51 protein-coding genes and 3 pseudogenes (1 of these 54 running past the window's edge) are annotated in these 55904 nt (G+C 71.7%); 33 read left to right on the forward strand and 21 right to left on the reverse strand.

The window, feature by feature from the left end:
• Positions 1–171: 171 nt before the first annotated feature.
• Positions 172–1242 carry a hypothetical protein gene (locus tag ACH4XV_RS41115; protein WP_395798487.1) on the reverse strand — a complete coding sequence of 357 codons (1071 nt, stop codon included), beginning with the start codon at positions 1240–1242 and terminating at the stop codon, positions 172–174.
• Positions 1243–1641: 399 nt separating this feature from the next.
• On the opposite strand from ACH4XV_RS41115, the gene ACH4XV_RS41120 reads away from it, so the two are divergent.
• Positions 1642–2331 carry a 2-phosphosulfolactate phosphatase gene (locus ACH4XV_RS41120; RefSeq protein WP_395798489.1) on the forward strand — a complete coding sequence of 230 codons (690 nt, stop codon included), beginning with the start codon at positions 1642–1644 and terminating at the stop codon, positions 2329–2331.
• Between the two features lie 66 nt (positions 2332–2397).
• Here the strand turns inward: ACH4XV_RS41120 and argG are convergent, their stop codons facing one another.
• Positions 2398–3846: an argininosuccinate synthase gene (gene argG, locus ACH4XV_RS41125; RefSeq protein ID WP_395798491.1), complete on the reverse strand. Its 1449-nt coding sequence runs from the start codon at positions 3844–3846 to the stop codon at positions 2398–2400.
• Between the two features lie 130 nt (positions 3847–3976).
• Between argG and ACH4XV_RS41130 the strand changes: the two genes are divergently transcribed.
• The 8 genes and pseudogenes from ACH4XV_RS41130 to ACH4XV_RS41165 all read left to right on the forward strand — a co-directional run bounded on the left by ACH4XV_RS41130 (position 3977) and on the right by ACH4XV_RS41165 (position 11266).
• Entirely contained in the window at positions 3977–4411 is a 435-nt protein-coding gene (locus tag ACH4XV_RS41130; RefSeq protein WP_395798493.1) for a VOC family protein, read from the forward strand.
• 466 nt (positions 4412–4877) lie between these two features.
• Positions 4878–5258, forward strand: a pseudogene (locus tag ACH4XV_RS41135) (fatty acid--CoA ligase); the annotation flags it as partial.
• Positions 5259–5417: 159 nt separating this feature from the next.
• Positions 5418–6156: pseudogene (locus ACH4XV_RS41140) on the forward strand (beta-ketoacyl synthase N-terminal-like domain-containing protein); the annotation flags it as partial.
• Positions 6157–6385: 229 nt separating this feature from the next.
• Positions 6386–6700, forward strand: a pseudogene (locus ACH4XV_RS41145) (acyltransferase domain-containing protein); the annotation flags it as partial.
• Between the two features lie 82 nt (positions 6701–6782).
• Entirely contained in the window at positions 6783–7880 is a 1098-nt protein-coding gene (locus tag ACH4XV_RS41150; RefSeq protein ID WP_395798495.1) for a thioesterase domain-containing protein, read from the forward strand.
• A gap of 280 nt (positions 7881–8160) precedes the next feature.
• Positions 8161–9228: a tartrate dehydrogenase gene (locus tag ACH4XV_RS41155; RefSeq protein ID WP_395798497.1), complete on the forward strand. Its 1068-nt coding sequence runs from the start codon at positions 8161–8163 to the stop codon at positions 9226–9228.
• Complete coding sequence (locus tag ACH4XV_RS41160; RefSeq protein ID WP_395798499.1) at positions 9225–10139, forward strand: alpha/beta fold hydrolase; 915 nt, start codon at positions 9225–9227, stop codon at positions 10137–10139. The genes ACH4XV_RS41155 and ACH4XV_RS41160 overlap by 4 nt, the downstream gene beginning before the upstream one ends.
• Complete coding sequence (locus ACH4XV_RS41165) at positions 10136–11266, forward strand: M20 family metallopeptidase (protein WP_395798501.1); 1131 nt, start codon at positions 10136–10138, stop codon at positions 11264–11266. Before ACH4XV_RS41160 ends, ACH4XV_RS41165 begins: the two co-directional genes overlap by 4 nt.
• 34 nt (positions 11267–11300) lie before the next feature.
• Here the strand turns inward: ACH4XV_RS41165 and ACH4XV_RS41170 are convergent, their stop codons facing one another.
• On the reverse strand, positions 11301–12071 hold the full coding sequence (locus ACH4XV_RS41170) for a TetR/AcrR family transcriptional regulator (RefSeq protein WP_395798503.1): 771 nt from the start codon (positions 12069–12071) through the stop codon (positions 11301–11303).
• A gap of 189 nt (positions 12072–12260) precedes the next feature.
• Between ACH4XV_RS41170 and ACH4XV_RS41175 the strand changes: the two genes are divergently transcribed.
• The 7 genes from ACH4XV_RS41175 (at position 12261) to ACH4XV_RS41205 (ending at position 21115) form a co-directional block, all read left to right on the forward strand.
• Positions 12261–13982, forward strand: coding sequence for a peptide ABC transporter substrate-binding protein (locus tag ACH4XV_RS41175; protein WP_395798505.1), 1722 nt, complete (start codon positions 12261–12263; stop codon positions 13980–13982).
• Between the two features lie 31 nt (positions 13983–14013).
• Entirely contained in the window at positions 14014–14982 is a 969-nt protein-coding gene (locus tag ACH4XV_RS41180; protein WP_395798507.1) for an ABC transporter permease, read from the forward strand.
• The gene (locus ACH4XV_RS41185) at positions 14979–15926 is read left to right on the forward strand and encodes an ABC transporter permease (RefSeq protein ID WP_395798509.1); all 948 of its coding nucleotides are present in this window, start codon (positions 14979–14981) and stop codon (positions 15924–15926) included. The genes ACH4XV_RS41180 and ACH4XV_RS41185 overlap by 4 nt, the downstream gene beginning before the upstream one ends.
• Complete coding sequence (locus tag ACH4XV_RS41190) at positions 15926–16972, forward strand: ABC transporter ATP-binding protein (RefSeq protein ID WP_395798511.1); 1047 nt, start codon at positions 15926–15928, stop codon at positions 16970–16972. Before ACH4XV_RS41185 ends, ACH4XV_RS41190 begins: the two co-directional genes overlap by 1 nt.
• The gene (locus ACH4XV_RS41195; protein ID WP_395798513.1) at positions 16969–17997 is read left to right on the forward strand and encodes an ABC transporter ATP-binding protein; all 1029 of its coding nucleotides are present in this window, start codon (positions 16969–16971) and stop codon (positions 17995–17997) included. The genes ACH4XV_RS41190 and ACH4XV_RS41195 overlap by 4 nt, the downstream gene beginning before the upstream one ends.
• On the forward strand, positions 17994–19871 hold the full coding sequence (locus ACH4XV_RS41200; RefSeq protein ID WP_395798515.1) for a S9 family peptidase: 1878 nt from the start codon (positions 17994–17996) through the stop codon (positions 19869–19871). Before ACH4XV_RS41195 ends, ACH4XV_RS41200 begins: the two co-directional genes overlap by 4 nt.
• Before the next feature lie 92 nt (positions 19872–19963).
• Entirely contained in the window at positions 19964–21115 is a 1152-nt protein-coding gene (locus ACH4XV_RS41205; protein ID WP_395798669.1) for a glycerate kinase, read from the forward strand.
• A gap of 14 nt (positions 21116–21129) precedes the next feature.
• Here ACH4XV_RS41205 and ACH4XV_RS41210 read toward each other — a convergent pair whose 3' ends face one another.
• A complete protein-coding gene (locus tag ACH4XV_RS41210) occupies positions 21130–22026 on the reverse strand; it encodes a LysR family transcriptional regulator (protein ID WP_395798517.1) in 897 nt (298 codons plus the stop codon).
• A 96-nt stretch (positions 22027–22122) separates the two neighbouring features.
• On the opposite strand from ACH4XV_RS41210, the gene ACH4XV_RS41215 reads away from it, so the two are divergent.
• The 5 genes from ACH4XV_RS41215 to ACH4XV_RS41235 all read left to right on the forward strand — a co-directional run bounded on the left by ACH4XV_RS41215 (position 22123) and on the right by ACH4XV_RS41235 (position 29808).
• On the forward strand, positions 22123–23232 hold the full coding sequence (locus ACH4XV_RS41215) for an LLM class flavin-dependent oxidoreductase (protein ID WP_395798519.1): 1110 nt from the start codon (positions 22123–22125) through the stop codon (positions 23230–23232).
• A gap of 88 nt (positions 23233–23320) precedes the next feature.
• Positions 23321–24172, forward strand: a complete 852-nt coding sequence (locus tag ACH4XV_RS41220; RefSeq protein ID WP_395798521.1) for a class I SAM-dependent methyltransferase — start codon at positions 23321–23323, stop codon at positions 24170–24172.
• A 37-nt stretch (positions 24173–24209) separates the two neighbouring features.
• Positions 24210–25007, forward strand: coding sequence for a thymidylate synthase (locus ACH4XV_RS41225; protein WP_395798523.1), 798 nt, complete (start codon positions 24210–24212; stop codon positions 25005–25007).
• Positions 25008–25129: 122 nt separating this feature from the next.
• On the forward strand, positions 25130–26713 hold the full coding sequence (locus tag ACH4XV_RS41230; RefSeq protein WP_395798525.1) for a PQQ-binding-like beta-propeller repeat protein: 1584 nt from the start codon (positions 25130–25132) through the stop codon (positions 26711–26713).
• Between the two features lie 8 nt (positions 26714–26721).
• Positions 26722–29808 carry an amidohydrolase family protein gene (locus ACH4XV_RS41235; RefSeq protein WP_395798527.1) on the forward strand — a complete coding sequence of 1029 codons (3087 nt, stop codon included), beginning with the start codon at positions 26722–26724 and terminating at the stop codon, positions 29806–29808.
• A gap of 18 nt (positions 29809–29826) precedes the next feature.
• Here ACH4XV_RS41235 and ACH4XV_RS41240 read toward each other — a convergent pair whose 3' ends face one another.
• Positions 29827–30051, reverse strand: a complete 225-nt coding sequence (locus tag ACH4XV_RS41240) for a hypothetical protein (RefSeq protein ID WP_395798529.1) — start codon at positions 30049–30051, stop codon at positions 29827–29829.
• An 87-nt stretch (positions 30052–30138) separates the two neighbouring features.
• Positions 30139–31590, reverse strand: a complete 1452-nt coding sequence (locus ACH4XV_RS41245; RefSeq protein ID WP_395798531.1) for an MFS transporter — start codon at positions 31588–31590, stop codon at positions 30139–30141.
• A gap of 216 nt (positions 31591–31806) precedes the next feature.
• On the opposite strand from ACH4XV_RS41245, the gene ACH4XV_RS41250 reads away from it, so the two are divergent.
• Entirely contained in the window at positions 31807–32442 is a 636-nt protein-coding gene (locus ACH4XV_RS41250) for a TetR/AcrR family transcriptional regulator (protein WP_395798533.1), read from the forward strand.
• 101 nt (positions 32443–32543) lie between these two features.
• Here the strand turns inward: ACH4XV_RS41250 and ACH4XV_RS41255 are convergent, their stop codons facing one another.
• Together ACH4XV_RS41255 and ACH4XV_RS41260 are read right to left on the reverse strand one after the other, a co-directional pair.
• Complete coding sequence (locus ACH4XV_RS41255) at positions 32544–34049, reverse strand: S1 family peptidase (RefSeq protein ID WP_395798535.1); 1506 nt, start codon at positions 34047–34049, stop codon at positions 32544–32546.
• Between the two features lie 116 nt (positions 34050–34165).
• Entirely contained in the window at positions 34166–35125 is a 960-nt protein-coding gene (locus tag ACH4XV_RS41260; protein ID WP_395798537.1) for a LysR family transcriptional regulator, read from the reverse strand.
• 304 nt (positions 35126–35429) lie between these two features.
• On the opposite strand from ACH4XV_RS41260, the gene ACH4XV_RS41265 reads away from it, so the two are divergent.
• The gene (locus ACH4XV_RS41265; RefSeq protein ID WP_395798539.1) at positions 35430–35633 is read left to right on the forward strand and encodes a hypothetical protein; all 204 of its coding nucleotides are present in this window, start codon (positions 35430–35432) and stop codon (positions 35631–35633) included.
• A gap of 97 nt (positions 35634–35730) precedes the next feature.
• Here ACH4XV_RS41265 and ACH4XV_RS41270 read toward each other — a convergent pair whose 3' ends face one another.
• The 3 genes from ACH4XV_RS41270 to ACH4XV_RS41280 form a co-directional block, all read right to left on the reverse strand.
• Positions 35731–36003, reverse strand: a complete 273-nt coding sequence (locus ACH4XV_RS41270; RefSeq protein ID WP_395798541.1) for a hypothetical protein — start codon at positions 36001–36003, stop codon at positions 35731–35733.
• Between the two features lie 350 nt (positions 36004–36353).
• The gene (locus tag ACH4XV_RS41275) at positions 36354–36533 is read right to left on the reverse strand and encodes a hypothetical protein (RefSeq protein ID WP_395798543.1); all 180 of its coding nucleotides are present in this window, start codon (positions 36531–36533) and stop codon (positions 36354–36356) included.
• A gap of 129 nt (positions 36534–36662) precedes the next feature.
• Entirely contained in the window at positions 36663–37115 is a 453-nt protein-coding gene (locus tag ACH4XV_RS41280) for a winged helix-turn-helix transcriptional regulator (RefSeq protein ID WP_395798545.1), read from the reverse strand.
• 92 nt (positions 37116–37207) lie between these two features.
• Here ACH4XV_RS41280 and ACH4XV_RS41285 point away from each other — a divergent pair, with 92 nt between their 5' ends.
• Both ACH4XV_RS41285 and ACH4XV_RS41290 read left to right on the forward strand, forming a co-directional pair.
• The gene (locus ACH4XV_RS41285; protein WP_395798547.1) at positions 37208–37801 is read left to right on the forward strand and encodes a dihydrofolate reductase family protein; all 594 of its coding nucleotides are present in this window, start codon (positions 37208–37210) and stop codon (positions 37799–37801) included.
• Positions 37798–38292 carry a PPOX class F420-dependent oxidoreductase gene (locus ACH4XV_RS41290; RefSeq protein WP_395798549.1) on the forward strand — a complete coding sequence of 165 codons (495 nt, stop codon included), beginning with the start codon at positions 37798–37800 and terminating at the stop codon, positions 38290–38292. Before ACH4XV_RS41285 ends, ACH4XV_RS41290 begins: the two co-directional genes overlap by 4 nt.
• Before the next feature lie 49 nt (positions 38293–38341).
• On the opposite strand, the gene ACH4XV_RS41295 is transcribed toward ACH4XV_RS41290, so the two are convergent.
• The 3 genes from ACH4XV_RS41295 to ACH4XV_RS41305 form a co-directional block, all read right to left on the reverse strand.
• Positions 38342–38665, reverse strand: a complete 324-nt coding sequence (locus ACH4XV_RS41295; protein WP_395798551.1) for a putative quinol monooxygenase — start codon at positions 38663–38665, stop codon at positions 38342–38344.
• 105 nt (positions 38666–38770) lie between these two features.
• Entirely contained in the window at positions 38771–39193 is a 423-nt protein-coding gene (locus ACH4XV_RS41300) for a GNAT family N-acetyltransferase (RefSeq protein ID WP_395798553.1), read from the reverse strand.
• An 88-nt stretch (positions 39194–39281) separates the two neighbouring features.
• Positions 39282–40475, reverse strand: coding sequence for an MFS transporter (locus tag ACH4XV_RS41305; RefSeq protein WP_395798555.1), 1194 nt, complete (start codon positions 40473–40475; stop codon positions 39282–39284).
• A 187-nt stretch (positions 40476–40662) separates the two neighbouring features.
• On the opposite strand from ACH4XV_RS41305, the gene ACH4XV_RS41310 reads away from it, so the two are divergent.
• Complete coding sequence (locus tag ACH4XV_RS41310) at positions 40663–40983, forward strand: ArsR/SmtB family transcription factor (RefSeq protein ID WP_395798557.1); 321 nt, start codon at positions 40663–40665, stop codon at positions 40981–40983.
• A gap of 103 nt (positions 40984–41086) precedes the next feature.
• On the opposite strand, the gene ACH4XV_RS41315 is transcribed toward ACH4XV_RS41310, so the two are convergent.
• The 4 genes from ACH4XV_RS41315 to ACH4XV_RS41330 form a co-directional block, all read right to left on the reverse strand.
• Complete coding sequence (locus tag ACH4XV_RS41315) at positions 41087–42703, reverse strand: NPCBM/NEW2 domain-containing protein (protein WP_395798671.1); 1617 nt, start codon at positions 42701–42703, stop codon at positions 41087–41089.
• A gap of 251 nt (positions 42704–42954) precedes the next feature.
• A complete protein-coding gene (locus tag ACH4XV_RS41320; protein WP_395798559.1) occupies positions 42955–43998 on the reverse strand; it encodes an ABC transporter permease in 1044 nt (347 codons plus the stop codon).
• Positions 43995–45542, reverse strand: a complete 1548-nt coding sequence (locus ACH4XV_RS41325; protein WP_395798561.1) for a sugar ABC transporter ATP-binding protein — start codon at positions 45540–45542, stop codon at positions 43995–43997. Before ACH4XV_RS41325 ends, ACH4XV_RS41320 begins: the two co-directional genes overlap by 4 nt.
• A gap of 116 nt (positions 45543–45658) precedes the next feature.
• Complete coding sequence (locus ACH4XV_RS41330) at positions 45659–46720, reverse strand: substrate-binding domain-containing protein (RefSeq protein WP_395798563.1); 1062 nt, start codon at positions 46718–46720, stop codon at positions 45659–45661.
• 326 nt (positions 46721–47046) lie between these two features.
• On the opposite strand from ACH4XV_RS41330, the gene ACH4XV_RS41335 reads away from it, so the two are divergent.
• The 3 genes from ACH4XV_RS41335 (at position 47047) to ACH4XV_RS41345 (ending at position 50088) form a co-directional block, all read left to right on the forward strand.
• Positions 47047–47838 carry a DeoR/GlpR family DNA-binding transcription regulator gene (locus ACH4XV_RS41335; protein ID WP_395798565.1) on the forward strand — a complete coding sequence of 264 codons (792 nt, stop codon included), beginning with the start codon at positions 47047–47049 and terminating at the stop codon, positions 47836–47838.
• 304 nt (positions 47839–48142) lie between these two features.
• The gene (locus ACH4XV_RS41340) at positions 48143–48853 is read left to right on the forward strand and encodes a FadR/GntR family transcriptional regulator (protein ID WP_395798567.1); all 711 of its coding nucleotides are present in this window, start codon (positions 48143–48145) and stop codon (positions 48851–48853) included.
• 71 nt (positions 48854–48924) lie between these two features.
• Entirely contained in the window at positions 48925–50088 is a 1164-nt protein-coding gene (locus ACH4XV_RS41345; protein ID WP_395798569.1) for a CynX/NimT family MFS transporter, read from the forward strand.
• Positions 50089–50141: 53 nt separating this feature from the next.
• Here the strand turns inward: ACH4XV_RS41345 and ACH4XV_RS41350 are convergent, their stop codons facing one another.
• The 3 genes from ACH4XV_RS41350 to ACH4XV_RS41360 form a co-directional block, all read right to left on the reverse strand.
• Positions 50142–50510, reverse strand: a complete 369-nt coding sequence (locus tag ACH4XV_RS41350; protein ID WP_395798571.1) for a MarR family winged helix-turn-helix transcriptional regulator — start codon at positions 50508–50510, stop codon at positions 50142–50144.
• 199 nt (positions 50511–50709) lie between these two features.
• Positions 50710–51456, reverse strand: a complete 747-nt coding sequence (locus ACH4XV_RS41355) for a hypothetical protein (protein ID WP_395798573.1) — start codon at positions 51454–51456, stop codon at positions 50710–50712.
• The gene (locus ACH4XV_RS41360) at positions 51453–52115 is read right to left on the reverse strand and encodes a hypothetical protein (protein ID WP_395798575.1); all 663 of its coding nucleotides are present in this window, start codon (positions 52113–52115) and stop codon (positions 51453–51455) included. The genes ACH4XV_RS41355 and ACH4XV_RS41360 overlap by 4 nt, the downstream gene beginning before the upstream one ends.
• A 243-nt stretch (positions 52116–52358) precedes the next feature.
• Here ACH4XV_RS41360 and ACH4XV_RS41365 point away from each other — a divergent pair, with 243 nt between their 5' ends.
• From ACH4XV_RS41365 to ACH4XV_RS41380, 4 genes are all read left to right on the forward strand, one after another.
• On the forward strand, positions 52359–53627 hold the full coding sequence (locus ACH4XV_RS41365) for a glycosyltransferase (RefSeq protein WP_395798577.1): 1269 nt from the start codon (positions 52359–52361) through the stop codon (positions 53625–53627).
• 102 nt (positions 53628–53729) lie between these two features.
• Positions 53730–54563 (forward strand): arylamine N-acetyltransferase, encoded by an 834-nt coding sequence (locus tag ACH4XV_RS41370; RefSeq protein ID WP_395798579.1) that lies wholly within the window; start codon positions 53730–53732, stop codon positions 54561–54563.
• A 104-nt stretch (positions 54564–54667) separates the two neighbouring features.
• On the forward strand, positions 54668–54994 hold the full coding sequence (locus ACH4XV_RS41375) for a hypothetical protein (RefSeq protein WP_126637880.1): 327 nt from the start codon (positions 54668–54670) through the stop codon (positions 54992–54994).
• 45 nt (positions 54995–55039) lie between these two features.
• A protein-coding gene (locus ACH4XV_RS41380; RefSeq protein WP_395798581.1) for a DUF6745 domain-containing protein crosses the window boundary here: on the forward strand, positions 55040–55904 show its 5' portion. 353 nt of this gene lie beyond the right edge of the window; 865 of the gene's 1218 nt are visible here — the first part of the coding sequence; it begins with the start codon at positions 55040–55042; its stop codon lies off the right edge, out of view.

Here is a 55904-nt window from a genome sequence, read left to right on the forward strand (position 1 = left end):
CACCCCCCAGGTCATGCGTTCGACAGGGGGCAAAAGCCATGCCGGACCCGGAGGCCAGGAGCCCCATTTCAGGACCACGAAAAAGGTAACGGGGCGGGTGACCTGGGAGTGCGGGTGACCCGGGCGGCCCGGGCGGTCGAGGCGACCGGGCGGCCCGGATGGTCTGCGGGGTCAGCCGAGCATGCGGGTGGTGCTCGGAGGGCGGTTCTCCAGCATCGTGGCCTCCCACGGCTCGAAGGCGACCGGCTGCTTGGGCTGCCGGGAGTTCGGCAGGTCGATCTGTCGGGCGAGGAACGCCGCCGCGCACAGGGTGGTGATCGAGCCCGCGCCCAGGGCGATCAGGCCCGATGTGTCGAGCCACGCGGCGGCCTGCCGTCCGGCGGTCAGTTGCGGTACGACGGCGGTGGCGATGGTGGCGCATCCCGCCGCCAGGGCCGCCAGACGCGCGTTCCGGCCGGCGCGTACGGAGGTCAGTCCGGCCAGGAACAGGCAGGTCAGCGCCACTGCGGCCAACCACGCGGCGGTGTACGGAGGCGTGCGGAAGGTCGCTGGAATCGCGCTGCCCAACGCCACCCCGGAGACCGCCAGACCCGCCGCCGTGACCCACCGCAGGCCCGCCCCTCCGGCCGCGGCCGAGCTCCGCGGCGCGGATTCGGGCGCGAACGTGGCGGTGCCTCCCGGTGCGTGCGGGTCGGACTCCGTGGCGGGCCCCCCGTCCTGCGCGGCGTAGGTGGGGTTCCGCAATAGATCCGTCAGCAGTACCAGATCGCTCACCGGCCGCGTCATCGCCGCTTCCCGCAACGCGTCGTCGGCGGCTGTTCCCGAACCGTCGTCCAGGATCGTGATCATCCGGGCGAGATCCGGGACCGACCGATGCGTGGCCGCGATGCGGAGCAGCTTGTCCGCCGGTTCGTTGTAGACCCTTTGCGGGTGGCCGGCCGGTTCCTCGATCGGGGCGCTCGGTGCGGGGTGCGCGACGATCGGCGCGGCGGGCTCCGCGACCGCGACCGGGGCCGGAGTCGGAGCCGGCGCGGAGGCGGGCCACGTGGGTGTCGGATCCTCCGGGTCGGCCTGCGGGCGATTCTCCGGACGAGCCTCCGGGCGGAACGGAGGTTCGGTGGGTCGCGGCGGTGTGGCCGGGGTGTCGGGCGGGGTGGCCCACGTCCCGAAACGCCGGGTGGGCGCGGCAGGTTCGTGATGCGTCGGTGTCGGCGTCGGTGATTCGGGATCGAATGGAAACATCACGAACTCTCCCTGAACATGGAACCGGCGGAGCACGCCCGCACCGGACACGTCCCGGTGCCGGGCAACGGCGTGTACCCGCACCGGCGCCCGTTCAGACGCACGGCCCGCCGCCTCGAACCCCCGTGCGATCGGCGCGCCCTCGACGGGACCGACCTCAGCGCACCCGCAGGTGGAAGCGCCGGGAAGTCCCTCTCTTTTCCCGATACGGGGCGGATAGCTTGCCGAGGCTCGTCAAGTGCCCGTCCCGTTCCGGAGGTTGTGCCACGGGTACGCCTGGCCGACCGTCCTGGCCGATTCCCCGGCCAACCACCAGTTCATTTCCTCGCCGGCCCGAACTGACCCCACACCACCGCCCCGGGCATGGTGGCGTCGGGGGGAGTGCACGATCATGTTCGGATGGATGTTCGGTTTCTCGGTATTGGTAACCTGGGTGAAGTCCCGTCCGTGGCGGTCGTGGTCGACGTGATGCGTGCCTTTACCGTGGCCGGCTGGGTCTTTGCCCGGGGGGCGGATCGGATCGTTCTCGCGGAGTCGCCGGCCGAGGCGCTGGCGCTGAAGGCGCGGCATCCGGATTGGGTGGCGATCAAGGATGGTCCGCTCGCACCCGGGTTCGACTTCGTCAATTCGCCGGGGTTGCTGCGATCGGTCGACCTCGATGGGCGGACCGTTGTGCACAAGACCACGGCGGGGACGGTCGGTGCCCTCGCGGTCAAGGACGCGTCGTTGGTGTTGTGCGCCGGCTTCGTGGTGGCGGAGGCGACCGCTCGGCTCCTGCGGGCGCGCGGGAGCGACGGTGTCACGTTCGTGGTCACCGGTGAGGATGGGCGGGCCGATGAGGATTTGGCGTGTGCCCAGTACATCGCTCGCAGAGCCGTCGGGGCCGATACGGATGCCGGCGGGTTTCTCCGCCGAGCCGGTGCGTCGCGCGCCGCCGCCGAGCTCACGGAGGGCGTGCGTCGAGGAGTTCATCCCGATGACGTCGCACTGTGTCTCGAGCTCGACCGGTTCCCCTTCGCCATGGTGGCGGCCTTGGAGGACTCGCTCATGGTTCTGCGTCCCCGTGCGATGGGAGACCGGGCGTCGTAGGTTGCGCGCCGAGTGGGCCCGCCCCTGGAATTCGGTGTTCGGGGCGGGCCCTTGGGTGGGGTGGGGTTAGTCGGTGCCGAGTTCCATGGCTGCTCGGTCGAGGAGTTGGTCGTCGTCGGATACCTCGCCGCGGGAGGCGATGGCTTCCGCGCCGCCTTCCGGCATGTCTTCGATCAGGGCGGTCGGCGGGGCCTGGAGGGCGCCGATGAGGGCGGGGTGGGTGGTGCCGACGATGCCGAGGCCGGCGTACTGCTCCAGCTTGGCGCGCGAGTCGGCGATGTCGAGGTTGCGCATGGTCAGCTGGCCGATCCGGTCCACCGGGCCGAACGCCGAGTCTTCGGTGCGCTCCATCGACAACTTGTCCGGGTGGTAGCTGAAGGCGGGCCCGGTGGTGTCCAGGATCGAGTAGTCCTCGCCGCGCCGAAGCCGCAGGGTCACTTCGCCCGTCACCGCGGAGCCGACCCAGCGCTGCAGCGCCTCGCGGATCATCAGCGCCTGCGGGTCCAGCCACCGGCCCTCGTACATCAGCCGGCCCAGCCGACGGCCCTCGAACTGGTAGTGCGCGAGGGTGTCCTCGTTGTGGATGGCGTTGACGAGGCGCTCGTACGCGATGTGCAGCAGCGCCATGCCGGGCGCCTCGTAGATGCCGCGGCTCTTCGCCTCGATGATCCGGTTCTCGATCTGGTCCGACATGCCCAGGCCGTGCCGGCCGCCGGTGGCGTTGGCCTCCATGACCAGGTCGACGGCGGAGGCGAACCGCTTGCCGTTGATGCTGACGGGGCGGCCCTGGTCGAACCCGATCGTGACGTCTTCGGGGGCGATCTCCACGGTCGGGTCCCAGAACCGCACGCCCATGATCGGCTCGACGGTCTCGACGCCGGTGTCCAGGTGTTCGAGCGTCTTGGCCTCGTGGGTGGCGCCCCAGATGTTGGCATCCGTCGAGTAGGCCTTCTCGGCGCTGTCGCGGTAGGGCAGCCCGTGGGCCACCAGCCACTCCGACATCTCCTTGCGGCCGCCCAGCTCGGTGACGAAGTCGGCGTCGAGCCACGGCTTGTAGATGCGCAGGTGCGGGTTCGCGAGCAGACCGTAGCGGTAGAACCGCTCGATGTCGTTGCCCTTGAACGTCGACCCGTCGCCCCAGATCTGGACGTCGTCCTCCAGCATCGCCCGCACCAGCAGGGTGCCGGTGACGGCGCGGCCGAGCGGTGTGGTGTTGAAGTAGGCGCGCCCGCCGGAGCGGATGTGGAACGCGCCGCAGGCGAGTGCGGCCAGGCCCTCCTCGACCAGCGCCGCCCGGCAGTCGACCAGGCGGGCGATCTCCGCGCCGTAGGTACGCGCGCGGCCGGGCACCGAGGCGATGTCGGGCTCGTCGTACTGGCCGATATCGGCGGTGTAGGTGCACGGGACGGCACCCTTGTCGCGCATCCACGCGACGGCGACGGACGTGTCGAGGCCGCCGGAGAAGGCGATACCGACGCGTTCGCCGGTGGGCAGGGAGGTGAGAACCTTGGACATGGGAAAGATATACAGGATCCCGCATGACTATGCAATTCGGTCTCGTGGCGCGTACGCGCGGCCGGGTCGCCCGGGTGTGCCGGCGGCACCCGCGGGGCCGGTATTCGGGGGCCGTCGCTACGGTGGAGCGATGGCATCGATCAAGAAGTTCCAAGTCACCTTCGACTGCGCGGACCCCGAGCGTGTTGCCCGTTTCTGGTGCGAGGTGTTGGGGTACGTCGTACCGCCGCCGCCGAAGGGGTTCGACACCTGGGACGACTACACGCGCTCGTTGCCGCCCGAGCGCCAGGGTGCGGGGTTCGCCTGCATGGATCCCACGGGCGAGGGCCCGCGCCTGTACTTCCAGCGGGTTCCCGAAGGCAAGGTCGTCAAGAACCGGGTGCATCTCGACGTGCGGGTCGGCACCGGGCTCGTCGGTGAGGAGCGCCTTGCCGCGCTCCAGGCCGAGCGGGTGCGACTGGAGGCGCTCGGCGCGGTATGCGAGCGGGTCCTGCTCGCCGACGAGTTCAACGAGTCGTGCATCGGGATGCAGGACATCGAGGGCAACGAGTTCTGTATCGACTGAGCCTGATCGAGGTGGTGCGCAGGGTTCCTTGTTCCGTCCCTCTGGGTCGGAACGGGGACCCACCGCCTCGATGCGCCGGGGTGCGGGGGAGGGCCTGCCGGCGGACCCGATGTGGGTTTGTTCGGTGTCGGGAGGGAACTCCGTGGAGCGTGTCGTCGTTTTCGGCGGCGGATCGTCTCCGGGAGGTCATGCGGGTGGTTGCGCACGCCGACGTCGTCCGGCCGCTGCCCGAGTTGCTGGGGCGACATGCCCGGCGCTCGGGGGACAGGGTCTGGTTTCGGGACCGCCGCACACGGGTCACCTACCGGGAGTCGCAACGCCGGACCGCGCGGCCGGCCGGTCATCTTGGCGACGGGCCCCGGGGCGAGCGTCCGGGTGCTGCGCGACATCCGGGTCCGGGTCGGCGGCGGGCCCGACGGTTGGGAGGTGGGCGAGGGGGGAGTTGTGGGTCAACGGGCCCGGCGTGATGGTCGGCTACCACGGCAGGCCGGACGCCACCGCCGAGGTATTGCGCGGCGGCTGGTACCGCACCGGCGACCTGGCCACGATCGACGCCCTCGGCAAACTGGCCGTCACCGGCCGGGCGAGCGACCTGATCGTCCGAGGCGGGGTGAACATCCATCCCTCGGAAGTGGAGGCCGTACTACGGCGGTTGCCCGGCGTGGCGGACGCCGCCGTGGCCGGCCGCGCGCACCCCGTCTTCGGGGAGGTGCCGGTGGGCTATCCCGTGCCCGCGCCCGGCGGTCGTGTGCCGGACCGGGGCCGCGTCCTCGCCGCCTGCCGCGCGGAATTGTCCGCCGGCAAAGTGCCCGTCGACCTGTTCGAGGTGGCGGACCTGCCCCGAACCGCGTCGGGCAAGATCCTGCGGCGCGACCTCGCGGGCCTGCCGGCCCGCGCACTGGACACGCCGGCCGCCGGGACGCCGGCGCGAGACCTGACCGCACTGGTGCGCGGCGAGGTGGCGGCCCTGCTCGGCCGTACGCCACGAGCGGTCGAGCCGGACACGGCACTTCGGGACCTGGGCATGGACTCCCTTGCCGCGACCGTGCTGCGCGAGCGGTTGTCGGCGGCGACCGGCCTGCCGCTCTCCGAGGCCGTCGCCTTCGACTTTCCCACCGTCGCCGCGCTCGCCGCCCACCTCGCGGCACAACACGCCGCCACACCGGCCGCCGGCGCGCCCGCGCACCCGCCGGCGGCCCGTCCCGACGACGACCCCGTGGTGATCGTGGGCATGGCGTGCCGCTACCCCGGGGGCGTGACCTCCCCCGAGGACCTGTGGCGGCTGGTGGCCGAAGGCCGGGACGCCATCGGCCCGTTCCCCACCGACCGGGGCTGGGACACCGAGGCGCTGTACGACCCGGACCCCGGGCGGTTCGGGCGGACGTATGTGCGCGAAGGCGGCTTCCTCCTCGGCGCGGACCGCTTCGACCCCGGCTTCTTCGGCATCTCCCCCCCGCGAGGCGTTGGCGATGGACCCGCAGCACCGGCTGCTGCTCGAAGTGACGTGGGAGGCCTTCGAGTACGCCGGCCTCGTCCCCGACACCCTGCGCGGCAGCGCGACCGGGGTGTACGTCGGCCTGATGTACAGCGACTACGCCCGGCGGCTGACGAGGACGCCCGAGCATGTCGAGGGCTATCTCGGCATCGGCAACGCCGGAAGCGTCGCCTCGGGGCGGATCGCCTACACCTTCGGCCTCGAAGGCCCGGCCCTCACCGTGCCCTGTTGTTCACCGACCAGGGCGGCCGGCGCGTCGGCGGGGGCCGTGAACTGTACGCGTCGCGCGATCGGCATCCGGCCTTCGCCGCCGCGTTGGACGAGTGTTGTGCCCTGCTCGACACGGGGTTGCCGGTGCCGCTGCGGGACGTCATGTTCGCCGAGCCCGATACCCGGCGGGCCGCGCTGCTGCGGACCACCCGATTCGCGCAGCCGGCGCTGTTCGCACTGGGGACGGCCCTGTTCCGGCAGTTCGCGGCATGGGGGTACACCCCGACCTGGTCGCCGGGCACTCGGTCGGCGAGGTGACGGCGGCCCACGTCGCCGGAGTGTTGTCCCTCGCGGACGCCTGCACCCTCGTGGCGGCCCGGGGCCGGCTGATGGACGCGCTGCCCCCGGGCGGGGCGATGACGGCGGTGGCCGTCGGCGCGGACGGACTGGCCGCGCACCTCGCCGAGATCGAGGGCGCGGCGGAGATCGCCGCGATCAACGGGCCCACCTCGGTGGTGGTTTCCGGCGACGAGGCCGCGGTGGGGGAGGTCGCCGCGTACTTCCGCGAGCGGGGTCGCCCGGTGACGCCGCTGCGGGTCGGCCACGCCTTCCATTCCGCGCGGATGGAGCCAGCCGCCCACACCTGCGGGGACGCTGCGTTGGGGGGTGCTGGGCGCGGCCGGTACACCGCCGGTGGACGCCCTCGCGCCGCTGGGTTCCGGCGTCCCGGTGTACGCCGACCCGGCGGCGTGCGACGCGTCGTCGGCCGTCGTCGTGGCGGTGTGCCCGCCGTCCGGCACGACCCGGGCCGCGCACGAGATGTCGCGTACGGCGGACTGGGCGCTGACGCTCGTGCGGGAGTGGCTCGCACAACCGCACCTGGCCCGCACCCGTCTGGTGTTCGTGACGTGCGACGCCGTCGACCCGGCCGACGAGGGTGTCCACGCGGACCGCGACGACGCCCGTCCCGGCGCGGCGGCGGCCGTGGCGTCGCACGCCCCCGTGTGGGGCCTGGTCCGGTCGGCGCTGCGGGAACACCCGGGGCGCTTCGCCCTGATCGACGTGGACGACCACCCCGACTCCCACGCCGCGCTGCCCGCGCTCCTGGCCGACTCGGAGCCGGAGGCGGCCGTCCGCCGAGGCACGGTCTACGTGCCGAAGCTGGTGCCACTGGTCGAGGCGGCGCCGAAACGGCGGCCCCGCGACCCGGACGGCACAGTCCTGGTCACCGGCGGGACCGGCTCGCTAGGCATGCTGGTGGCGCGGCACCTGGTCACCGCCCAGGCCGCCGCCGTCCGCGCGGCAGCGGCTGTGGCCGGCGGCCCGGTGGTACTGCTGGGACGGTCGGCCGGCGGCTGGGTGGCCCATGCCGTGGCCGAGCGCCTGGAGTCCGAGGGAGCCGCCCCGACGGCCGTCGTCCTGGTGGACACCTGTCCCCCCGTGCACGGCGACCAGGCTCGGGCGTTCCCCGGGATGGCATCGGACGTGTTGCGCCAAGCGGCGGAGTTCGCCGCCTCCGCCCCCGCCCGGCTCACCGCCATGGCCCGATACTTCGAACTCTTCGCCAACTGGACCCCCACCCCTCTCGCCTGCCCCACCCTGTACGTACGCGCCGAACACCCACTGCCCGACACCGACCCGCCCCCGCAGTGGAGCCTGCCGCACACCGAAGTCACCGTCCCCGGCGACCACTTCACGCTCGTGGACCAACACGCCCACACCACCGCCGAAGCCATCCACACCCGCCTCACCGACTCAGCCTGAGAAGGCCGACAGCAGCGCACGAGCAAGGCGGCCCGTAGCGCGGCGAACGGTGGGCCGTCCGAGCGGCGGGGCCGGGGTGGGGGCGCAACGCGCCGGCACGGGGGCGGGGCGGGGCAGGCGCGGCGCGGCAAGCGGCGCGGGCGCGGGGCGAACGCCGAGGCGGGCGCGAGGCAGAGGCGGGGTCGCCGGCGCCGGCGGGCGTGCCGTGCGAACCTCTAGCAATTCATCGTGGCTATCTCATAGGCTAGGTGCATTGCTAGTGAGAGGGATGGGAGATCGTATGCGTACATATCGGATCGCGGCGATACCCGGTGACGGCATCGGTCGGGAGACCGTGGCGGCTGCTCGGCGCGTTCTCGACGTGTTGTCCGCGACGCACGGGTTCGAACTGTTGTGGACGGAGTACCCCTGGGGCTGCGCGTTCCATGCCGAGACCGGTGCGATGATGCCGAGCGACGGGATCGAGCAGCTGAGCGCCGCCGACGCGATCCTGCTCGGGGCGGTCGGTACGCCGGAGGTTCCCGATCACGTGTCCCTGTGGGGGCTGCTGATCCCCATCAGGCGCGAGTTCGACCAGTTCGTCTCGCTGCGCCCGGTGCGCTCGTTGCCCGGGATCCGTGGGCCGTTGCGCGACGAACGGCCTTTCGACCTGGTCGTGGTGCGGGAGAACACCGAGGGCGAGTACGGCGAGGTCGGTGGCCGGCTGTACCGGGGCCGCCCCCATGAACTCGCGGTGCAGGAAGCCGTGTTCACCCGCATGGGCGTCGAGCGCATCGCCCGCTGCGCGTTCGGGCTCGCCCGTACCCGCTCGGGCCGGGTGGCCTCCGCGACCAAGTCGAACGGCATCGTGCACACCATGCCGTTCTGGGACGAGGTGGTGGCCGAGGTCGCCGCCGACTTCCCCGACGTCGAGCTGACCTCGTACCACGTCGACGCCCTCGCCGCGCTGCTCGTCCTGGACCCCACCCGCTTCGACGTGATCGTCGCCTCCAACCTGTTCGGCGACATCCTCAGCGACCTGACCGCCGCCCTCGCCGGGAGCATCGGCGTCGCCCCCTGCGGCAACATCGACCCCACCGGCCGCCACCCCTCGATGTTCGAGCCCATCCACGGCTCCGCGCCGGACATCGTCGGCACCGGATCGGCCGACCCGATCGGCCAGATCTGGTCCGGCGCGCTGATGCTGGAGCACCTCGGCGAGAAGGAGGCGGCCGACCGCCTCGTCCGGGCCCTGGATCGGGTCGTCGCCGCCGGCACCGTCACCCCCGACCTCGGCGGCACGCTGTCGACGGACGAGGTGTGCGACGCCTTCATCGAGGAACTGCGCCGCTCCGGGACGGCCGCATGACCACGTACCACCCGCCGCCCGGCCTGCGTCGCGTGCGGTCCTCCCGCGACGGCGTGCGGATCAACGCCCTCGTCGGCGGCGACGGCCCCCCGATCCTGCTGCTCCACGGCTACCCGCAGACCTCGGCCATGTGGCACCGGGTCGCCCCGGAGCTGATCGCGGCCGGCCACACCGTCGTGCTGGCGGACCTGCGCGGCTACGGGGACAGCGACAAACCGGCCGACACGCCTTCCCATACGCCCTACAGCAAGCGGGTCATGGCCGCCGACCAGGTCGAGCTGATGCAGTCCCTCGGCTTCGCGCGCTTCGCGGTCGCCGGCCACGACCGGGGCGCCCGCGTAGCCCACCGGATGGCGCTCGATTCGCCCGAGCGGGTGCGGTGCGTCGCCGTGCTGGACGTGGTGCCGACGCTGCACATGTTCGACAACGTCGATCGGGCGATGGCCTCCACCTACTTCCACTGGTTCTTCCTCGCGCTGGAGTGCGACCTGCCCGAGCGGCTGATCCTCGCGGACACCGACGCCTGGCTGCGCAGCCGCTTCGCCGGTCGGCACGCCGGCGGTGCGCCGTTCGACGAGGCGGCGATGGCCGAATACGCGCGCTGCTTCGACCCGGACACGGTGCGCGCGTCGTGCGCCGACTACCGGGCCGCGGCCGGCGTCGACCTGGTGCACGACCGCCGGGACCGCGAACGCGGCCGGGTGATCGAGGCTCCGCTGCTCGCGCTGTGGGGGACGAAGAGCTACGTGGGGCGCTCCTTCGACGTGCGGGGCGTCTGGCGGTCGTACGCGCGCCACGTCGACGCGGTACCGATCGAGGCCGACCACTACCTGTGCGAGGAAGCGCCCCACGAGGTGGCGCGGGCCCTGGCGTCGTTCTGCCGGCCCACCGAATCGGGAGGCACCCGTTGACCACCACGTCCCACGACGTCGACGCCGCGCGCTCCCTGGACCGGCTGCGGCAACTGGTCGAACTGGAGACGCCGTCCGGCCACGCCCCGGGGTTGGACCCGCTGTACGAATTGCTGGCCTCGTGGTCGAGCGGCCTGCTGGGCCGGGCCGAACGGGTGGTCAGCGAAGGGGTGCCGCACCTGTACGTGCACGAGCGGGTCCGCGACCCGGCGCGGGCCCCGGTGCTGCTGCTCGGCCACGCCGACACCGTGTGGCCGCTGGGCACCCTCGCCGAGCGTCCGTTCACCGCGGTGGACGGGCGGGCGACCGGGCCCGGGGTGTTCGACATGAAGGCGGGTCTGGTCACGGCGCTGGACGCGCTGGAGCTGACGGGAGGCGCCGACGACGTGCGGATGCTGGTCACCGGCGACGAGGAGCGCGGCTCGCCCACCTCGCGCGCGCTGGTCGAGGAGGCGGCGGCCGACTGCCGGGCCGTACTGGTCCTCGAACCCGGTCAGGACGGGGCCCTGAAGACCGCCCGCAAGGGTGTGGCGCTGTATCGCCTGGCCGTACGCGGGCGCGCGGCCCATGCCGGACTGGAACCGGAGTCGGGGGTCAACGCCCTGGTGGAGTTGGCGCACCAGGTGCTGGCGATCGACGCCCTCGGCGACACCGGGCGCGGTACGACCGTCACCCCCACCGTCGGCTCGGCCGGGACCACGACCAACACCGTGCCCGAGTCGGCCCATGTCGAGATCGACGTACGGGCCTGGGAGCGGCGGGAGTTGGAACGCGTCGAGCGGGCGCTGGGCGCACTGTGCGCGCGATTGCCCGGGGCCCGGGTCGAACTGGCGGGAGGCATCAACCGCCCCCCGCTGGAACGCGGCATGTCCGTACACCTGTTGTCGGCCGCCCGCAGCCTGGCCCGCGAGCAGGGGCTCGCCGCACTCGGGGAGGCCCGGGTCGGCGGCGCCTCCGACGGCAACTTCACCGCCGGACTGGGCATCCCCACCCTGGACGGCCTCGGACCCGCCGGCGCCGGCGCGCACGCCCGACACGAGTGGGTGGACCTGGATTCCCTCCCGGAGCGCGCGAGGCTGGTGGCCGCACTGATCCGGGCGCCGGCGGTCACCGCGACCGCCGGCTGACACAGGGCACACCGGTCGCCCCGCCCGGGGCGGCTCATTCCTCCGCGTCCGGCGCGGCCCCCTCCTTCGCGGCCCTCGCCTCCCGGGCCTGTGCCGCACGCGCCTCGATAGCGTCGAGGAACAGGTCCACGGCGGTGTCGAAGACCCGGGGGTCGCCGATGTCCCGAAGCTCCCCGCTCATCGCGGCGATGCGCGGATACTTCTCGGCCGGCAGCCTGCGGTATTCCAACTGCCAGGCCAGCGTGTCGCCGTCGCGGGTCTCCGGGTCCAGGACGAGCATGCCCGCCTCCATGCTCGCCAGCGAGCGCACCACGTTGCCGAACACACGCAGGTACATGGCCGCGTCCTCCTCGTCGAGGCCGGCGCGCAACAGCGCGTCCAGGGCGAACTCGACGTTGGCGAACTCGGTGGGCCTGCGGGTGGTGCGCGCGGCCATCTGCACGGCGAACTGCGGGTAGCGCATCAGGTGTTCGTGTACATAGCGGGCCAGCGTGCGCAGATCCTCGCGCCAGGAGTCGGTCGCCTCCAGACGGCCGCCGTAGGAGCGTGCCCGGAGGTCGTCGATCAGCTCCAGGACCAACTGGTCCTTGTCGCGGAAGTGCCGATAGAGCGACGTCGGGTGGGCGTTCACCTCCTTGGCGAGCGACTGGAAGGTGAAGGCGTCCAGCCCGTCCCGGGCGGCGACCCGCTCGGCGGCCTCCAGGATCACCTGGCGGCTGAGGGTGTCCCGGGGCAGTCGACGGCGCCCGGGACCGGTGGTTTTCGCCGGCGCACCGGAGGGTTCCTCGGCGTTCGGGGCACTCATGTGCGGGGTTCCTTCCCGGTAGTCGGCGCCGGTGGGCGCCCTTGTTCCGAGCCTGGCGGAGCCATGGCCACATTTCAAGTCAATCTCATCGGCTAACTCCTAGCCTATGTGTATTGCTATGCCGTTCACGTCTCCTTACCCTTGATCCTCGAGTCCCGGGGACATCCCGTACAGGGAAGGTCGAACACCATGATTCCTGAACGAACCGGCCATCGGCCGCCCAGAGCCCGAAGACTGCGCAACCCCGTGGCCGGTGCCCTCGCCGCCCTGACCGTGCTCGTGGCGACCGCGTGCACCTCCGGTGCGCCGGCGCTGGCGCCGGGGACCAACTCCATCCGCGATGTCCCCGTCAAGGACGGCGGAAGCCTGGTGATCGGCGCCGAACAGGAGCCGGACTGCGCCGACTGGATCTCCACCTGCGCCGGCTCCATCTGGGGCACCTACCTCATGCAGGCGCAGACCATCCCGCAGGTCTTCACCGTCGTACAGCGGGGCAGGGACTGGGTGCCCGTCGCCTCCCCGCTGATGGCCGGCACGCCCACCACCGAGGTGGCGGACGGGCGCCAGACGATCACCTACACGCTCAACCCCGCCGCGGTCTGGTCCGACGGGCAACCCATCACCTCGGCCGACCTGAAATACACCGCGCTGCAGATCCGCGACGGCAAGGACGTCTTCACCCAGACCGGCTACGACCTCATCGACACGATCGCCACCCCGGACGCGCGCACCACGATCGTCACCCTCAAGTCCCCCTACGCCAACTGGCGACAGCTGTTCGGCGCCGAGTACGGCGTCCTGCCCGCCCACCTCCTGGAGGGCAAGGACCGCAACGAGGTGATGAAGAACGGCTACGGCTTCAGCGGCGGGCCGTGGAAGATCGCCTCCTGGATCAGGGGCACCTCCGTCACCCTGGTCCCCAACGAGCGCTACTGGGGCCCCAAACCCCACCTGAACAAGGTGACGTTCCAGTTCACCACCGACACCGCCGCCGAGTTCCAGGCCTTCGCCAGCGGCCAGCTCGACGCCCTGTACCCGACGCCGCAACTCGACGTGCTCTCCCAGATCAACTCGCTCGGCGGCAGCGCCGACATGCAGGTGGAGACCCGTACCGGCAACCTCCAGGCACTGTGGATGAACAACGCCGCGTTCCCGTTCGACTCCAAGGCGGTGCGCGAGGCGTTCGCCTACTCGATCGACCGCGCCGCGATCGTGCGCAAACTCTTCGGCTCGCTGGGCGTGACCGCGCCCGCGCAGAGCTTCCTGTCCCCGCTGGTGTCCGCGTTCGCCGCCGAGGACTTCGCCGTCTATCAACGCGACCTCACCAGGGTCGGACAGATCATGACCGCCGCCGGGTGGACGAAGAACGGCGACGGCATCTGGGCCAAGGACGGCCGCGCCGCACAGTTCACGATCGTTTCCCTCGCCGGCAACCAGAGCCGCGAACTCACCGAGCAGATCCTGCAATCGCAACTGCGTCAGGCCGGATTCAAGATGACCATCAAGAACACCAGCGCCGCGAACCTGTTCGGCAAGGTCGCCCCGGCCGGGGACTTCCAACTCGGACTGTGGAACCTGACCGACACCTTCCCCGAACCCACCCTGGACGCCAGCTTCGGCTCGGGATCCATCCCCGGCGACGCCAACGGCAACTCGGGCATCAACTTCGTGCGCGCGAACATCCCCGGCCTGGACGCGCTGCTCGGCCGGGTCGGCAGCGACGTCGACGAGGCGTCCCGGCTGGAGGCGTCCCGCCGGAGCGAGAAGCTGCTCGCCGAATCCGTGCCGTCGCTGCCGCTCGGGGCCGTGCCCAACATCCTGCTGACCGGCAAGAAGGTCGGCGGCCCGATCAGCATCAACCCCGTCCAGGGCCCGTTCTGGAACCTCGCCGAATGGGGACTGGCGAAATGACCGGCGTCCGACCCCTCGCCGAGGACATCCCATGCTGAGATACACCCTGCGCCGCCTGGCCTACTCGCTGCCCGTGCTGGTGATCGCCTCGTACATCCTGTTCTGGGCCGTGCGGGCGACCTTCGACCCGCTCGCCAAACTACGCCAGTCCACCGACCCGGGCGCCGTACGCCGCCAGACCGAACTGCTCGGGCTGGACCGCTCCGTGCCCGAGCAGTACCTGCTGTGGATGAAGGCCTTCGTCACCGGCGACTGGGGCACCAGCACCCGGACCAGCGGATCCGTCAAGCCGATGATCGGCTCCGCGCTCGAAGTCACCCTGCAACTGATGTTCTGGGGCGTGCTGTTCGCCGCCGTGATCGCCCTCGCCATCGGGATCTACTCGGCGGCGCGCCAGTACTCGGCCGGGGACTACGTGCTCACCGGGCTGTCCTACGTCGGCATCGCGATGCCCGCCTTCTGGCTCGGCCTGGTGCTCATCCAGGTCCTGGCGGTGTGGCCCAGGCAGCAGTTCGGCCTGAGCGAACCCCCGCTGTACTTCGTCGGACTGCACTCGGTCGGGGAGAGCGGGATCAACCTCGACTACTTCCGTCACCTGGCGCTTCCCGTGGTCACCCTGACCATCGGACTGGTCGCAAGTTGGTCGCGGTTCAGCCGCGCCTCGATGCTCGAAGCCCTCGGCAGCGACTACGTGCGCACCGCCCGGGCCAAGGGTGTTCCGCGCCGGCACATCCTGTTCCGGCACGCGCTGCGCAACGCGCTCGCGCCGTTCGTCACCGTCGTGGCCCTGGACGCGGCCGTCCTGGTCGGCGGCCTGGTCGTCACCGAACAGATCTACGCGATCCCCGGCATGGGCCGACTCTTCCTCAGCTCGATCCTGGCCGGCGACGTGTTCGTGCTGATTCCGTGGATGCTCGTGGTGGCCGTCGCCGTGATCGCCTTCAACCTGCTGGCGGACGTGGCCTACGCGCTCCTGGACCCGAGGGTGGCCCTGCGATGACCGACTCCGCCGCGGCCCGGATCGCCGCCTCCCAGGCAGCGACCGCCCCGACGCCGGCAGCGGGCGACCCCGCGCCGACCGTACCCGCCCGCACCGCGGACAAGCCCCGATACCGGATCGTCCTGGCCCGATTCCTGCGCCACCGCCTGGCCGTCGTCGGCCTGTTCATCCTGATCGCACTGGCGATCGTGTGCTTCGGCGCCGACTGGATCGCCCCCTACGGGCACAACCACCAGGACCTCCTGCTGGGCGCCCGACAGCCGTCCTCAGGCCACTGGCTGGGCACCGACTCGCTCGGTCGCGACTACCTCAGCGAACTGCTCTTCGCCGGGCAGGTCTCGCTGGCGATCGGCATCTGCGTCGCGCTGTTGTCCACCGTCGTCGGCACCGCCGTCGGCGCGATCGCCGGATTCGCCGGCGGGTGGGCCGACGAGGTGATCATGCGGGTGACCGACCTGTTCCTGATCGTGCCCGCCATCGCCGTGCTGGCCCTGGCACTCCAGGCGGTGGGACCCTCCCCGGCGACCATCGTCCTGGTCCTGTCCGCCCTCGGCTGGACCATGATCGCCCGGGTGGTGCGCGCGCAGGTACTCACCCTGCGCAACAAGGAGTTCATCCAGGCCGCCCGGGTGATCGGCGCCTCGAACGCGCGGATCGTGGTGCGCCACCTGCTGCCCAACCTCACCGGCGTGATCGCCGTCAACGTGTCCCTGGCCGTCGCCTCGGCCATCATCCTCGAATCCACCACCAGCTTCCTCGGGTTCGGCATCCAACCGCCCCAGTCCAGCTGGGGCAACATGCTCAGCCAGGCCGCCGGACTGATCGGCACCTCGCAGGCCTACCTGCTGTACGTACCGGGCCTGGCGATCCTGATCACCGTGCTCGCCGTCAACTTCGTCGGCGACGGCCTGCGCGACGCCTTCGACCCCCAAGGAAGGCAGTGATGAACACCCAAGCGCCTCCCGCGACGAGCGGCGACCCGGCCGCGCCGGCGGCCGGCGACACGCCCCCCGTGCTGTCCGTGCGCGACCTGACCGTCACCTACCGGACCGACTCCGGGCCGGTGGTCGCGGTCGAACGCCTGTCCTTCGACGTGGCCTCCGGGGAGACCCTGGGCATCGTCGGCGAGTCCGGCTCGGGCAAGAGCGCCGCCACCATGGCGATCATGGGCCTGCTCCCGCGCAACGCCCGCGCCGAGGGATCGGTACGCCTGCACGGCCGGGAACTGCTCGACCTCTCCGACCGGGAACTGCGCCCGATCCGCGGCAAGCAGATCGCCGTGGTCTTCCAGGACGCGCTCGCCGCGCTCAACCCGATGATGACCATCGGCGCACAGGTCGCCGAGGCCGTCCGCGTACACGACGCGAGCCGGGATCGCCAGGCCCTGCGCGAGCGCACCGTCGAGCTCCTCGACCTGGTCGGCATCGCCTCCCCGCGCGAGCGGGTGGACCGCTACCCGCACGAACTCTCCGGCGGCATGCGCCAACGCGTCATGATCGCGATGGCCATCGCCAACGAGCCCGCCCTGCTGATCGCCGACGAGCCGACCACGGCCCTGGACGTGACCGTGCAGGCCCAGGTCCTCGACGTGATCGAACGTGTCCAGGACCGCACCCACACCTCCGTCCTGCTGATTACCCACGACCTGGGGGTGGTCGCCGGCATCGCCGACCGGGTGATGGTCATGTACTGCGGCCGCAAACTCGAGGAAAGCCCGGTGGATCCGCTGTTCTACCACCCGGCCCACCCGTACACGACCGGCCTGCTCGGGTCGCTGCCGCGCATCGACCGGCGCGCCGAACGACTCGCGCAGATCCCCGGACGGCCGCCGCTGCCGAGCGAACGGCCCACCGGATGCCCGTTCCAGCCCCGCTGCGCGCACGCGGTGCCCTCGGTCTGCGGGGAGCCCGACGCGCCACTCCTGGCCGTCGACGCGACGCACACCACGGCCTGCGTGCGCCACCACGAGATCGGGAGCGTGAAGCGATGACCACGACCGCGGTGGACGTCACCGGACTGGTGGCCGAGTATCGCACCGGCCGCGGCCGCAACGCCGCCGTCGTACAGGCCGTCTCCGGCGTGGACTTCGCCATCCCGCGCGGGCGCACCCTGGGCCTGGTCGGCGAGACCGGCTGCGGCAAGAGCACCCTCGGTCGTTGCCTGGTGCGCCTGGTCACCCCCGCCGGCGGCCGGGTCCTGCTCGACGGCACCGACATCGCCACCGCGAACCGGAGAGCCCTGTCGGACCTGCGTCGCCGGGTGCAACTCGTCTTCCAGGACCCCTACTCCTCGCTCAACCCGCAGATGAGCGTGCAGGCCATCCTCGCCGAGCCGCTGCGGATCCACGGCCTGCACCCCGGGCACGAACGCGAACGGGTGCACGAACTCCTCGACCTGGTCGGCCTCGACCCCGCGCACGCCCACCGCTTCCCGCACCAGTTCTCCGGCGGGCAGCGCCAGCGCATCGGGATCGCCCGGGCCCTGGCCGTGGAACCCGACGTTCTGGTCCTGGACGAACCGGTGAGCGCACTGGACGTCAGCGTCCAGGCCGGAGTGGTGAACCTGTTGGAAGACCTCCAGGAACAGCTCGGGCTGACCTACCTGTTCATCGCCCATGATCTGTCCGTGGTCCGGCAGATCAGCGACGAGGTCGCGGTGATGTACCTCGGCCGGATCGTCGAACACGCGCCGGTGGACGCCCTGTTCGAGGCCGCGCGACACCCCTACACGCAGGCGCTGCTGTCCGCCGTGCCGATCCCGGACCCACGGATCCAGCGCACCCGCAAGCGCATCGTGTTGGAGGGCGACATACCCAGTCCGCTGGCCCCGCCCTCCGGTTGCCGGTTCCGCACCCGCTGTGGGAAGGCACAGGGGATATGTGCGGAGGTGACCCCGCCGCTCGCCGAGTCGGGCGACGGACACCGTACGGCGTGCCACTTCCCCGAAGTCCTCCCGGGCGCGGACCCCGCCGCGCCGCACTCGTACGCCGACACCCCCGAAAGGCCCGCCTCATGACCGTGTCCTGGCATCGTTTCTTCACCACCGACCGCGTCCTGTCCATGCGCCGGGGTAGGGGCGAGCGCGACCTGTGCCTGGTGGTCGAGGACACCGAGCAGGGGCAGACGCTCTCCCGCTGGGACGCCGAGCGAGGCATCGGCCTGCCGCTCGCGGGCGACTTCGGCGACCCGGGCGAGGCGGTGCTCGGCGCGGACGGCGAACGGGTACTCAGCCTGCACGACGACAACGGCTCCGAAGTCGGACACGTGTGGGCGACCTCCGTGGACGGGACCGACCGCCGCGACCTGACCCCCGACCTCGCGCCCTACGCCCTGCGCGGCATCGACACCGCCCGGCACGGCGACGACGTCGTGATCACCGCCGCGGCCCCCGACGGCTTCAGCCTCTGGCACCTGCACGACCGCGGTACCCCCGCGCCCCGGCGGCTGTTCACCTCCCCGCACGAGGCGTGGAACGGCCTGATCTCCGCCGATGGGCGGATCGCGAGCATCGACACCACCGACCACAACCCCGGCGTGCGCCGTTTCGCCGTCACCGTCGTGGCGACCGACACGGGAGCGGTGCTCGGCCGGCTCACCGACGGGCCCGAGGCACCCGTGCGGGCGGTACGGTTCTCCCCGGTCGCGGGCGACGGCCGCCTGCTCGTGTCGACCGAGCGCACCGGCTTCGCCCGCCCGTGTGTCTGGGACCCCGCCGACGGCCGCCGGACAGACGTGGACGCCCCGGACCTGCACGGCGACCTGGTCGCGCTGGACTGGTCCGACGACGGCACCCGGATCCTGCTCGCGCACGTCGACCGCGGCCTGCACCGGATCCTGGAATTCGACCTGCCCCGAAGGGAGTTGACCGCGATCGACCATCCGGACGGGGCGTACTTCGAGCCCGACGTCGCCGCGGCCCACCTGCACCAGTGGGCCTCGCACTACGCCGCCGACGGGCGCATCCGGCTGCTGCACCAGCGCTTCGACCAGCCCCTGACGGTCCGGTACGTGGACCGTGCGACAGGCGAGGTCGCCGCGGTCGATCCGGCCACGCCCCCGGTGCCGGGTGCGCGGGCCGACTCGGTCATCGTGTACTCCACCGACGGCACCCCCCTGCAACTGTGGGTGTGCCGGCCCCCGAATGCCGAGGGGCCGCTGCCGCTGGTGCTGAATCTGCACGGCGGTCCGAACCTCGTATCCGTCGACTCCTACAACCCGCAGGCGCAGGCGTGGGTCGCCTCGGGGGTGGCGTACGCGTCGTTGAACTACCGGGGATCCGTCACCTTCGGCCGCCGGTTCCGCGAAGGCTTCATCGGCTCCATCGGCGACCGCGAACTGGAGGACATCGAGTCTGCGGTGCGCCGACTGGTGGCCGACCGCGTCGCCGACGCCGACCGGGTCTTCGTCACCGGCGCCTCCTACGGCGGTTTCCTGTCGCTGCTGTCCGTCGGCCGGTCGCCGAAGCTGTTCGCGGGGGCGATGGCCTTCGTGCCGATGGCCGACTGGGTGGGTGCGTACGAGGACATGAACCCGGCGCTGCGCGCGGCCTGGAAGGCGTTCTTCGGCGCCGACCCCGGCCTCGACCCGGACCGCTTCCGCCACTCGTCGCCGATCACCTACGTCGCGTCGGTGCGCGCACCCGTGTGCATCGTGCAGGCCACCCACGACACCCGAACCCCGCCCAGGCAGGCGTACGGGTACGCGAAGGCCCTCCAGGACGCGGGCGGCGACGTACGGCTGGACTGGTTCAGCGGCGGCCACGAGACCAGCAGCCGTCGGCAGGAGGTGGACGACCAGCAGCAGCTGATGGACCTGGTACAGGCCGCCCTGCGCGGCGAGCCCTGGTCGCGGGGACCCGTCGAGCCGCCGACCGGGCGCCACCTCGGATGACGGGGACCCGCTTCGTGCCGCGAACGCGTGACCCGGACGGCGGCACCGACGCCGCGCCGGGCGCGCGGGCGCTCGGGGCGCGGGTGCCCCATGTGGTGCTCGCCCCGGACAAGTTCAAGGGCTCGCTCGGCGCGGCCGAGGTGGCCCGGCATCTCGCGGCCGGTTTGCGCCGGGCTCGCCCCGGCCTGTCGGTGGCCGAACTGCCCGTCGCGGACGGCGGCGAGGGCACGGTGGACGCGCTGGTCCGGCGCGGATTCCGGCGCCGGGTCGTCACCGTCGGCGGGCCTACCGGCCGGCCCGTCCGCGCCGCCTTCGCCCAACGCGGCTCCACGGCCGTGGTGGAACTCGCCCAGAGCTGCGGCCTGTCGCTGCTGCCCGACCACGTCCCGGCGCCGCTCACCGCGAGCAGCCGGGGAGCGGGCGAGGTGGTGCGGGCCGCGCTGGACGCCGGCGCGCGCACCGTCGTGCTGGGCCTGGGCGGCAGCGCCTGTACCGATGGGGGAGCGGGCCTGCTCGGCGCCTTGGGGGCCCGGTTCACCGCCGCCGACGGGCGGGCGATACCCGACGGCGGCGCGGGCCTGCTCGGCCTGGCCGGCGCCGACCTGTCGGGCCTGGACGCGCGGTTGGCGGCCACCGAGTTCGTGGTGGCCGGCGACGTGGACGCGCCCCTGCTCGGGCCCGGCGGGGCCGCCGCCCTGTACGGCCCGCAGAAGGGCGCCGGCCCCGAGGACGTCGCCGTACTGGAGGCCGGTCTCGGCCGACTGCTCGACGTCCTGACGGCGACCGTGGGTGCGCGTGCCGCGCGGATGGCGGCGCTGCCCGGCTCGGGAGCCGCCGGCGGCGCGGGCTTCGGGGCGCTGGTCGGCCTGGGCGCGCGGCGCCGCCCGGGCGTCGACCTGGTCCTGGACGCGGTGGGGCTCGACCGGGAACTGCGCGCCGCGACCCTGGTCGTCACCGGCGAGGGCGCGATGGACGCACAAACCCTCCAGGGCAAGGCCCCACTCGGCGTCGCCCGCCGTGCCTGCCTCGCCCGCGTGCCGGTCGTCGCCGTGTGCGGGCGGCTGAGCCTGACCCGCGAACAGGTCGTCGCGGCGGGGTTCCTGGCCGGCTACAGCCTCGGCAGCCTCGAACCCGACCCGACCCGCTCGATCGCCGAGGCCGCCTCGCTGCTGCGCGCGATGGGGCAGGTGATCGCCCGCGAACACCTGCCCGACCCGCGGGCGGCGGCGACGGGCGCGGGGTAGGCGGTCCGATGCGATCACCCGGATCGGGTGATCGTGGCGGCAACCCGCACGGCGATCTCGATGGCCCGTGTCGCGAGGGGGGAGTGGGTGCGACCGGCCTGCCAGAGCAGGAAGATCTCGCGGGCCGGGAGCGCGGGTCGCAGTTCGTGCAGGCACAGCGTGTCGTCGGCGCGGACGTCGCCGCCGTGCACGACGAGTCGGGGGAGGATCGCCGAGCCCATGCCGGCGCGCACCATCGACAGCACACTTTCGTTGCCCGCGGTACGGAAGACGATCTGCGGCCGGACGCCGCGGCGGGCGAGTTCCCGTTCCATCCGGGCCTGGTCGCAGATCGGCGGGTGCGCCACCATCGGCGCGCCGTCGAGGTGGGCCGGGCGTACCGGGCCGTCGGGGAAGGTGCCGCGGCGGGCCACGAGCACGTAGGGATCGTCGAGCAGTTTGAGGTGTTCGACGTCGCGGTCGCCGCGGCCGTCGAAGAACATCAGGTCGAGGTCGCGCAGTTGCGGCGTGTCGGCCTCCTCCTCGAACAGCCTGATGTCGCAGCCGGGGTGCTCGTCCCGCAGCGTGCGGACGATGGGCGGCAGGATCACGTTGGACACGCTCTGGAACGTGCCGATGTCGACCCGTCCGTCGCCGGCCTTGAAGCGGTCCACGGCTGCCGTCATCGCCCGAGCCTGCGCGAGCAGTGCGCGGGCGTGTTCCAGGACCACCGCGCCGAGCGGGGTGAGCCGCACGGCCTTCGGCCCGCCGGGCCGGTCGAACACGGCGCCCCCGACGACCTTCTCCAGGGCCGCGATCTGCTGACTCACCGTCGACTGGGTGTATCCGAGCCGCACGGCCGCCCGCCCGAACGAGCCCTCGTCGGCCACGGCGGCCATCGCGGCGAGATGCCGCAACTCCATGTCACGCATGGGCCTCACCCTAGCCGGTGAACATCGCCGGAAACGATCGATTCGATCGAAAACCATCGCTTCTCGCGATGGAATCACCGGTCTAGCGTGGCCCACATGAGCGATCACGACACCCCTCGGATCACCCACGGCGACAAGCCGATCGGGGCCCCTGACGCCGAGACCGGCGCGGACCGCGCCACCCCCGCCGACCCGGCGACCCCGATCGTCGCGCGCCGGCCCCGCGCCGCCTCTCCCGCCGCCGCGCGGATGGGCACCGGGCCGTACGACTCCCGGTGTACCGTCGCTCGGCCCGCGACCCGCCGGCCGCGAGCTGCCCGGTCCGCCGCAGGACGTGTGTCCGGCGACCACCCCGACCCCGCCCCCGCGGACCCCGGGCGGCCGGCCGTGCCCGGGCTGCGCTCGGCGTTGTGGTTGCCGCTGTTCGACGAACTGGCCGAACCGGCGGTGGTCGCCGGCCTCGCCGCCGACGCCGAGGCGGCCGGTTGGCACGGCCTGTTCGTCTGGGACCACCTGAGCCGGCGGTCGCCGATCCGCGACGTGGCCGACCCGTGGATCACGCTGACCGCGATCGCCGCCGCCACCGACACCCTTCGGTTCGGCCCCATGGTCACCCCGCTCGCCCGCCGCCGGCCGACCAAGGTGGCCAGGGAAACCGCGACGCTCGACCGGCTCGGCGGCGGCCGTCTCACCCTCGGCGTCGGTCTCGGCAGCGACCGCTTCGCCGACGAACTTCGCGCCACCGGTGACGAAACCGACCCGGTACGGCGCGGGCAGATGCTCGACGAGTCGCTGGAGATCCTCACCGCCGCGTGGTCCGGCGACCCGGTGCGGTACCACGGCCGGCACTACACCGTCGACGACATGACCTTCCTGCCCCGACCGGTGCAGCGGCCCGGCGTGCCGGTGTGGGCGGCCGGATTCCCCGGCAACACCAAACCGGTGCGCCGCGCCGCCCGGTACGACGGCTTCTTCCCGATCAATCTCGACCACCCGGACCGACTCGCCGACATCGTCGCCACCCTCACCGACCTCCGCCCGCCGAGCACGACCCCGTACGACATCGCCGTAGCCCTCCCGCCCGGCACCGACCCGACCCCCTACGCCGACGCGGGCGCCACGTGGTGGCTGGCGGAGTTCGCGCCGGACACCGTGTCGGTGGACCAGGTGCGAGGCGTACTCCACGACGGCCCGATACGGCCCTGAGGCACCGCCTCCCACGTGCCGACGAACACATCGACGCCCGTAACGACGGACACATCGAAACCCGTAACGAAAGAAACCGGTGACAACCATGCCCGACCGGAACCGCCCCACCCAGGCGGCGCCCGACACCCGGCCGCCCACCGGTGCGCATCCGACCGGCGACACCAACCTCTTCGACTACGACGCCGAGCTGCGCCCGCACAACGACCACCTCCGCGCCGCCGCCCGCATCGGCCCCCGCGACCACGTCCTCGACATCGGCTGCGGCACGGGCCAGACCACGCGCGAGGCCGCCCGCGCCGCCGTCGCCGGCAGCGCGCTGGGCGTCGACGTCTGTGCCCGCATGCTCGACCGGGCCCGTCGGCTCGGCCACGACCAGGGACTGACCAACATCACCTACGAACAGGCCGACGCCCAGACCCACCGCTTCCCCCCGGCACACTTCGACACCTGCATCAGCAGATTCGGCACCATGTTTTTCGCCGACCCGGTCGCCGCCTTCACCAACATCGGCCGCGCCCTGCGCCCGGCCGCACGGCTGGTACTGCTGGTCTGGCAGGACCGCGACCACAACGAATGGGCCACCGCCATCCGCCGAACCCTCCCCGACACGACGCCCGCACCCGCCCCGCCCACCGGCGGCCCGGACGCCTTCTCCCTCGCCGACCCGGCCGTCACCGAACGTATCCTGACGGCCGCGGGCTTCACCGACGTCACCTTCACGGACGTACACGAACCCGTCTACTACGGCCCCGACAGCGCCACCGCCTTCGAGGCCGTCCGCCGCCTGAAGGAATTCGACGACCGCCTCGCCGGCCTCGACCCCACCACCGCGGAGCAGGCCCGCACCCGCCTACGCGCCACCCTGTCCGCCCACGACACCGGCACCGGCGTGTACTTCGACTCCCACGCCTGGCTCGTCACCGCCCACCGCCCCTGACATCGCGCCGCGCGGACGACCCATAGACTCGACGGCTGTGTCAGACACCCAGTACGAAGACCTGTTGCGCCTGGTGCTCGACTCCGGGACGGCCAAAGCCGACCGGACGGGCACCGGCACCCGAAGTGTGTTCGGGCACCAACTGCGCTACGACCTCTCGCGGGGATTCCCGCTGGTCACGACCAAGAAGGTGCACCTCAAGTCGATCGTGTACGAACTCCTGTGGTTCCTGCGCGGCGACTCGAACGTCGGCTGGCTCCGGGAGCACGGCGTCACCATCTGGGACGAATGGGCCGACGCGAACGGCGACCTCGGACCCGTCTACGGCGTCCAGTGGCGCACCTGGCCCACGCCGGACGGCCGGCACATCGACCAGATCGCCGAGGTGCTCGACACCCTGCGCCGGGACCCCGACTCCCGCCGGATGATCGTCTCCGCCTGGAACGTCGGCGAGCTGGCGAACATGGCCCTCGCGCCGTGCCACGCCTTCTTCCAGTTCCACGTCGCCGACGGCCGGCTCTCCTGCCAGCTGTACCAGCGCAGCGCGGACCTGTTTCTCGGCGTCCCGTTCAACATCGCGAGCTACGCCCTGCTCACCCACATGGTGGCGCAGCAGGTCGACCTCGAACCGGGCGACTTCATCTGGACCGGCGGCGACTGCCACATCTACGACAACCACGTCGAGCAGGTGACCGAGCAGCTCTCCCGCACCCCGTTCGAGTTCCCCACACTGCGTCTGCGTCGAGCCGAGTCCCTGTTCGACTACACCTACGCCGACGTGGAGGTGGTCGACTACCGCCACCACCCGGCCATCAAGGCCCCGGTCGCGATCTGACCGCGCCGCGCCATAGCGCGGACCCCATCTCCCTTTCGGCATGGTTCACACGATGTCGGATGACGGAAACCTGAGGCGACTCGTGACTGGTGACTCGCCAGTGCCTCAGGACGGGAGTGGACGTGCCTGTGTTCAAGGGGAGAGGGCGCATCGCAGCGATGGTCGCCGTCGCGGCGCTGTTGTTGTCGGGCACCGGGGCCGCCGACGGCGCCGAGGAATCGTACGGTCGTCCGGGCGACTGGCCGACCTGGCAGGGGGATCGCACCGGTTCCCGGCACAACGCGGCGGAGTGGCGGATCAATGCGCACACCGCGGGCAAGCTGAACCCGAAGTGGGCGTTCGCCTATTCCAAGACGGGCTTCCCGGCGAAGAGCCAGCCCGCCGTGGTCGACGGTTCGATCTACTTCGGCAGTCCCGATGGGAAGTTCCATGCCCTGAACGCCAAGTCCGGTGCCACGGAGTGGAGTTTCGACCTCAATACGGTCGACCCGAACGGCGTGGTCATCGACGGCCCGACGGTCGCGCGGGGCAAGGTCTTCTTCGGCGACAACCGGGGCTTCCTGTACGCACTGGACCGCAGGACCGGGCGGGTCGCCTGGGCCGAGAACACCGAACCGCACGCGGCCGGAATGCACACCAGTTCGCCCGTCTACCACAACGGCCGCATCTACGTCGGTGCGTCCAGTGGCGAGAACATCAACCCGGATCGCACCTATCCGTGCTGCACCTTCCGGGGCCACATCGACGCCTTCGACGCGGACACCGGCGAACTCGCCTGGCGCCACTACACGGTGCCCGAACCCCAGGCGGTGGGCACCTGGCCCAGCGGGGCGACCCGCTTCGAGCCGTCCGGCGCGGGTGTGTGGAGTTCGCCGATCATCGATCCGCGTACCGACACCCTGTACGTCGGCACCGGCCAGCTCTACTCCGGCACCACCGGCGATTTCGACTCGCTGCTCGCGCTCGACGCGCGCTCGGGCGCGGTGCGTTGGAAGCAGCAGGTGACCAAGGCCGACACCTGGCGACTGTTGTGCGGTTTCCCGGACAACGACGGGTACTGCCCGGGGCAACGCGACGGCACCGCACTGGACTTCGACATCGGCGCGACCCCGAACCTGTTCAGGGTCAACGGGCGCACCATGGTCGGCGTCGGCCAGAAGAGCGGCGTCTACCACGCGTTCGACGCGCGCACCGGCGAGGTCAAATGGCGCCGGCAACTGTCCGTGCCGATGCCCGGGGGCGGGCTCTCCGGGCTCCAGTGGGGGAGCAGCTACGACGGCAAGTCCCTGTACATGGCCACCTATCGGGCCAATCCCGGCACACTGTTCGCGTTGAACCCGGCCAACGGCGACGTGCGGTGGCAGACGCCCAATCCGGCCGACGGCTGCACCACGGGCGGCGCCGCGAAGTTCCCCAACGTGTGCGGGCTCGCGCACACCCCGGCCGTCAGCAGCACCCACGGGCTCGTGTACGAGGGCAGCAACGACGGCAAGATGCGGATCTACGACGCTCGTGACGGCAAGGTCCTGTGGACCTTCGACACCATTCGCGACTTCGCCGGGGTCAACGGCCTCACCGGATTCGGCAGCGCGATCTCGGGCAACGGCGGCGCGGTGATCGCCGACGGCATGTTGTACGTCCAGTCCGGTTACTACCCCGGCTATCCGAGCGAGCACGGCACCGTGCTGCTCGCCTTCGGGTTGTGAGCCGCGCCATGCGGCGTCGACGCCTCCCCGGCGCGGCGCGGGTGTGCGCCCTGGCACTCGTGTTGATCGCCGCCACCACCACCGCGGCGGCCGGGAGGTCGCAGGGGAGCGATCCGGCGGCCGATACGACCGAGGTCACGGTCACCGAGGGCACCAACCTCGCCGTGGCGGCCGCCCCCGGAAACGGTCCGCTCGTCTTCGATCTCCAGGGGCAACTGTTCTCGCTGCCCCGCGAGGGCGGCACCGCGACGCCGATCGCCGACAAGCCGCTCGACCCGTTCCGGCCCGCGATGTCGCCGGACGGCCGCCGCGTGGCGGTGCAGTCCTTCGCCGACGGCATGTTCCACATCCGGACCGTCGAGGTCGACGGCCACGACTCGCGGCAGCTCACCTTCGGCGACCACGACGACCTGCATCCCGCGTGGTCCCCGGACGGCACCCGGATCGCGTTCGCGTCCGACCGCGCCGGCGGGCAGGACATCTGGACCGTGGACACGCGCGGCGGCGAACCGCGCCGGGTCACCACCACGCCGACCCAGGAGAGCCAGCCCACGTGGTCGCCGGACGGTCGCGCGATCGCCTACGTCCAGGGCAACACGGTGGAGAGCGTCGACCTGGGGACCGGGACCGTACGCACCGTGGTCCCGGCCGCCGGCGCGTCGTTCCTCACCGCGCCGTCCTGGTCCCCGGACGGGCGCCGGATCGCGTTCGTGCGGGGCGACCGCTCCGGCGGCACATTGTCGGTCGCCGAGATCGAGACGGGAGCGATCCGCCGAGTGGGCGGGTACGACGACGTGTTCCCCTTCCCGGCGCAGTGGTTGTCCGCCGACGAACTCGCGTACGGCGCCAACGGCCGGCTCGCGGTCTCGCGCCTCGGCACCGGGACGGACGGGACCACGACCGCCGGCGCCGGGGCCGACCGCACCGTGCCGTTCTCCGCGACCTTCCGGCTGAAGCGGCCCCACTACCCGCCCAAGAAGCACGACTTCGACTCCCGCGCGCCGCGCACCGTGCGCGGCATCGTCGGCCCGGCGTTGTCCCCCGACGGCCGCTCGGTGGTGTTCAAGGCGCTCAACGACCTGTGGCTGCTGCCCATCGGCGGCCGGCCCCGACGGTTGACCCGGGACGCGTTCTACGAGGTCGACCCGGCCTGGTCGCGGGACGGGACCCGCATCGCCTACGCGTCCGACAAGGCCGGCACCGAGGACCTGTACGTCCTCGACCTCGCCGACGGTCGGGAAAGCCGGGTCACCAGCCTGCCCGGCACCGAGTTCGCCCCCGCCTGGTCCCCCGACGGCCACACCCTGGCCTTCCAGGACGAGGTCTACCGCACCCTGACCGTGGACACGACCACCGGCGCGGTCACCCCCGTGCTCGGCCCGGCCCTGCCGAACGTGCCCGGTCGCCCGAGCTGGTCGGCGGACGGCAGGACCCTGGCGCTGACCGTCAACGACGCCGAACGCAACCGGATCATGCTCGCCGACGTCGCGTCGGGCACCACCCGCATCGTCGACCCCGCCCCGCTCGGCTCGATCACCACCCGAGGCGACGACGGCCCGGTCTGGTCCCCGGACGGGCGCCGACTCGCCTTCACCATGGACGGCGCGATCCACGTGCTGCCGGTCGACCCGGCGGGCAATCCCACGGGTCCGGCCCGCCGCGTCACCCGGGACGGCGGCGACGCGCCGAGCTGGAGCGGCGACTCGCAAACGCTGCTGTACCTGCACAACGGCACACTGCGCACCACGACCCTGGAGTCCGGCACCGCCGCCCCGGCGGATGCCGCCGTGGCCGAGGGGCGAACCCGCGACATCCCCGTGCAACTCACCTACACCCGCGATCGGCCCGATACCCGCATGGTGATCCACGCCGGCCGGCTCTGGGACGGCCGCAGCCCGGACGTGCGCACCGACGTCGACATCGTGGTGGTGGGCAACCGGATCCGCGCCGTCGAACCCCATCGTGCGCATCGCTCCGGCAAGGACTGGCGGTTCGTCGACGCGAGCACACTCACCGTCACCCCCGGCCTCACCGACATGCACAACCATCAGGAGATGCGCTCGAAGTCCTTCGGCGACCGCCAGGGCCGGCTGCTGCTGTCCTACGGCATCACCACCACCCGCTCGACCGGCGACCCGGCCTACCGCGCGCTGGAGGACCGCGAGTCGCTGGACTCCGGCGCCCGGCTCGGACCGAGGTTCTTCGCGACCGGCGAGATGCTCGAAGGCACCCGATTCAACTGGGAGTTCGCGCGCCCGGTGCGCGACGAACGGCAACTGGACCTGGAACTGTCCCGGGTGCGGGCGCTCGACTACGACCTGGTCAAGACCTACGAACGGTTCCGGGTGGACTGGCAGGCCCGGGTCACCGGGCAGGCACACCGCCTGGGCATCCCGACCACCTCGCACTACCTGTATCCCGCCGTCGGCATCGGTGTGGACATGAAGGAGCACCTGGCCGCACCATCCAAGTGGGGGTTCGCGTTCGCCCGCGAATCCTCCCTCGGCAACGCCTACGAGGACGTCTTCAAGCTGGAGGCGGCCGGTGGGATGCCGGTCAGCTCCACGCTGTTCAGCTCAGGTTCGCTGCTCGCCGACGACCCGGGCATCGAGCAGGATCCGCGCGTGCGGGCGCTGTACCCCGCGCAGGAGCGCCGGGCGTTGCACGCCAAGGTGTTGTGCGCGCTGGGGCAGGGCCCGTGCGGTTTCCTGGACGGGACACCGGAGCAGGCGCGCCGCGACGTCGGTGTGGCCAAGCGGCTGATCGCCGCCGGCGGCACGGTACTTGCCGGCACCGACGCGCCGCTCGACTCCACCGCCGTCGCGCTGCATCTGAACCTGCGGGCCATGGTCACGTACGGCATGACCCCGTTCCAGGCCCTCCAGAGCGCGACCCTGCTGCCCGCGCGACAGCTCGGCGTGGCCGACGATCTGGGCAGCGTCGAACCTGGCAAGCTCGCCGATCTCGTGATCACCGGAGGTGACCCCTCCCACGACATCGCCGCCTTGGCGGACGTCCGCATGGTGGTGAAGAACGGCGAAGCGCACACCCCCGAGGACCTGATCCGCCCCTTCGCGGAACCGGCCCGCCCGTGATCCGACGCCGCGTTCCGCTCAGACCGGCTGGATGGCGAACAGGGCAAGGTGCCCGCAGTGCGGGCAGCGGAACGCGTCGATCTGCCAGCGCTGCTTGCCCATTCGCTTCACTCCCCCGAATGCCCCCCGCTCGATGAATCCCGAGATCCACAGGGCATGTCCGGGCGAGTATTGACCGTTGTCCTCGATGAACCCGGGCTCCAATCCAACGTGTTCACAGTAGGTACAGCGCATGTTCTCCATCGCCCGATGATGGCACGGCGAACGAACCTGCCCTTGTGGAAAGCGGGTTCGTGTTTTCGACCCGGCTCCGGGGCCGGGAGTCGTGTATCAGTCCCGAAGCCGGCGGCGGAACAGGGGGAGCGCCGCGGCGAACGCGGCGGCGGCGCACAGGGCCGCCGCCGCGAACGCCGTCGCGATGCCGTGCGTCAGGACGTGTTCGGGGCTGCCGTTCGAGGACGCGTCGCGCGTCGCGGCACCGAACACCGTCACCCACACGGCGAGGCCGAGTGTGCCGCCGATCCACTGCATGGTCTGGAGCAGACCCGACGCGGCCCCGGACTCGCGCGGGTCGATGCCGGACATCCCGTAGGTGCTCATCGTCGGCATCGCCGCGCCGATCCCGATGCCGATCGCCAACAGCGGCCCCAGAACACCGCCGACATAGGTGTCGTGCTCGTCGAGTCGCCCGAGCCACGCCAACCCCATGGCCACCAGCGCCAAGCCGAGCACCGCCGGCCATGCCGTGCCGACTCGGCGCACCAGTGCCGGGGACAGGCGCGCGACGGTGAACTGGGCGACCATCAGGGGCAGGAAGGCCAGGCCCGCCCGGACCGGGCCGAAGCCGCGCACGTCCTGGAAGTACTGCGCCAGCAGGAACAACACGCTGAACATCGCGGCCCCCGCCGCCGTGATCGCGGGCAGTACGCGCGCCAGCGTGCCACGGGTGGCCAGGCGCAGCGGGGTGAGTGGTTCGGCGGCACGCTTTTCGACCCACAAGAACACGATCAACAACACGGCGCCGGCGATCAGCGACCCGATCGTGCGGGCGTCGCGCCACTCGTGCGCGGCGGCGCGGATGAACGCGTGGACCAGGGCGCCCATTCCGGCCGTCGCGGTCAGCGCGCCCGCGACGTCGAACCGTCGTGGCCGATCGGTCCGGGCCCGCGCGGGCTCGGTGATCAACCGCGCCGCGAGCCCGATCATCAGCGCGCCCAGGGGCACATTGATCAGGAACACCCAGCGCCACGAGGCGAGATCGGTGACCACCCCGCCCAGGACGAGCCCGACGGAGGCGCCGCCGCCCAGGACGGCGGAGTACCAGGAGATGGCTCGGGCGCGAGCATGGCCGTCGAACGTGCTGACGATCAGGGCCATGGTGCTCGGAGCCGCGAGCGCGCCGCCGAGGCCCTGGAGGACGCGCGCGGTGATCAGCCACCAGGCCCACGGGGCGCAGCCGGCGAGCAGGGAGGCGCCGGTGAACACGGTCGCGCCGGCGAGGAAGACGCGTTTGCGACCGAATACGTCGCCGAGCCGTCCGGCGAGCAGCAGGGAGCCGCCGAAGGCCAGGGTGTAGGCGTTGAGCACCCACGACACGGACGTGCGCGACATGTCGAGGGCGTCGCCCATGCGCGGTAGCGCGAGGTTGACCACCGTGACGTCGATGCCGATCAGCAGCATGAATCCGGTGACGACGGCCAGTACGAGTCCGGATCGTGGCGCGGGCGGCGCGGATGCGTGGGGCGGTTGCCCGGTGGCGGGCGCGGTGGCGGATGTGGACATGGTGAATCCCCCGAAGTGTGATCGTGGTCGCGGATGCGGGCGTGGCAACGGGCATGGCATGCCGATGCGCGAGTGTGGGGTGACGGCGCGCACGAGCGCGCAGCGCCGTATTAGAGACGTTGACGTCTCTAGTGACACGACGAGATTAGGAGACTCTTTGGTCTCTTACAAGTCTTCGGCGATAATCGGTGCACGACTTGAGAGAGGTGATCCGCCTTGGCCTCCGCTCCCGACCGCCCGGGTACGCACGAGCCGCCCGGCCACGACGCCACGCCCGTGCGGCGGCGTGGCCGGGCGCTCGAACAGGCCATCTACCAGGCGGTGTTCGACCAGCTGCTGGAGGTCGGCTACGCGGGCCTGACCATGGACGGCGTGGCGGCGGCGGCCGGGACCGGCAAGGCGCCGCTGTACCGCCGGTGGTCGGACAAGCAGGCGCTGCTGTCCGACGCCCTCCGCGACCGGCTCCCGGACGCCGACGACGTCGAGCTCGTCGGGGACCTGCGCCGCGACCTGCTGGCGGTGCTGCGGTTCATGTTCAGCGCCTGTACGGTGACCGGCGATCCGGCGCTGCAACTGGCCAAGGCGGAGGCCGACGCCACCCACGACGTGGTCCGCACTCGGGTATCCGCGCCGGCCCGACGCATGATGCTCGACGTGCTCCGGGCCGGCGAGGCCCGCGGCGATGTGCGGCCGGGCGCGGCGACCCCGCTGATCGCCCGGGTCGGCATCGCGGTCGTCGTGTACCAGAACCTCACGGGCCGGGACGGCCTCGACGACGCGTTCATCGAACAGGTCGTCGACGAGGTCCTTCTCCCGCTGGTCCGCAATCCCGACGGCCCGGCGCCGGGGTAGGCGCGGCAACGGGTGCGGACGTCCCGGGGGACGTCCGCACCCGTTCGGTGCCGAATCGTTGTGGGTTCGTTCGGCGCTGTCAGGTTGGGGTCAGGCCTGGGTCAGGGCTTGCTCACCCCCAGGGTGTAGCTGCCCGAGCCGCTGTAGGCGAGCACGATGTAGCGGTAGCGGCCGGCGGTTCCGTTGTAGGAGATCGTCTCGTCCGCTTCCGGAGTGGTGCCTTCGGCCACCGCGTTCCAGGTGGAGCCGTTCCACTTCTGGAGGGTGAGGTCGAAGTCCGCGCCGGCCGGTCCGGTCAGGCAACCGGTGTGCGTGCCGGACGTCGTGGTCTCGTAGTACGAGTTGTCGGGCTGGATGGCCTGGGCGCCCGAGGCGAGGGTGCCGGTGTAGGTGTTCTGCGCCCCGGCGCAGCCCGTCGGCGGGTTGCCGCCGCCCGTGGCCAGGGTCAGACCATAGGTCTGGAGGATCTCGTTGACCGGCTGGTGGTAGGTCTCGCCGCCGGACGAGCAGTTGCCGGACCCGCCCGAGGTGACCCCCTGGGCCTGGCTGCCGGAGATGAACGACCCACCGGAGTCGCCCGGTTCGGCGCATACGTTGGTGCGGGTGAGGCCGGTGACCGTGCCCTGCGGGTAGGTCACGGACGTGTTGTGCTGTTGGATCGTGCCGCAGTGCCAACCGGTCGTGGAGCCGGAGCGGCAGATGGAGGATCCGGCCGGCGACTCGGTGGATCCGGCCACCGGCACCGTGCCGGGATAGCGGTTGACCAGCGCGCGCGGGGTCCAGTTGGCGTTCGTGGCCACCCACGCGTAGTCGTTGCCGGGGAAGGACGACCCCTGGAACGTACCCTGCGCCGCGCCGTTGCCGGTGGTCGTGGAACCGGCTCGGCCGCAGTGTCCGGCGGTGACGAAGCCGCCCTGGGTGCCGCGGGTGATCGGGAATCCGATGGAGCAGCGCGTGTTGCCGTTGATGTTGTACGCGTCGCCGCCGCGCAGATCGGCCAGCACGCGTGGTTGTACGGCGGAGGGCAGGATCTCGACCGCGGCGGCCTTGACTCCGCTGTCCGCAACGAACGCGCGGGTGCGGGCGGGGTCGTGGGACTGGAGCACGACCTTGTTGGTCGCGACGTCGACGTACCACAGCGGTGTGTCGGCAGGGGCCCGACGCTGTGCGGAGCGGTCGAGTGCCTCACGAACCCGATCGAGGTCGGCGAGCGAGTGCGGGACCACCCGTGCGGTGGCGCCGTTGGCCTCGATGACCCGCACGTCGCGTCGGTCTGTGGTGGCGATCACGAACTGCGCGGTGTCGCCGCTCAGCCAGGCTCCGGCCCAGTGCGCGCCGAGGCGTTGGCGCAGGAGCGGCTCCTGGACGGCGGCTCGATATTCGTTCGCCAGGCGGGATTTGGCGACATTCGGGGTGAGGCCGAGGTCGCGTTGGAGGGCCTCGACGATGCCTTCGGGGGCGGCGGGGGCGGGCCCGACGGGGACGACGAGGGCGTCGTCGCCGGAGGAGGGGGGAGTGGGGTCGGAGGTGGCGGTCGCGGTGCCGCCGAGGGACAGGACAGTGAGCAGGGCGGCACAGGACGCGGCCGCGACATGCTTGAGACGCATGGGGACTCCTGTCGAGGGGGACGACAGAAACGTATCTGCGAGATGTGGGCCGAGGTACCTGTCAGTCGACCCCTAACACCGTGATATGGACGGGCTGTTGCGCTGGTGGTCCGGGGTCAGTTCGCCGTTCCGTAGCCTTCGTGATCGGCGAGCCAGTCGGCATAGTCCGGGGCCTCGCGGACCGCCGCCGCGTGTGCGGCGCGGGCCTGTTCGGTCACCAGGGACGCGGTGCGCGCGGCGGGGGCGTGCGGATGCCAGCCGATCAGGTGTCGCCACGAGAGCGGTGTGCCGGCCAGCGCGACCCGTGCGATACCGGGCATCGGTGGCATCGTCGCCCGACACAGGCCGACGGCGCGGCCGACCTGGCTGAGGTACACGCAGGCGGCCACGTCCGTTTCGTAGACCGCCCGCGGGGTGAAGCCCGCCCGCGCGCACGCGGTGAAGAAGCAGTCCTCGAAGCACCCTTCGCCGGGAACGGCGGCCCAGCTGTCGTCGGCGAACGCGGCGAGATCCACCTCCCGTTCGCCGGCGAGCCGGTGGTCGTGGGCGAGCATCAGGAAGACCGGATCCGTGCCCACCTCGCGCCACGCCAGCCCACCGCCGTACGCCGGGCGGCTCTCGCCGCACGCGCCGAGCAGCACGTAGTCCAGTCGCCCGGTTGCCACCATGGCGGTCAACTCCCGGTTGGACCACGACATGTGTGTGGTCACCGTGTCGGCGCGATGTTCCTCGGCGAGCCGGTCGACCAGACCGCCGAACAGCGGTCCGTGCGTGCCGCCGAGGCGAAATCTGGGTGTCACTCCCACCCGATTGGCAAACCGTACGGCCTCCTCCTGGAGTTCCCGGGCAGCGGGTAACAACATTCGGGCCCGGTCCAGCACCAGTTCGCCGAGCGGAGTCAAGGTGACCCCCTCGCGGCCGCGCTCGAACAGCGCGCCGCCCAAGGCCTTTTCGATCCGTTTGAGTTGCGTACTCAGTGCCGGCTGAGCCAGACCCAGCACGGCGGACGCGCGGGTCAGACTGCCCGCATCCGCGATGGCCCGAATGGTGCGCAGATGGCGTAGTTCCATGTCCATGCCCGGCAAGGTACGGCCGACCGGCGACGGCGAACAAGATGCCGCCCGGTCGGCCGCGCCCAGGTCACCAACCGCGTTTGCGGCCTTCGATGTTCATGCGCGGGGTCGCGCCGATAGGCCCGGTCCGATGACGGATGGCCGGATCCAGGTGCATGCGAGGTACTTTCCAATGGTGCGTCCTCCGGGCATCCCGTCGATTGTCCTCCGCCGGCGTTGGGCCGGAACTTCCATGCATGGGAGCGGAGTTACCGGGTAGCCAAGGAACGCAGACCCGCGCTTCCGGTTACGCGAAGACAGGACACCCATGTCGACTCCCTTGATTCTCGGGCGCCGCGCGGAACTTCCCACCGAGCAGCATCGGTCGCGGTTGCCCGAACACCACTACGACCCGATCGCGTGCGTCAACGTCGTCGCCGACGGCAGACTCCTCATCGACGCTGCGGCTCCCCGCCTGATCGCCCAGTACACCCGAACCCAGGAGCCCTCCGGCCTCAAGCAGGACGACTGAGCCGAGCACCCCACGCCCCGCCATACCCGCGCGCCGGACCGAGTTCCGGGCGGGGGCGGCGGGGCGTTTCACTGTGCGGTGGTGTGTCCGTGCGCGGTCAGGTGAGGGTGATCAGGTCGAGGTAGGTGTCGCTCCACAGATCCTCGTCCCCGTCGGGGAGCAGCAGGACGCCGTCGGGGCACAGGGTGTCGATGGCGGACGGGTCGTGGGTGACCATCACTATCGCCCCCGGGTAGGTGCCGACCGCGGCCAGGACCTCGGTGCGGGACGCGGGGTCGAGGTGGTTGGTCGGCTCGTCCAGGAGGAGGGTGCCCTCGGCGCCCGCGAACAAGGATGCGGGCCGGTTCGACGCGGCGGCGCTGTCCGCCAAAGAGTGCGCCGATCGGCTCGCCCAATACCCGTTCGGGCAGGCCGAGTCCGGTCGCCACCCGGGCGGTCTCGGCCGCGGCGGCATAGCCCCCATCGGCCTGGAAGGCGGCCTCGGCACGGTCGTAGGCGCGCATCGCCCGCTCCAGCGGGGCGGTCCGTCGGCATCGGCCATCGCGACCTCGGCCCCGCCCAGGGTGCGCAGCGCCCGGTCGAGGCCGCGGGCGCGGAAGTGAGTCCTTCGCTAGGAAATTCGGGGCGTATACATGTCACCGCCGTAGCCGACGCCGCGGGACTGCCCCGGCCATCAACCCGAAGGCTCGGGCAGACACCGCACCGTCGTGGACGTTCGTCTCAACCCGCCTGCACCGAGGGATGCGCCGCCGGCGGGGCTATCGGTGCCGTGATCGGCGCGGATCGGTCGTACTCCGTGGCCGGGTACACCTGCGTCGCGCTCGCCGACGTCGCGCCGATGAGGACGAGCAAGGGAGTGGCGGCCAGGGCGAGCGCGCAGGCGATGCGGGGTGACTTCACGAGTGATCGACCCTTCGAGATGACGGACCGGGCGCGTGGTCGCGATTCCGATGCGTCAACAGTGCCGGCCTTTGCCATGGCGGCGTAACCCGCGAAAGTTGGTGATGGTGATCCGAAGGGTGCGGGTCCCTACCCGGCTGCGCCCGGGCCCGGTAGGGGGTCGATGTCGGTTGCGTGCATGGGGTTGCCGCAGTGGGCGCAGCGCAGTTCGGCGGTGCTGATTTCGCCGCACGTGCGGTGGCGGTACAGCACCGGTGGGCCCGCTTCGCCCGCGAGCCATTTGTCGCCCCAGCCGGTCATGACCATGAGCAGGTCGACCAACTCGGTGCCCTTCTCGGTCAGAACGTACTCGTAGCGCGGTCGCCGGTCGTAGGGGCGCCGCTCCAGTACACCGTGTTCGACCAGGTGGTTCAGCCGCTCCGTCAGGACCTTGCGGGAGATCCCGAGGTCGGCCTGAAGCTGCTCGAAGCGGGTGAGCCCCACCCATACGTCGCGCAGCACCAGCGGCGACCAGGGCTCGCCGATGACATCGAGGGTTCGGGCGATCGAGCACGCCATTTTGCTGAAGTCCGTCCGCTGCATGAGAGCAGTCTAGCAATCGGGGTTCCCTGAAGGAACTTGAGCTGCTACGGTTTCAACGTCTCCTCAAGGAACTCCAGACAAGGATGCCGAAGATGAGCAAGGTCATCAGCAGCCACGCGGTGTCGGTCGACGGCTACATCACCGGTCGCGAGCCCGGCCCGGGGCGCGGACTCGGTGCCGGCACGATGCTCTTCGACTGGTACTTCGACGGCGACACGCCCAGCCGGGTGTTCGACGGCTTCCGGCAGAGCGAGCCGAGCGCGCGGGTCTTCGACGCCCTCGCCGGGCGGATCGGCGCGGTCGTGGCCGGGCGCAACACCTACGAGGACTCCGACCACTTCGGCGGCGGCAGCCCCCACCCGACGGCCCGGGTGTTCGTCCTCAGCCACCGCCCGGCGCCGGAGATCACCGAGCGGCAGACCCTGATCGGCACCGGCATCGCGGACGCGATCGCCGCGGCCCGCGAGGCCGCCGGCGACAAGGACGTCGCGCTCATGGGCGGCGGGGTCCTGGCCGAGGGGTTGGCGGTGGGGCTCGTCGACGAGGTGATCCTCCATCAGGTGCCGGTCCTGCTCGGCCGAGGCCGCCCGTTCTTCCGGGAGTTGCCCGAACACGTGCGCCTGCGCCTGGTCGACGCCGTCCCGGCGCCCGGCGTCACCCACCTTCACTACGCGGTGGAGCGATGACTCCCGCCGCCGCCCCGATCGCACCGCTCGCGGACCACGAGCGCGAACACAACCACGAGCACGAGCCCAAGAAGCCCAACCGGAACCGACCCGAGGAGACCACCGCCATGCTCGACCCCGAAGTGCGCCGCGTACTCGACGGAACCCCGATCGCCCACCTCGCCACCGTCCTCCCGGACGGCGCGCCGCACTCCGTCCCCGTGTGGATCGGTACGCACGGCGATCACATCGTGATTCTGACCGGCCCGGACAGCCGCAAGGCCCGCAACCTGCGCCGCGACCCCCGAGTCGCGCTGTCCCTGACGCCGGAGGACGACCCGTTCCGCCCGATCGCCATCCGCGGTCGGGTCGTCGAATGGCTCGACGGCGACGCGGGCTGGGCGGTGGTCGACCGCGTGGCCGCCAAGTACATCGGCCGGCCGTACTCGCGAGACCGGCAGCGCGTCGTCGCGATCATCGAGCCGGAGCGGCAGGCGGTAGGGATGTCGTGACCGGCAACGGCGGCGACGGAGGGCCGTTCGGTGCCGGCCCGTCGTCGTCTCAGCCCCGTCCGCCGCGCTCCTCGTACGGGCTGTGCATCGTGAGGTAGCGGATCTCCAAGTCCTGCTCCAGGTAGTCCATCCGGTGCTCCCAGAAATCCTGAAGATGGGGCAGGGCCAGGTGGGCGTCCAGATCCTCGCGGCTGCGCCATGCCTCGTAGAAGACGAACACGCCCGGCGCGTCGAGGTCTTCGTGAAAGTGGTACTCCAGGCAACCGGACTCACGCCGGGTCGGCTCGACGAACGACAGCAACAGTCGCCGCAACTCCTCCGCACGCTCCGGCTTGGGCCTGGCGGTACCGACCAGGGTGAATGGCTGTCCCATGGGGTCCCCTCCTCAAAGGTAAGACATATCTCGTACCTTGAAGACGTTAGCGATCATGAAGGTACGATGCAAGCCATACCTCCGAGAAGGGTGCGGGCGCCCGCGCTACGGCCCCGTGGGCAGGTGGATCAGTCCGGCGTCGGTGCTGCGGAAGCCGCAGGCGTCGAAGTAGAAGTGGCGCAACTCCGGTTCGAAGTCGACGTGCAGCCACTCGCAGCCCGCCGCGCGTGCCTGCTCCGCCGCCAGGCGGACGACGGCTGTTCCGATGCCGCGATGCTGGTATGAGCCCCGGGTCTTGGTGTCGATCAGGAACGCGTGGTCCTCGCCGTCCCAGGCGACGTTCACGAAGCCGACCAGGAGTCCCGCGCCGTCACGGGCGCTCACCCAGCCGAGGCTGTGCGGCGCGATCCGGCTCCACCAGCCGGCAACGGCGTTGCCGCCGTGTGATCGGACGAGGTCGACCATCTCGTCGTCGGTGATGGGATCGCGCCAGGCGTAGGAGATCGTTTCGCTGATCGGTTCGCTCATCCCGACAGCATCGCCATCCCGAGCTTTGGCGCAACCGTTTTCGATCCACGCCACGGCGACGGTCGGCACGATGCGGTCGTTGGCCGGCTCAGTGCTCGACGGCGTCCACCGGGGCCGGTGCCTTCGGTGTGGCCGTTACGCGGCGGGGGTCGGCGGCCATGCGCACCGAGAGCACCACCAGGATGCAGGCCACCAGGCCGATGCCGGCCGCGAGCGCGGTCAGGCCGCCGCCGCCCAGCGGGCCCACGCTCGCCCCGCCGAGGGCGCCGCCGAGTGATACGCCCAGGTACTGCGCGGAGGCGTTCAGCGAGATGACCACCGGTGCGTTCGTCGGGTCGAGTGAGATCAGCCGGTGCTGCTGGGACACCACGATCTGCCAGCCGGTCATGCCCCACAACACCAGTACGGCCAGGGCCGCGGGGTACGCGTGCCGGGCGGCGATGGTCAGCGCCAGCGCCGTGGTGATTCCGGTCACGGCCAGCACCGCGGTGCGGTCGGCGCCGAAGCGGTCCACCGTGTGGCCGGCGAGCGTGGTGCCGAGCACCGCGCCGAAGCCGAATACGAGCAACGCCCAAGCCAGCGGGCCGCCGTGGTGGGCGCCGGCCGGGGCGAGCACGTCGCCCAGGTAGGGGTAGGCCGTGAAGGCCGCGAGGAAGGCGACGAAGGTGACGGATTGGATCAGCAGCACCCGGCCGTCGGTCAACGGACGCAGCCGGTCGCGCAGTCCGGGCACGGGTCCGGCCGGAATCGGGCCCAGGCTGATCGCCATGCCGAGCATCGCCACCGCGCCGAGCCCGACGATCACCCACATGGTGCTGTGCCAGCCCTGTGCCCCGCCCAGCCAGGTACCGAACGGCGCGCCCAGTACCAGGGACGCGCTGTTGCCGCCGGAGAGCACCGCCAGCGCGCGGGCCCGCCGCTCCGGCGCCACCAGCGCCGCCGCGCCGGCGGCCGCGTTCGGCAGGAACATCGCCGCGCCGGCCGCGGCCAGGAGTCGACTGCCCAGCGCGACACCGTAGTTCGGTGCCAGCGCGGTGACCACGTTGCCCGCCGTGAACAGCGCCATCGCGGTCAGCAGCACCCGGCGGCGGGGCCAACGTCCGGTCGCCGCCGCGAGTACCGGGGCCAGGATCGCGTAACCGAGCGCGAACACGGTGACGAGCTGACCGGCGGCGCCGGTGGAGACATCGAGGTCGTCGCCGATGTCACCGAGGATGCCGGCGAAGACGAACCCGTCCATGCCGATGGCGAACGAGCCCAGGGCCAGTACGAGGAGCCGCATGGAACCACCTTCGGGAGACAGCTTTGATTGTTTGACGAGAATCAAACCGAAGCAGATACAATGATGGTTGTCAAACAATCAAACGTTCCCGGGCGACGGAGCCGTGGCGGCCTCGGGCGGGAGCGCCGGACGGGGCGCCGGCAGGCGTCGCGGAGCGCCGTAGGATCGACGCGGGAGGTGAGGCGGCATGACGGAACGCGAACCGTTCCATCCCTCGATCGAGCAACTACGGCTCGGCGACGTACTGGGGGCCCTGGCGGATCCGGTCCGACTGCGCCTGGTCGAGTTGTACGCCGACGACGTCGAACACTCGTGCGCGGAATGGCCCGAGGAACTGCGTGGCCTGCACAAGTCGACCGTGTCGCATCACCAGAAGACGCTGCGCGAGATGGGCGTGGTCCGGGTACGGATCGCCGGCCGCAACCGCTATCTGACGCTGCGCCGAGACGAGTTGGACGCCCGCTTCCCCGGTCTGCTCGACGCGATCCTCGCCAACACCGGCGCCTGAGCGGCCGGGAGGAGGTCGTCGAGAGCCGGCCCGGGGCGGCTCGCCGGTCGCCGTTGCGACCGTGAGCCTGGTGTGGTGCCCGGGCCGGCCCTGTCGGAAGGGGTCAGACGCAGGTGAGCCTCGGTGCCGCCCAGTCGGCGTGGTCGTGGTCGATGCCGTTGCCGCCGTCGGTGACGGCGAGGGTCAGTGTTCGGCCTCCGGTCAGGTCGGCGGTGAGTGTTTTGGCCCCGTCCGACGTCGTCATCACACCGCTGTCCGCGACCTTCGTCTCGTCCCGGTAGATCAGGAAGGCGACCGCCCCGGTCGAGGTGCTTTCGTCGTCGACGCCGACGTCCACGGTCAGGCCGGTGCAGCGGGCGCCGAGGTGGTAGGTGAGGGTGCCGACGGCGTGTGCGCCGAGGCCCTTGGCATAGACGGTGCCGTCGATGGTCAGCGCCCGGCCGTCGCCGGCCGCCCGTTCACCGTTGCTGCGGTCCTTCTCCACCGGCCCCCAGCCGTTGAGCATGCCCGTCCAGGGGAGGTCGGACAGGTGGGAGGTGCCGGCGGGCGGAAGTGGGGCCGGGCCGGGGGTGATCCGGTAGGCGACCGTGCCGTGGGCGGGTACGGAGGCGCCGAACGTGCCGGTGGTGTTCGTGGAAGCGACCTTGGTCCACAGGTCCTTCAGCCGGTACGGCCCGCGGTTGGCTATGCCCAGCGCGTCCGCGGTGGTGGAGATCGTGGCGGTACTCCCCGTCTCGTTGGTCAGCGAGACGGCCCGGTCGCCGTCGGCCAACTCCTTGACCATGACCACCAGGCCGGAGTTGTTCGCGACCACGGTGCCCTGCCTGCCCAGGGGGTCCTGGTCGACGGCGATCACGTCGGCATTGGAGAGGATCGAGAGGGTTTCCGCGCTCGCCTTGCGCAGATCGGTCCCGATCAGCAGGGGCGCGGACATCATCGACCAGAGGGTGAAGTGGGTGCGGTACTCGGTCGCGGTCATGCCGCCGTTGCCGACTTCCAGCATGTCCGGGTCGTTCCAGTGACCGGGGCCGGCGTACGGGGCGAGCGGCTGGTTGCGGTGGGCGATGCCGATCATCGAGGACCAGTTGTCCGAGATGTCGCCCGTGGTGCGCCACAGGTGGGCGATCGGAGCGGCCCACTCCCAGACCTTGTTCTGACCCCAGTCGCAGATGGAGTAGACGATCGGCCGGCCGGTGGCGCGCAGGGCGTCGGCCATGTCGGTGTAGCGCTTTCTCGCGTCCACGCCCTGGTTGTTGCAGTTGTCGTACTTGAGGTAGTCGACGCCGAAGGAGGCGAACAGGTTCGCGTCCTGGCGCTCGTGGTCGAGACCGCCGGGGAATCCGGCGGTGTTGCAGGTCTTGGTGCCGGCGCTGCTGTAGATGCCGAACTTGAGGCCCTTGCCGTGTACGTAGTCCGCGACGGCCTTGATGCCGTGCGGGAAGCGCACCGGGTCGGCGACCAGGTTGCCCGCCGCGTCCCGGGCGGGCAGAGCCCAGCAGTCGTCGAGGTTGACGTATTGGTAGCCGGCGGCCTTGAGTCCCTTGGACACGAACAGGTCGGCGATGCCCTTGACCATCGCCTCGTCGAACTCGGCCCGGCAGTGGGTCGAGTTCCAGTTGTTGAATCCCATCGGGGGGACGACGGCCCGGCCGTCGGGCGCGGCGGCGGCCGACGGGGCGGCGACGACGGATACGCCGGCCAGTGCGGCCGTGCCCACCATCGGGGCCGGCAGTGGCAGTGCGGCGAGAATGGCCGCGAGGCGGCGAATGAGGGTGGTTCGTACCTTGTGCACGGACGGCTCCAGTGCTCGGGGATTCGAGAGAGCGCAGGTGCGGAATGGTGCGTTGGTACGTGCGGATTCGTGCGGATCCTGCGGTCGTGCGGTCGTGCGGTCGTGCGGTCGTGCGGTCGAGCGGCCGGGCCGAGGGCGCCGAGTGAACGGCGCAACTCCTCGACGCCGTGCGGGAGTTTTTACGTCGGCAGCCCCACCGCCCGTTCCCCGTTGCGGCGTTGTTGAATGACGACGGCGACGACCAGGAGGGCGCCCTGCGCGACGTTCTGCCAGAACGAGTTGACGCCGACGACGTTGAGGCCGTTCTCCAGCGCGCCGAGGAGGAAGACGGCCAGGAGTGTGCCGCCGACGCCGCCCTTGCCACCCTTGAGGGCGCAACCGCCCAGCGCGGCCCCCGTGATGGCCTTGAGCTCCAGGCCCTCACTGCCGGAGGTGGGCTGGCCGGATCCGGTGCGCGCGGTCAGGATGACACCGGCGATCGCCGCGACGACGCCGACGAGGGCGTACACGGACACCAGATACTTGTTGATGTTGATGCCCGCGAGGCGCGCGGCGGTGTCGTTGCCGCCGATCGCGTAGATGTTGCGGCCGATGTCGGTGTACTTGAGCAGGACGTGCACGGCGACGGCGACCACCGCCAACGTCCAGATTTGGACGGACAGTCCGAGGATCTTGCCGCGCGCGACGAAGATGAAGAAGTCGTCGCCGAGCACGTAGCCCTGGGCCCGGCCGCCCGCGAGGAGTTGGGCGACACCCTTGTACGCGGCGAGGGTGGCGAGGGTGGCGATGACGGGGTTGACCCGGCCGTACACGATGACGACGCCGTTGACCACGCCCGCCGCGATGCCGACCCCGATCGCGGCGAGGATGCCGAGGGTGGCGTTGCCGTCGGTGGAGGTGAAGGCCATCGCGCTGACGACGGAGGCGATGCCGGCCTGCGAGCCGACGGAGATGTCGAGCGCGCCGCAGATGATGACCACGGTCTGGACCACGGCGAGCAGACCGGTGACCGCGACCGTGTCGCCGATGACGGTCATGTTGGCCCGGGTGAGGTAGCCGTCGTCGAGCCAGGCGAACGTGCCGACGACGACGATGAGCGCGCCGATGAGGCTGGTGTTCTGCGCGCCGACTGCGCCGGCGACCCGGCGGGGCAGCGCGCGGGCGTGGGCGCCGCCGGCGGACGTGGCGGGCATCGGCGGTGGCGCGTCGGTCGTGGTGGTCATGTCGGGTTCCCCTGGGTCGGTTCGGCGAGGTCGAATGCCATGGCGAGGGCGAGGACGGCCTCCTCGTCGGCGTCGGCGCGGTCGAGTTCGCCGGTGATCCTGCCGTTCTGCATCACGACGATGCGGTCCGCGAGGCCGAGTACCTCGGGCAGTTCGGAGGAGATGACGAGGATGGCGACGCCGGCCGCGGCCAACTCGTCGATCAGGCGGTAGATTTCGGCCTTGGCGCCGATGTCGATGCCGCGGGTGGGCTCGTCCAGGATCAGGATCTCGGGCCGGCGGGCGAGCCGGCGGGCGAGTACGACCTTCTGCTGGTTGCCGCCGGACAGTTTGCGCACCTCGTGGTCGAGGGACGGGGTGCGTATGTCGAGGCGGTCGACGAACTCCCGGGCGAGGCGTCGTTCGCGGCGCGCGCCGACGAAGCGGAAGCGGCGCAGCCGGTCGAGGACCGCGACGCCGATGTTGTAGCGGACCGAGCCGGTCAGGAACAGTGCCTGCGCCTTGCGCTCCTCGGGCGCGTAGCCGATGCCCGCGCGCACGGCGTCGCGGGGCGTGCGCAGGCGCAGCGGTCGGCCGTCGACGCGTACCTCGCCGGAGCGGATCGGCACGTCGCCGACCAGCGCGGCGGCGAGTTCGGATCGACCGGCACCGACCAGCCCGGCCAGGGCGACGACTTCGCCCTCGCGGACGTCGAGGTGTACGTGCGAGACGTCGTCGGTGCTGACATCGCGCACCTCCAGGACGACCCGGTCGCGCGCGCTGCGGTTGCGCGCGAACAGCGCCGACAGGTCGCGTCCGACCATCAGGCGTACCACCTCGCCCTCGTCGGTGCGTCCGGCGTCGCGGATGCCGGCCAGCTCGCCGTCGCGCAGGACCGCGACGCGGTCGGCGAGGCGAAAGATCTCCTGCATGCGGTGCGAGACGTAGACGATGGCCAGCCCCCGGTCGCGCAGGCGCCGAATGAGGCCGAAGAGCGTTTCCACCTCGTGTTCGGACAGCGACGAGGTCGGCTCGTCGAAGGCCAGCACGGCGGCCTCGGTGGTGAGGGCGCGCAGGATCTCGACGAGTTGGCGCTGCGCGGGGGACAGCCGCGAGCCGAGGGTCTCGGGGGCGATGGCGTGCGCGAATCCCAGGCGTTCGAGGTCGGAGCGCATACGGCGGTACAGGGTGGCGCGGTCGAGGAGGCGGCCCGGTTTGCGGGGCAGCGCGCCGATGTAGACGTTCTCCGCGACGCTCACGTGCGGGACGATCTCGGGTTCCTGGGGGATGACGCGGATGCCGTGCCGGCGGGCGTCGGCGGGGCTGTGCAGTACGCGGGGGGTGCCGGCGACGAGGATCCGGCCGCGGCCGGGTCGATGGTCGCCGTTGATGACTTTGATGAGGGTGGACTTGCCGGCGCCGTTCTCCCCCATGAGCGCGGTGACGGTGCCGCGGGGGAAGTCCAGCGTGATGCCGCGCAGGGCGTGGACTCCGGCGAAGTCCTTGTGGATGTCCTCGACGGCGAGCGCTGGGCCCGGGAGGTCGGGGGATGGGTTCTTCGTCATGGCTGGACCTCGAGGGCGTCTCGGAAGGTCGCGGCGGCCCGTGGTGGACGCCGGGTCGCCGCGACCCGGTCAGGGGCGACGGCGGGCGGGTCGGCGCGGTCGCACGTCGGGCCCGCTCACGTGCACTTGAGACCGGACTGTTGCCAGTCGGCGGGGTCGACCATCTTCGTCGTCGCGAACGCCTCGGCGGGGAAGGGCTTTCCGTTTTTGAGCCGATCGACCATGGTCTGTACGGCGAGGCCGCCGACCTCGTAGCCGTTGATGAACAGCGCGGCCTTCATCCCGCTCGGCTTGCCGGAACCCCAGTCCTTGCACGCCAGATAGCCACCCAGTCCCACGCCGATCACGTCGGCGGTGCCGTAGCCGCCGTTCTGCAGCGCGGTGACCGCGCCGGCGACGTTCTCGTCGTTGCAGCCCCACACGATCCAGTGCTTCACCGAGCGGTTGCCGCTCATCGTGGCGGCCGTCTTGTTCTGCGCGTCGGGCGGGGTGTTGTCGGTGCCGACCTTGAGCACCTTGACGTCCGCGCCGGTCGCCTGCTTGAAGGCTTCGCGGGCGGCGTCGACCCGGTCGGTGCACACGGTCACGTCCTGCTTCCAGGCGGCGATGATCGCGGTGTCGGCGGGATGCCAGCCCGACTTCTTGAACTCGTCGGCGGCGCGCCCGCCCACCTGGGTGCCCATCTGGGGGCCGCTGAAGCCCACGCGCGGGACGAGTTTGTCCTTGGCGCACCTGGTCGGGTCGGGGCCGGTGAGGCAGATCTGGTCGTCGGACGCGAGCAGGGGCGCGCCGCCCTTGCCGGCGATGTCGACGACCTGCGGTCCCACGGCGGGGTCGGGCACGACGATCACGACGCCGTTGTATTTCTGGGCAATTGCCGCCTGGACCTCGCTGACGGCCTTGTTGGTGTCGTTGCCGAGGTTGACGACCTTGAGATCGACGCCGAGTTCCTTGGCCTTGGCGCGGGCGCCGTCCGCTTCGTCGACGAAGTACTGCTGGTCGCCCTGCTTTTGCAGATAAGCGATCTTGATTGTGCCGGATAACGAAGCCGGCGGGCCCGAAGGCGAGCCGGAGCCGGCGTTGTCGTCCTTGCCGGACGAACATGCGGTGAGCGCCGCGGCGAATACGAACGCCGCCACCGTCGCGGCCGCCCGCCGGGTGCGTCTGCGGTGCGTCATGATCAGCCCCTGTGAAGGTCGGCGGCCTGCGAGGACCGCGGAGGAGTGCGGTGACCTGCGGAAGAGCGGGAAGTGCTGGTAATGGAAACGTCGATCTTGAAATCGAACACGGTATGCGCCGTATTCACTCGTAACGCGACTCACATATCTAGCAGTTCAAACATTAACCAACAAGCCCCGATTTGGTAAAACTCCCGCCGCGCGCGCTCCTCACGTGCGGGAATGGTCGTGCGCACGCGAGTATTTCCCGATGCCGAAGTCGGGTGCGATAAACGAACACTGCTATGTTGGAAATTGTTGGATATCCAGGGGCGGGAGGATCGGGGATGCTGGCACGGCAGCGACAAAACACGATCTTGGAGATGATCGCCGATCAGGGATCCGTCCGGGTCGCCACGCTGGTGCGGAAATTCGGCGTCTCGGACATGACGATTCGACGCGACCTCGAAGTGCTGGCCGGGCAGGGACTGATCGCCAAGGTGCACGGCGGCGCCACCTCGCGGGACGGCAGCTCGACCGAGGAACCGGGATTCGTCCGCAAGTCCGGACTCCAGGCCGCGGAGAAGGAGGCGATCGCCCGCCGCGCCGCCGCGATGGTCGCGCCCAACAGCGCCATCGCGCTGTCCGCGGGGACGACGACCTGGACCCTGGCCCGGCAACTCGTCGACGTCCCCGGACTGACCGTGGTCACCAACTCGATTCCGGTCGCGGACGTCTTCCACCAATCGGGCCGCTCCGACCAGACCGTGGTGATCGTCGGTGGCGTGCGTACCCCCTCGGACGCGCTGGTGGGCCCCGTCGCGGTCGCGGCCCTGCGTAGCCTCAACGTCGACATGCTCATGCTGGGTGTACACGGCATCAGCCCGCGTGTCGGATTCACCACGCCCAACCTCCTGGAGGCGGAGACGAATCACGCCCTCGTCCGCGCGGCCCGCCGCCTGGTCGTGGTCGCCGACCACACCAAGTGGGGCCTGATCGGGATCAGTACGATCGCTCAACTCGGCGACGCCGACACGCTGATCACGGACACGGGGGTGCCCCAGGAGGCGCGCGAGCAACTGGGCGAGCACATCGAGGACCTCGTCGTGGTCGACCCGGTCCAGCCCGCCTCCTCCTGACGGGCCATCACGCGCGCGCTGCCCTATGCGGGGTCGGTGCGCGGCGCCGGTGGCGCGGCCGGGTGCTGCGCCGGGAGCAGGGCGATGCCCGACCTGAGCCGCACGGCGCCCGGCAGACCCAGGCCGCAGCGGCGACTGGCGACGACCACCGGCACGCGGCCCGTTGCGACACCCGGGAGCACTTCGCCCATCCTCCGAGGCCGACGAACTCGAAGAGCGACTGGCCTCGACCGCCTGGGGCGGGCGCCCGGGTCGCGATATATGCGATGTTCAAATGTCTGACGTTTGTATGTATGCTCTTTCCATGAAGCGCATCAGCACACCGCGGCGGTCCGCGAGCCTGGCCTCGCAGCTCGTGGACAGCCTTCGTTCGCACATCGAGGCGGGGGGATGGCCCGTGGGCACCCGAATCCCGCCGGAGCAGGCCCTCATGGAGGAGCTGGGGGTCGGCCGCAGCACGTTGCGGGAGGCGCTCGGCGCGCTCGTGCACCTGGGCCTGCTGGAAGCCCGGGTCGGGGACGGCACCTACGTCCGTGCGTCGAGTGAGCTCCAGTCGGTCATGGTGCGGCGGGCCGGTTCCGCGCAGCGGGACAACGTGCTCGAACTGCGCACCGTCCTGGAGGAGTACGCCTCGGGAGCCGCCGCGCTGCGCCGCACCGAGGAGCAACTGAGCCAACTCAGGGAGCTGTTGGCCGACGCCGACGCGGCCTGCGCCGGGGCGGACGTGACCGCGGCCGGGAACATCGACGCGCTGTTCCATCGGGCCGTTGTCCGGGCGAGCGGAAACGACCTGCTGATCGAGGTGTACGACCATCTCGGTACGGCCCTCACCGCCCACCTCGGCGGCCTGTCCTGGGACGCCGCCCGCGCCGAGAAGCACGCGGGACTGCATCGGCGGCTCGTCGACGCGATCGAGGCCCGGGACGAGAGCGGCGCGCGTGACGCGGCGACGGCGATCGTCGGGCTCACCCGCGACCACGAGACCGAGGTGTCCCGGACGGCGGAGGCGGAGTGAACCCGCAATCGTCGACGACCCGCCCCCTCACCCCCTCCACGTCGCCGGCCCCCGACCGGACCCTGCCCGCCGTGTCGATCGGGCTCGTCGTCGCGATCTGCCTCGTGGCGGCGAACCTGCGCACGAGTCTCACCGGCGTCGGCACCCTGCTGCCCGCGATCGAACACGGCAGCGGCCTGACCGCGAGCTGGGGCGGCCTGCTGAGCACCCTCCCGCTGCTGACCTTCGCCGCGACATCGCCGCTGGTGGCCCGGGCCTCGCACCGCTTCGGCAGCGCGCGCCTACTGGTGGCCGCCCTCGCCGCGCTGACCGTCGGCACCGTGGTCCGCTCGCTGCCCTCGGTGATCTGCCTGTTCGCCGGCACCGTGATCCTGTCCGCGGCCATCGCGTTCGGCAATGTGCTGTTGCCCGCGTTGATCAGGCGCAGCGTGCCCCCGCACCGCATTCAGGGCGTCAGCGCCCTCTACATCACGGTCATGGGCGTCACGGCCGCGGTCTCCTCCGGGATCTCCGCGCCGCTTTCGCACACCCTGCCGGGTTCCTGGCACACTGCTTTGGCCTGGGGCCTCGCGTTCAGCGTCGCGGCGTTCTTCGTCTGGCTGCCCCGGGTGCGGGGCGACAGGCCGCAGACCGGCGGCGGCGTGACCCGCAGTCCGGTCCCATGGCGGTCGCGACTCGCCTGGCAGGTCAGCATGTTCATGGGCCTGCAGTCCCTGGCCTTCTACACCGCCGTCGCCTGGCTGCCCAGCATCTTGATCCACCACGGCACCAGCAGCACCACGGCCGGATGGATGCTCTTCTACTACCAGCTGATGTCGCTGGCCTCCGGCAGTCTCCTGCCCCTGTTCACCCGGGGCCGGCGTGACCAACGCCGGACCGCGGCCGGGGGGTCGATCATGGTGGCCGCCGGCTTCGTGGTGCTGCTGTCCGCCCCCGCGCTGTCCGTCGTCGCGTGCACCCTGCTCGGCCTGGGCGGCGGCGTGTGCCTCGTCCTCGCGCTGACCTTTCAGAGCCAACGTGCCGGCAGCGCCGGCGAGGTCGCCGCGCTGGCGGGCATGGCGCAGTCGATCGGCTACCTGGTGGCCGCGTCGGGGCCGCTCCTCCTGGGCATCCTGCACGACGCCACGAACAGTTGGACCCTGCCGCTCGTGGTCCTGGTCGTGCTCTGCGTCGCGATGGCGGGTGCCGGGTACGGCGCCGGCCGGGATCGCCAAGTGCGGTATTCCGCTCCTTGACGGAGTGCGCGTGCGCGTCGGACGCGGCGCGCACTCCCCGGCCGGGGGAGTGATCACCCTCCTTCGAGTTCCGCGCGCACGGTGGCGGCGATGCGGGTGAGCGCGGCGCCGAGGTGGCGGCGTTGGGCGGTGCCGAGGGGATCGAACACGAGCCGCTTCACCTGTGCGTACCGGCCGTCGCCGGGGTCGGGCCGGCGGACGACCCAGTCGCGGGCCTCGAAGCGGTCCATCGCCTTCGACAGGCGGGGTTGCGTGCTGTCGCAGTCCCGGGCCGGGTCGCTGAGCCGCATCGTGACCTCGTCGGCCATGGACAGCCGGGCGAGCACGCCGTACTCGAAGTTGGAGATACCCGCGTCTCGTTGCAGCTGCCGATCGAGGGCCGCCGGGAGTGCGATCACGACCGTGAGCAGGGCCTGCCACACGTCCTGCTGGTCCTCGTCGAGCCATGGTGACTGGGTTGCCGAGCACCCGATCCCCGGCCCCGGGCAGGTGCGGGTGCGGGTCGCGGACGCCGGTGCCGGGCGGCTGCCGGGGAAGACGGTTGTGATCGTTCCCTGATCCGGGTCGAGGTGGCCCGACGTGATCCGACGTGCCCTGACCCGGCCTGTGTGGAGCGGGGTGTCAGCCCAGTTGGGTGTAGCGGGTCAGGGCCGTGCGGAAGGAGGTCGGGTGTACGGCCAGCGGGTCGGTGTAGGGGTTGCGCAGTTGTAGGACGAGCAGGACGGCGAAGGCGATGATCGCGCCGACGAAGGCCAGCGCGGTCGTGTGGCGGCGATCCGCGGTCGGGCCGACCAGGGCCGGGAAGACGATCGCGAAGACGCCGGTGACGATCATCGCGACCGGGAGCACGATCGGGGTGATCGAGGACGGGTCGGCGAGGCGGGCGTGGCGTTTGACGTACAGGTCGGCCACCGCCGCCTCGGTGTCGGCGGTCCGGTCGTGCGCCGTGACGGCGAGGGCGGCGACGCGGGAGGCGATCAGGTCGAGTTGGCGCCATGCGCGCGCGGTGTCGTGCCCGTCGGCCAGTGCCGGCCACTCCTGGTCGATCACCGTGTGGGTGTAGTCGCGCAGTCCGGCGCGCACGGCCTCGCGATCGGAGGGCGGGAGGGCGCCGGCCGCCGCGTAGGTCTTGGTCAGCACCCGGGCCTCGTCGCTCGCGTGTTGGCGGACCGTGGCCTGGAGGTCCCACGCGCCGACGATCTGAAAGCTCGTCAGGAGCACGAAGGAGGACAACACGGCGCCGCCGCAGAAGGACAACAGTTGACCGTCGGTTCCGCTCGCCCTCGTCTTCTCGCCGCGGCTCAGGAGCACGAGGGCTCCCGCCGCGACGCCGGCGCCGAGCAGCGCGGCGAGGATCCACAGGATCACGGGCGCGCTCCGCGTCGGCTCGGGCCCGGCAGCAGCGCGGCGAGGGCGGCGGGGAGGATCGATACGACGAGGGCCCGGGCGAACCCGTCGGCGAAGCCCGAGGGTGCGGCGTCGTCGTCGGGCGGCGCGGCGGCGAGTCGCGCGGGCCGGGACGCGGGTGGTGGTTCGGCGGAGGGCGCCCGGGTGTTCGGCGGCTCCGGGGTGGGGGCCGCCTCGACGGGGGCACGGGCGGGGGCGTTGGCGCCGGCGGGCGTGACGGGAGGCGGCGCTCCGGTCCGGATCGGTGCGGCCGGGGCCCGCTCGGCCGACGGTGGGTGGGCGCTCGGTGGCCGGGACGGCGGGGACGGCCTGGATGTGGGCGGCGGTGTGGCCGGCCGGCTCGGGCATCCGCATCCGGGTCGTACGGTCACCGCGACGTCGTCACCGATCCGGACCGAGGTCACCACCCCCGGCTGGTACACCACGTGCACCCGGCCGGCGTGTACCTCCGTGCGCGTCGTGCCCGGCCGAGTCCCGTCGGGCGGCCGGTCGTCGGCCGACACGGTCACCGCGACCGCGTCATCGGCCGACGCCTCGAACGCCGCACCACTCGCGACCAGGACCGGCACACAGACGCACACCACCAGCAGATACCGAGCCGCACATCGAGGGTTGCCCATGGCATCAGAGTGACGACGCCACCCCGACTCACTACGACAAACCCCATCGAAACCCCACTTTCGAGTGACATGCCGCGAAGGCCCGCCCCCTACCTACGCCCCACCTCGCCCGAAACCGGCCGACCGCATCGCCGTCACGACCCTCCGCAGGGGCGAAACGGGTCTGCTTTTAGGGGACTTGCCTTGTGGGTGAGGGGTGGGTCGGGGTTTGGGTGGGTGGAGGGGGCGGAGGATAGTGTCGCTATGCGTGTTGCTCTCATGACGTCGGGTTCCCAGGGTGATGTCGCTCCGTTCACCGGGCTGGGGGCCGGGCTTCTTGCCGCCGGGCACAAGGTGACCCTTGTGACGCACGGGCGGTTCGAGCCGTTGGTGGCGGATACGGGGATGCGGTTCCGTGCGTTGCCGATCGATCCGCAGGAGCAGATGCACTCGGAGCGGGGCCGGGCGCTGCATCGCAGCAACACCGGTGCGGGGAAGCTGATTCGGGTGCTCGCGCTGGCCCGTTCGTTGGCGTGCGAGATGGCCGATGGCCTGGTCGAGGCCGCGCAGGGGCACGACGTGATCGTGGCGTCGGCGTCGCTGGCGCCGGCGGCGTGCACGATCGCCCTGGGGTTGGGAGTGCCGTGCGCGGGGGCCTATCTGCAACCGCTGCACCCCACGCGGGAGTTCGCGCCGGCGATGGTGTCGGAACGCTCCTTGGGCGGGGTGGGCAATCGGCTGGCCGCGCATGCCGTCGACGTTGCTCTCGACCGGGTCTACACCGATGTGACCCGCGACCTCCGCAAACGCCTGGGACTGCCGGCGGTCGGCCCGACCACGGCGCGCCGGGCACGGGAGCGTCGAGGCTGGTCGGTGGTGTACGGGTACAGCCCGATCGTCGTGCCGCGGCCCGCGGACTGGCGTCCGGGGTTGGATCCGGTCGGGTATTGGTGGCCCTACGACGCGCGCGAACTGCCGTCGACCGTCGAGGATTTCCTCCGGGCCGGTCCGCCGCCGGTGTTCGTCGGCCTGGGCAGCGCCACCGTTCCCGATCCCGGACGGGTCGGCGAGCAGGTGGTACGCGCGCTGCGCGCCGCGGGTCTGCGCGGGATCGTGCAGCGGGGGTGGGCCGATCTCGGCGCCACGGGCGACGACATGCTCACCATCGACGACGTCCCCCACCACCTGCTGTTCCCCCGCGTGGCCGCGGTCGTCCACCACGCCGGGGCCGGCACCGCCGCCGCCGGGCTGCGTGCGGGCGTGCCGAGCGTACCCGTGCCGATCCAGCTCGACGGCGCCTTCTGGAGCGATCGACTCGTGCGACTCGGTGTCGCACCGGGCGCGGTGCCGCTGCGCCGGCTCTCCGCGGACGGCCTGCGGGCGGCCCTCGTCGAGGCCACGGGCCGGCCGCGCTACCGCGACCGCGCCGGCGCGATCGCCGCGCGGCTCGCCGTGGAGGACTCCATCGCACCCGTCGACGCGCTGGTGGGCCGGCTCGCGGGTGGCGGGGGCGGGGAGAGTCGTCGCGGTTGACGGCGACCGGTCGTCGTCCCGGATCCCCTCCCGACCGACGCCACCAGGCGTACCCGCGGGCCCGCCGGGGCGCCGCCGGCCGGCACTGGTTGACTTGGGCCCGTGAGTACCGACATGTGGCAGGTGGACGATCTCGACCTCGGCGGCTATCTCGGGCGGCTCGGGCTTGCGGCGAGGGCGCCGGGGCGGGAGGCGTTGGACGAGTTGCACGAGGCGCACGTCCGTACGTTCACGTTCGACGACATCGACGTGTTCCTCGGGCAGCCCGGCGGGGTGGATCTGGCGGCCGTGCAGGAGAAGTTCGTGGGCCGGGGGCGGGGCGGCTACTGCTTCGAGCACTCGACGCTCTTCGCGGCCGCGCTGGAGCGGCTGGGCTACCACGTGATCCGCCGGCTCGGGCGGGTCGGCGATCCGGCCGACGGCAGTCTGCAGGGCCGGACCCACATGGTCGTCGAGGTCACCCTGGACGGACAACGGCTGCTGTGCGATCCGGGGTTCGGGATGAGCGTGTTGCGCCCGATGCCGGTGGCGCACGGCGCGCAGGACGACCACCTCGGTTGGCGCTACCGCGTGGACCGCGAGGACGAGGTGTGGCGGATGCGCCGTTGGCGCGACGGCGGCTGGCAGATGATGCACTCCGTCGACGAACTGCTCGTGCTGCCGGTCGACGTCGAGATCGCCCACTACTACACGAGCACCCATCCGACGTCGCACTTCAAGCGCACCTTGATGATCACCCGCCACCTGCCCGACCGGCACGTCACCGTCACCCACGCAGCGCTCACGGTGCGCCGCACCGACGCGCCCACCGAGCACCGCCCGCTCCGCGACGGCGAACTCGCGGACTGGCTGCGCGTCCTGGAGGTCCCGCTCACACCGGACGAGGAGCAACGCCTGCTCACCCGCGCCGCCGAGGAAGCCGCCGCGCAGGTGTGAGCCGCCCGGGCGGCGTTCGGCGTCGCGTGGCTTGTCGGTTGGGGCGCGTAGCGTTCGGGGTGTCGGGGGTGCGCCTCGAATTCGCGGAGCCGTGAGGGGAATCCATGTATCGCCAGGGTGACATTCTGCTGCTTCCCGTCGACGAGGGCGCGGTGCCCGTCGGGGTGACCGGGTTGCCGGCCAAGCCGCGCGACGGGCGCGGTCGGATCGTGCTCGCGCTGGGTGAGGTCACCGGGCACGCACACGCCGTGGTGGGGGCCGGCACGTTGTTCCTCGACCCGGAGCCGACCACCATCGGCCACCTCAAGCTCGACGCGCCGACCCGGCTCGTGCACGAGGAGCACGCGACGATCTCGCTGCCCAAGGGCTGGTACAAGGTGGTCCGCCAGCGCGAATACATCCCGGGCGCCGTCCGCATCATCGCGGACTGACCCGCCGCCCCGACCGCCGACCCGCCACTTCCCCGGGAGTCTTCCGTGACCGCCGCCCCGACCGTCTTCCCGCAGCTCACGCTCGCGCACCGGGCGACCCTCGCCGAGTCCGCCGACGGGTGGGCCGAGGTCGCCGCGGCCGCGCGGCCCGCCGATCGGGACGCCGCCGAGCGCGGCATCCGGGCCGCCTACCGGGCCGCCGGGCTGGCCGAACCCGGCAAGATCCTGTGGTACGACTCTCCGCTCGCCGCCGCCGTGGCCGCGACCGTGGTGTCCGGCGCGTTCAAGCCGCAGGAACTGGCCGCGCTGCGGCTGCCCGTGCGCGCCCCCATGGCGTCGCGCGCCGGGGCGAGCGTGCGCGACCGGATCCGGTCGGCGAGTTGGGAGCGCGCCCGATTTGACGCGGTCGCGCTGCTCGGCCACACCGGTTGGGCGCAGGCGTGGGGCGAGATCGCCGAACGCCTGTGGGACCCGACCACGAGCCTGTCCGCGCGCATCCGCGACGGCATCGAGGAGGCCGTGCTGTCCGCGACCGGCACCGACCGCGGCCCGGCCCGGCGGGGCACGGTCACCCCGACGGCGCCCGTGGCCCGGGAGGCCCGCGCCGCGACGCTCGACGCGCTCGGCGGGCAGCACGACGCCGCCTGGCTCGCCGCGTTCGACGGCCTGCGGCGGTGCTTCCCGCGACTGGACGACTCCCCGTCGGCGGCCGCGCTGGACGCGGTCGCCGAGGTCGCGCGGTCCGCGGGCTGGTGGTGGCCGTACGAGAACGTCGTCCTGGTCGCCGAACGCCCCACCGTGCTGCACCGCGACGAGTCCGCGCGCCTGCACAACGGCGAGGGCGCCGCGCTGGCCTTCCCCGACGGCTTCGCGTTGCACGCGTGGCGCGGCATGCCCGTGCCGGCCGACT

Origin of the sequence: Embleya sp. NPDC020630 (genome assembly GCF_044334985.1) — a bacterium.
Taxonomy (GTDB): Bacteria; Actinomycetota; Actinomycetes; order Streptomycetales; family Streptomycetaceae; genus Embleya.

Excerpts from the sequence above, each read along its gene's own strand:
- ACH4XV_RS41115 (WP_395798487.1), bottom strand. The coding sequence starts at position 1,242 with ATGTTTCCATTCGATCCCGAATCACCGACGCCGACACCGACGCATCAC.
- ACH4XV_RS41120 (WP_395798489.1), top strand. The coding sequence starts at position 1,642 with ATGGATGTTCGGTTTCTCGGTATTGGTAACCTGGGTGAAGTCCCGTCC.
- argG (WP_395798491.1), bottom strand. The coding sequence starts at position 3,846 with ATGTCCAAGGTTCTCACCTCCCTGCCCACCGGCGAACGCGTCGGTATC.
- ACH4XV_RS41130 (WP_395798493.1), top strand. The coding sequence starts at position 3,977 with ATGGCATCGATCAAGAAGTTCCAAGTCACCTTCGACTGCGCGGACCCC.
- ACH4XV_RS41155 (WP_395798497.1), top strand. The coding sequence starts at position 8,161 with ATGCGTACATATCGGATCGCGGCGATACCCGGTGACGGCATCGGTCGG.
- ACH4XV_RS41160 (WP_395798499.1), top strand. The coding sequence starts at position 9,225 with ATGACCACGTACCACCCGCCGCCCGGCCTGCGTCGCGTGCGGTCCTCC.
- ACH4XV_RS41170 (WP_395798503.1), bottom strand. The coding sequence starts at position 12,071 with ATGAGTGCCCCGAACGCCGAGGAACCCTCCGGTGCGCCGGCGAAAACC.
- ACH4XV_RS41175 (WP_395798505.1), top strand. The coding sequence starts at position 12,261 with ATGATTCCTGAACGAACCGGCCATCGGCCGCCCAGAGCCCGAAGACTG.
- ACH4XV_RS41180 (WP_395798507.1), top strand. The coding sequence starts at position 14,014 with ATGCTGAGATACACCCTGCGCCGCCTGGCCTACTCGCTGCCCGTGCTG.
- ACH4XV_RS41185 (WP_395798509.1), top strand. The coding sequence starts at position 14,979 with ATGACCGACTCCGCCGCGGCCCGGATCGCCGCCTCCCAGGCAGCGACC.
- ACH4XV_RS41190 (WP_395798511.1), top strand. The coding sequence starts at position 15,926 with ATGAACACCCAAGCGCCTCCCGCGACGAGCGGCGACCCGGCCGCGCCG.
- ACH4XV_RS41195 (WP_395798513.1), top strand. The coding sequence starts at position 16,969 with ATGACCACGACCGCGGTGGACGTCACCGGACTGGTGGCCGAGTATCGC.
- ACH4XV_RS41200 (WP_395798515.1), top strand. The coding sequence starts at position 17,994 with ATGACCGTGTCCTGGCATCGTTTCTTCACCACCGACCGCGTCCTGTCC.
- ACH4XV_RS41210 (WP_395798517.1), bottom strand. The coding sequence starts at position 22,026 with ATGCGTGACATGGAGTTGCGGCATCTCGCCGCGATGGCCGCCGTGGCC.
- ACH4XV_RS41215 (WP_395798519.1), top strand. The coding sequence starts at position 22,123 with ATGAGCGATCACGACACCCCTCGGATCACCCACGGCGACAAGCCGATC.
- ACH4XV_RS41220 (WP_395798521.1), top strand. The coding sequence starts at position 23,321 with ATGCCCGACCGGAACCGCCCCACCCAGGCGGCGCCCGACACCCGGCCG.
- ACH4XV_RS41235 (WP_395798527.1), top strand. The coding sequence starts at position 26,722 with ATGCGGCGTCGACGCCTCCCCGGCGCGGCGCGGGTGTGCGCCCTGGCA.
- ACH4XV_RS41240 (WP_395798529.1), bottom strand. The coding sequence starts at position 30,051 with ATGGAGAACATGCGCTGTACCTACTGTGAACACGTTGGATTGGAGCCC.
- ACH4XV_RS41245 (WP_395798531.1), bottom strand. The coding sequence starts at position 31,590 with ATGTCCACATCCGCCACCGCGCCCGCCACCGGGCAACCGCCCCACGCA.
- ACH4XV_RS41255 (WP_395798535.1), bottom strand. The coding sequence starts at position 34,049 with ATGCGTCTCAAGCATGTCGCGGCCGCGTCCTGTGCCGCCCTGCTCACT.
- ACH4XV_RS41260 (WP_395798537.1), bottom strand. The coding sequence starts at position 35,125 with ATGGACATGGAACTACGCCATCTGCGCACCATTCGGGCCATCGCGGAT.
- ACH4XV_RS41265 (WP_395798539.1), top strand. The coding sequence starts at position 35,430 with ATGTCGACTCCCTTGATTCTCGGGCGCCGCGCGGAACTTCCCACCGAG.
- ACH4XV_RS41280 (WP_395798545.1), bottom strand. The coding sequence starts at position 37,115 with ATGCAGCGGACGGACTTCAGCAAAATGGCGTGCTCGATCGCCCGAACC.
- ACH4XV_RS41285 (WP_395798547.1), top strand. The coding sequence starts at position 37,208 with ATGAGCAAGGTCATCAGCAGCCACGCGGTGTCGGTCGACGGCTACATC.
- ACH4XV_RS41290 (WP_395798549.1), top strand. The coding sequence starts at position 37,798 with ATGACTCCCGCCGCCGCCCCGATCGCACCGCTCGCGGACCACGAGCGC.
- ACH4XV_RS41295 (WP_395798551.1), bottom strand. The coding sequence starts at position 38,665 with ATGGGACAGCCATTCACCCTGGTCGGTACCGCCAGGCCCAAGCCGGAG.
- ACH4XV_RS41300 (WP_395798553.1), bottom strand. The coding sequence starts at position 39,193 with ATGAGCGAACCGATCAGCGAAACGATCTCCTACGCCTGGCGCGATCCC.
- ACH4XV_RS41305 (WP_395798555.1), bottom strand. The coding sequence starts at position 40,475 with ATGCGGCTCCTCGTACTGGCCCTGGGCTCGTTCGCCATCGGCATGGAC.
- ACH4XV_RS41310 (WP_395798557.1), top strand. The coding sequence starts at position 40,663 with ATGACGGAACGCGAACCGTTCCATCCCTCGATCGAGCAACTACGGCTC.
- ACH4XV_RS41315 (WP_395798671.1), bottom strand. The coding sequence starts at position 42,703 with ATGGTGGGCACGGCCGCACTGGCCGGCGTATCCGTCGTCGCCGCCCCG.
- ACH4XV_RS41320 (WP_395798559.1), bottom strand. The coding sequence starts at position 43,998 with ATGACCACCACGACCGACGCGCCACCGCCGATGCCCGCCACGTCCGCC.
- ACH4XV_RS41325 (WP_395798561.1), bottom strand. The coding sequence starts at position 45,542 with ATGACGAAGAACCCATCCCCCGACCTCCCGGGCCCAGCGCTCGCCGTC.
- ACH4XV_RS41330 (WP_395798563.1), bottom strand. The coding sequence starts at position 46,720 with ATGACGCACCGCAGACGCACCCGGCGGGCGGCCGCGACGGTGGCGGCG.
- ACH4XV_RS41335 (WP_395798565.1), top strand. The coding sequence starts at position 47,047 with ATGCTGGCACGGCAGCGACAAAACACGATCTTGGAGATGATCGCCGAT.
- ACH4XV_RS41340 (WP_395798567.1), top strand. The coding sequence starts at position 48,143 with ATGAAGCGCATCAGCACACCGCGGCGGTCCGCGAGCCTGGCCTCGCAG.
- ACH4XV_RS41360 (WP_395798575.1), bottom strand. The coding sequence starts at position 52,115 with ATGGGCAACCCTCGATGTGCGGCTCGGTATCTGCTGGTGGTGTGCGTC.
- ACH4XV_RS41365 (WP_395798577.1), top strand. The coding sequence starts at position 52,359 with ATGCGTGTTGCTCTCATGACGTCGGGTTCCCAGGGTGATGTCGCTCCG.
- ACH4XV_RS41375 (WP_126637880.1), top strand. The coding sequence starts at position 54,668 with ATGTATCGCCAGGGTGACATTCTGCTGCTTCCCGTCGACGAGGGCGCG.